The 57671-nt window shown below is 64.6% G+C and carries 44 protein-coding genes and 1 tRNA gene (2 of these 45 only partly in view); 7 read left to right on the top strand and 38 right to left on the bottom strand.

Features of this window, described 5'->3' with window-relative positions; all coding sequences use genetic code 11:
- The 4 genes from FY258_RS06795 to FY258_RS06780 form a co-directional block, all read right to left on the bottom strand.
- Positions 1 to 575: the 5' portion of a patatin-like phospholipase family protein gene (locus FY258_RS06795; protein ID WP_220396020.1), read on the bottom strand. 310 nt of this gene lie to the left of the window's left edge; the window shows 575 of its 885 coding nt (coding positions 1-575); it begins with the start codon at positions 573 to 575; the stop codon falls past the left edge of the window.
- 135 nt (positions 576 to 710) lie between these two features.
- Positions 711 to 1574: a class I SAM-dependent methyltransferase gene (locus FY258_RS06790; RefSeq protein WP_118104411.1), complete on the bottom strand. Its 864-nt coding sequence runs from the start codon at positions 1572 to 1574 to the stop codon at positions 711 to 713.
- Positions 1571 to 2476 (bottom strand): hypothetical protein, encoded by a 906-nt coding sequence (locus FY258_RS06785; RefSeq protein WP_118104409.1) that lies wholly within the window; start codon positions 2474 to 2476, stop codon positions 1571 to 1573. The genes FY258_RS06790 and FY258_RS06785 overlap by 4 nt, the downstream gene beginning before the upstream one ends.
- Positions 2477 to 2502: 26 nt before the next feature.
- Positions 2503 to 3366 (bottom strand): type III pantothenate kinase, encoded by an 864-nt coding sequence (locus FY258_RS06780; protein WP_259324483.1) that lies wholly within the window; start codon positions 3364 to 3366, stop codon positions 2503 to 2505.
- A gap of 115 nt (positions 3367 to 3481) precedes the next feature.
- On the opposite strand from FY258_RS06780, the gene FY258_RS06775 reads away from it, so the two are divergent.
- From FY258_RS06775 to FY258_RS06765, 3 genes are all read left to right on the top strand, one after another.
- Complete coding sequence (locus FY258_RS06775) at positions 3482 to 5188, top strand: OPT/YSL family transporter (RefSeq protein ID WP_118104407.1); 1707 nt, start codon at positions 3482 to 3484, stop codon at positions 5186 to 5188.
- A gap of 276 nt (positions 5189 to 5464) precedes the next feature.
- Positions 5465 to 6943: an alpha-amylase family glycosyl hydrolase gene (locus FY258_RS06770; protein ID WP_118104405.1), complete on the top strand. Its 1479-nt coding sequence runs from the start codon at positions 5465 to 5467 to the stop codon at positions 6941 to 6943.
- Between the two features lie 91 nt (positions 6944 to 7034).
- Positions 7035 to 8171: an EcsC family protein gene (locus tag FY258_RS06765; protein ID WP_118104403.1), complete on the top strand. Its 1137-nt coding sequence runs from the start codon at positions 7035 to 7037 to the stop codon at positions 8169 to 8171.
- A gap of 24 nt (positions 8172 to 8195) precedes the next feature.
- On the opposite strand, the gene bsh is transcribed toward FY258_RS06765, so the two are convergent.
- Together bsh and FY258_RS06755 are read right to left on the bottom strand one after the other, a co-directional pair.
- Positions 8196 to 9140 carry a choloylglycine hydrolase gene (bsh, locus tag FY258_RS06760; protein ID WP_118104401.1) on the bottom strand — a complete coding sequence of 315 codons (945 nt, stop codon included), beginning with the start codon at positions 9138 to 9140 and terminating at the stop codon, positions 8196 to 8198.
- Between the two features lie 229 nt (positions 9141 to 9369).
- Entirely contained in the window at positions 9370 to 11802 is a 2433-nt protein-coding gene (locus tag FY258_RS06755; protein ID WP_259324482.1) for a Tex family protein, read from the bottom strand.
- 214 nt (positions 11803 to 12016) lie between these two features.
- Between FY258_RS06755 and FY258_RS06750 the strand changes: the two genes are divergently transcribed.
- Together FY258_RS06750 and FY258_RS06745 are read left to right on the top strand one after the other, a co-directional pair.
- A complete protein-coding gene (locus tag FY258_RS06750) occupies positions 12017 to 12505 on the top strand; it encodes a low molecular weight protein-tyrosine-phosphatase (RefSeq protein ID WP_118104399.1) in 489 nt (162 codons plus the stop codon).
- 10 nt (positions 12506 to 12515) lie between these two features.
- Positions 12516 to 13232, top strand: a complete 717-nt coding sequence (locus FY258_RS06745) for a DUF554 domain-containing protein (protein WP_118104397.1) — start codon at positions 12516 to 12518, stop codon at positions 13230 to 13232.
- Between the two features lie 392 nt (positions 13233 to 13624).
- Here FY258_RS06745 and FY258_RS06740 read toward each other — a convergent pair whose 3' ends face one another.
- Both FY258_RS06740 and FY258_RS06735 read right to left on the bottom strand, forming a co-directional pair.
- Positions 13625 to 15238 carry a peptide chain release factor 3 gene (locus tag FY258_RS06740; RefSeq protein WP_118104395.1) on the bottom strand — a complete coding sequence of 538 codons (1614 nt, stop codon included), beginning with the start codon at positions 15236 to 15238 and terminating at the stop codon, positions 13625 to 13627.
- A 243-nt stretch (positions 15239 to 15481) separates the two neighbouring features.
- Positions 15482 to 17149: a SulP family inorganic anion transporter gene (locus tag FY258_RS06735; protein WP_118104393.1), complete on the bottom strand. Its 1668-nt coding sequence runs from the start codon at positions 17147 to 17149 to the stop codon at positions 15482 to 15484.
- 364 nt (positions 17150 to 17513) lie between these two features.
- Here FY258_RS06735 and FY258_RS06730 point away from each other — a divergent pair, with 364 nt between their 5' ends.
- On the top strand, positions 17514 to 18200 hold the full coding sequence (locus FY258_RS06730) for a phosphoribosylaminoimidazolesuccinocarboxamide synthase (protein WP_118104391.1): 687 nt from the start codon (positions 17514 to 17516) through the stop codon (positions 18198 to 18200).
- Positions 18201 to 18611: 411 nt separating this feature from the next.
- Here the strand turns inward: FY258_RS06730 and groL are convergent, their stop codons facing one another.
- The 26 genes from groL to htpG form a co-directional block, all read right to left on the bottom strand.
- A complete protein-coding gene (gene groL / locus FY258_RS06725; protein ID WP_118104389.1) occupies positions 18612 to 20249 on the bottom strand; it encodes a chaperonin GroEL in 1638 nt (545 codons plus the stop codon).
- Between the two features lie 181 nt (positions 20250 to 20430).
- Complete coding sequence (locus tag FY258_RS06720; protein WP_118104387.1) at positions 20431 to 20718, bottom strand: co-chaperone GroES; 288 nt, start codon at positions 20716 to 20718, stop codon at positions 20431 to 20433.
- Positions 20719 to 20962: 244 nt separating this feature from the next.
- Positions 20963 to 22612, bottom strand: coding sequence for an amidohydrolase (locus FY258_RS06715; RefSeq protein ID WP_118104385.1), 1650 nt, complete (start codon positions 22610 to 22612; stop codon positions 20963 to 20965).
- A 418-nt stretch (positions 22613 to 23030) separates the two neighbouring features.
- A tRNA-Thr gene (locus FY258_RS06710) sits at positions 23031 to 23106 on the bottom strand.
- A 256-nt stretch (positions 23107 to 23362) separates the two neighbouring features.
- Positions 23363 to 24178 carry a purine-nucleoside phosphorylase gene (locus FY258_RS06705; RefSeq protein ID WP_118104383.1) on the bottom strand — a complete coding sequence of 272 codons (816 nt, stop codon included), beginning with the start codon at positions 24176 to 24178 and terminating at the stop codon, positions 23363 to 23365.
- 423 nt (positions 24179 to 24601) lie between these two features.
- Positions 24602 to 25885 carry a SurA N-terminal domain-containing protein gene (locus FY258_RS06700; protein WP_118104381.1) on the bottom strand — a complete coding sequence of 428 codons (1284 nt, stop codon included), beginning with the start codon at positions 25883 to 25885 and terminating at the stop codon, positions 24602 to 24604.
- Positions 25886 to 26158: 273 nt separating this feature from the next.
- Positions 26159 to 27244: an isocitrate/isopropylmalate dehydrogenase family protein gene (locus FY258_RS06695; RefSeq protein ID WP_006723976.1), complete on the bottom strand. Its 1086-nt coding sequence runs from the start codon at positions 27242 to 27244 to the stop codon at positions 26159 to 26161.
- Positions 27245 to 27247: 3 nt separating this feature from the next.
- Complete coding sequence (locus FY258_RS06690) at positions 27248 to 27943, bottom strand: hypothetical protein (protein WP_118104379.1); 696 nt, start codon at positions 27941 to 27943, stop codon at positions 27248 to 27250.
- Between the two features lie 182 nt (positions 27944 to 28125).
- On the bottom strand, positions 28126 to 28566 hold the full coding sequence (locus FY258_RS06685; protein WP_118104377.1) for a hypothetical protein: 441 nt from the start codon (positions 28564 to 28566) through the stop codon (positions 28126 to 28128).
- A 6-nt stretch (positions 28567 to 28572) separates the two neighbouring features.
- Entirely contained in the window at positions 28573 to 29706 is a 1134-nt protein-coding gene (locus FY258_RS06680; protein ID WP_118104375.1) for an NAD(P)-dependent oxidoreductase, read from the bottom strand.
- 89 nt (positions 29707 to 29795) lie between these two features.
- Complete coding sequence (locus FY258_RS06675) at positions 29796 to 30752, bottom strand: DegV family protein (protein WP_118104373.1); 957 nt, start codon at positions 30750 to 30752, stop codon at positions 29796 to 29798.
- 74 nt (positions 30753 to 30826) lie between these two features.
- Positions 30827 to 31411 carry a ribosome hibernation-promoting factor, HPF/YfiA family gene (gene hpf / locus FY258_RS06670; RefSeq protein WP_006723981.1) on the bottom strand — a complete coding sequence of 195 codons (585 nt, stop codon included), beginning with the start codon at positions 31409 to 31411 and terminating at the stop codon, positions 30827 to 30829.
- A 165-nt stretch (positions 31412 to 31576) separates the two neighbouring features.
- Positions 31577 to 32536, bottom strand: coding sequence for a transporter substrate-binding domain-containing protein (locus FY258_RS06665; RefSeq protein ID WP_118104371.1), 960 nt, complete (start codon positions 32534 to 32536; stop codon positions 31577 to 31579).
- Between the two features lie 487 nt (positions 32537 to 33023).
- Positions 33024 to 33560, bottom strand: a complete 537-nt coding sequence (locus FY258_RS06660) for a ComF family protein (protein WP_259324481.1) — start codon at positions 33558 to 33560, stop codon at positions 33024 to 33026.
- Positions 33561 to 33860: 300 nt separating this feature from the next.
- A complete protein-coding gene (locus FY258_RS06655) occupies positions 33861 to 35474 on the bottom strand; it encodes a regulatory iron-sulfur-containing complex subunit RicT (RefSeq protein WP_118104367.1) in 1614 nt (537 codons plus the stop codon).
- A complete protein-coding gene (locus tag FY258_RS06650; protein WP_118104365.1) occupies positions 35465 to 36610 on the bottom strand; it encodes a DNA polymerase III subunit in 1146 nt (381 codons plus the stop codon). Before FY258_RS06650 ends, FY258_RS06655 begins: the two co-directional genes overlap by 10 nt.
- A gap of 2 nt (positions 36611 to 36612) precedes the next feature.
- The gene (gene tmk / locus FY258_RS06645; RefSeq protein ID WP_118104363.1) at positions 36613 to 37293 is read right to left on the bottom strand and encodes a dTMP kinase; all 681 of its coding nucleotides are present in this window, start codon (positions 37291 to 37293) and stop codon (positions 36613 to 36615) included.
- 3 nt (positions 37294 to 37296) lie between these two features.
- Positions 37297 to 39882, bottom strand: a complete 2586-nt coding sequence (locus tag FY258_RS06640) for a DNA topoisomerase I (protein ID WP_118104361.1) — start codon at positions 39880 to 39882, stop codon at positions 37297 to 37299.
- Positions 39883 to 40364: 482 nt separating this feature from the next.
- Positions 40365 to 41159, bottom strand: coding sequence for a twin-arginine translocase subunit TatC (gene tatC, locus FY258_RS06635; RefSeq protein ID WP_182279462.1), 795 nt, complete (start codon positions 41157 to 41159; stop codon positions 40365 to 40367).
- Positions 41159 to 41716, bottom strand: a complete 558-nt coding sequence (locus tag FY258_RS06630) for a Sec-independent protein translocase subunit TatA/TatB (protein WP_182279461.1) — start codon at positions 41714 to 41716, stop codon at positions 41159 to 41161. The genes tatC and FY258_RS06630 overlap by 1 nt, the downstream gene beginning before the upstream one ends.
- Before the next feature lie 124 nt (positions 41717 to 41840).
- On the bottom strand, positions 41841 to 42155 hold the full coding sequence (locus FY258_RS06625) for an STAS domain-containing protein (RefSeq protein WP_118104355.1): 315 nt from the start codon (positions 42153 to 42155) through the stop codon (positions 41841 to 41843).
- Positions 42156 to 42194: 39 nt separating this feature from the next.
- Positions 42195 to 42992 carry a tetratricopeptide repeat protein gene (locus FY258_RS06620; protein ID WP_118104353.1) on the bottom strand — a complete coding sequence of 266 codons (798 nt, stop codon included), beginning with the start codon at positions 42990 to 42992 and terminating at the stop codon, positions 42195 to 42197.
- Positions 42993 to 44297, bottom strand: a complete 1305-nt coding sequence (locus FY258_RS06615) for an aspartate aminotransferase type Ic (protein WP_118104351.1) — start codon at positions 44295 to 44297, stop codon at positions 42993 to 42995. It abuts the gene before it with no gap.
- A gap of 966 nt (positions 44298 to 45263) precedes the next feature.
- A complete protein-coding gene (locus FY258_RS06610) occupies positions 45264 to 47474 on the bottom strand; it encodes a YhgE/Pip domain-containing protein (protein ID WP_118104347.1) in 2211 nt (736 codons plus the stop codon).
- On the bottom strand, positions 47475 to 50036 hold the full coding sequence (locus tag FY258_RS06605) for a YhgE/Pip domain-containing protein (RefSeq protein ID WP_118104345.1): 2562 nt from the start codon (positions 50034 to 50036) through the stop codon (positions 47475 to 47477). It abuts the gene before it with no gap.
- Between the two features lie 225 nt (positions 50037 to 50261).
- On the bottom strand, positions 50262 to 52286 hold the full coding sequence (gene htpG, locus FY258_RS06600) for a molecular chaperone HtpG (RefSeq protein WP_118104343.1): 2025 nt from the start codon (positions 52284 to 52286) through the stop codon (positions 50262 to 50264).
- 470 nt (positions 52287 to 52756) lie between these two features.
- On the opposite strand from htpG, the gene FY258_RS06595 reads away from it, so the two are divergent.
- On the top strand, positions 52757 to 53722 hold the full coding sequence (locus FY258_RS06595; protein ID WP_118104341.1) for a putative endonuclease domain-containing protein: 966 nt from the start codon (positions 52757 to 52759) through the stop codon (positions 53720 to 53722).
- A gap of 219 nt (positions 53723 to 53941) precedes the next feature.
- On the opposite strand, the gene FY258_RS06590 is transcribed toward FY258_RS06595, so the two are convergent.
- From FY258_RS06590 to FY258_RS06575, 4 genes are all read right to left on the bottom strand, one after another.
- Positions 53942 to 54883 carry a transketolase family protein gene (locus FY258_RS06590; RefSeq protein ID WP_118104339.1) on the bottom strand — a complete coding sequence of 314 codons (942 nt, stop codon included), beginning with the start codon at positions 54881 to 54883 and terminating at the stop codon, positions 53942 to 53944.
- A 4-nt stretch (positions 54884 to 54887) separates the two neighbouring features.
- Positions 54888 to 55709, bottom strand: a complete 822-nt coding sequence (locus FY258_RS06585; RefSeq protein ID WP_118104337.1) for a transketolase — start codon at positions 55707 to 55709, stop codon at positions 54888 to 54890.
- 192 nt (positions 55710 to 55901) lie between these two features.
- Complete coding sequence (locus FY258_RS06580) at positions 55902 to 56582, bottom strand: transaldolase family protein (protein ID WP_118104335.1); 681 nt, start codon at positions 56580 to 56582, stop codon at positions 55902 to 55904.
- Positions 56583 to 56760: 178 nt separating this feature from the next.
- Positions 56761 to 57671, bottom strand: partial view of a sensor histidine kinase gene (locus FY258_RS06575; RefSeq protein WP_118104333.1) — the 3' portion only. 517 nt of this gene lie beyond the right edge of the window; only the last 911 of its 1428 coding nucleotides appear in the window; its start codon lies beyond the right edge, outside the window; its stop codon occupies positions 56761 to 56763.

Here is a 57671-nt window from a genome sequence, read left to right as displayed (position 1 = left end):
TTTTTGCTATACCCCTGCGCGACCATCCACGCCGCCGGGATCGAGTTGGCGATGCCGCCGTCGAGGAGCTCGCGTCCGTCAAGCTCGACAGGTCGCGCGAGCAGGGGAACCGAGGCGGATGCCCGAATCCAATCGAGGTCATCGCCATCGCCGCGTTCGATATCGCGATAGACGGCCTCGCCCGTGACGATATCCGTGCAAACGGCCGTGAAGCGCATGGGATTCGCGGCGGCGGCCTCTGTATCGAAGGGATCGAGGTGCAAGGGCACCTCGCGATAGGCGAAATCGATGCTGTAAAGCTCCCCGGTGCGCAGGAGGTTCTTAAGGCTGGCATAACGCGGATCGGCGCAGAAGCGCTTGTTGTAGCGGATGGCACGCCCCACCTGGCGCGACTTGATGTTCACGCCGAACGCGGCGCCCGCGGACACGCCCACCGCATGGACGAATTCCACGCCGTGCTCCATGAACACGTCGAGCACGCCCGCCGTGTACAGACCGCGCATGCCGCCACCCTCGAGCACCAAACCCGCTGTCATATCGCCCAGCCTCTCATCGTCATGGTTTCGACGGGCCATTCTACGCCTATCGCACGGCGCGGCGTGAGGCCCCGCGTGGGGAAACTCATTTTCACTCGCCGAGCGAAAGAGACGGATGCGGCGGACCTGCTCGCTACGGACCCGCCCGCTGTGGGCTCGCCCGCTGTGGGACCGTCAGCGCGGCGGCACGATACAGTCGTAGCGCACCGCCTTGCCGGCGATCGAGTGGCTCGGCTTGACGCCAGCGAGATAGGGGCCCTTCACCGGGCGCTTGATCACGACTTTACGCGGGTGCGCGGCGAGCGCGGCCTGGAGCAGCGACTCCTCGTCGAGGGGCTCGGTCGGGCGCTCGAGGCCGTGGATGAGCTGGAACTTCTTCTTAACCGCAGCACTCTTGGTGCGCCCCGGGAACATGGGGTCGAGATAGACCACGTCGGGCTGCGCACCCGTACTGGCCCCGGCCCGCTCGAGGGTGACGCGGCTGTCGCCCGCGACCAAGTGCATGCGCTCGACGATGGGCCCGAGGACCTCATGCGCCGATGCCCGCGCGAGGGCGTCCTCGAGCAGGGCGGCGATCACCGGATCGACCTCGCACAGCGTGACCGTGAAGCCGGCGGCAGCGAGCAGCAGGGAGTCTTCGCCCAGCCCCGCCGTGGCATCCACGGCACGCGGGGCCTCAACGCCCTTCACCCGGGCGGCCTTGACGAGCATCTCTCGCTGCAGGGCGCCCTGCTTGATGCGTGGCAGCATCTCGGCAAAATCGGGGCGGAGCTCCATGCCATCGCGCATGAGGGAGAGGCCGTCACGGGACACCTTGAGATACAGGAGACCCGGCTCGGGGATGAAAGCCGTCTCCGAACAACCGGCCTCGAAGACCGCGAGCGGCGCGGCCAGTCGATCGGACAGCCCCTCCGCGCGGTCGAGCGAGTCCCCGTCGATGCAAAGCACCGTCACGGGCGATTCGGCAGAACCGATTCCCGATGCGGCGACATCCGGCGCGCCCCGCATACCGCCCTCCTCGATTCGAGACCCCGTCATGACCGGTCCCCGCCCTTGATGGCGTTGACCGCGCTACGACGCACCTTGGCCGGGTTGAGCGTCGATGCGGCGGCGGGAATATCGATATTCACGCCCAGCAAGATCTTCGCCATCCAAAAGTAGAAGAGAAGCACCAGCAGCGGAATGAGACACGAGGTCACGAGCATCACCGCCAGCGACTCGATGAACTGGTTGAGCGACTCCTGGGCGCCCTCGACGGCGCTCGAAATCCCACCCGTCACCGTGTCGATAGCGCCCTGGAAAAAGCCGAGGATACCGCCCTCGTCCTTCTTGCCGCCTTCCGACTCGGCCTCGGCCGCGCCCTCGGCCAACGCCTCGGCCGTCTCGACCGACTGCGTGAGCGAGGTGTCGTACATGGCGTCGACCTGATTGGTCACCCAGGTGCTGGTGGGTATGGCCAGCAGCAACACCGCGCCGATCAAGGCGAACTTGAAGCCGAGACGCACCGGCACGTCTGACCAGCGCGCGCGGCCATACGCCCAGGTGAACACAATCGCGGCGAGGAACGCGAGCGGCATCACGAGCCCCAGCGCAACACCGCTAAAGATGGCGATGAGGTATTTCTCAAGGAACAGGGCGGCGAGCACAATGAGGAAGCCGGTACTCAGATCCATGAGCTTCTCGGCGATGGGCGAGCCCGCGTCGCCGGGGATCGCCGAGATGAGCGCCGATGCACCCGCGGAGCCCGCCGTGAGGGTGAGCACGTTGTCGATCTTCTCGTCGATGGTGGCAATCGTCCCCGCATGCGCCTCGGGCGAGGCGAAATGCGGGGCAAGGCCGAACACGAACAGGGCAATGAGGGCCACAAGGACCACGGTGACAATCGCCCGCACCTGGGTGCTGGGCCCGAACGCCTCGTCGTACTGCTCAATTTCGTTCATGGAAACACCTCTCATCGATTCGTGTGTCAGCGGCGATTGCGGAGCCAGATATGGTGCAAGCCGCGCAGGGTGAGGGTCTCATCGACCGCCGCATCATGGGAGATGAGGGCGGCGACCTGCGCGGCGCCGTCGCCCGTGATCACCACGGGAGCGTCGGTGCCAAGCTCGTCCATCACCGCGTCGAGCAGACCGTCGATGCGCGCCGCCTCGCCCAGGACCACGCCGGACTGCATGGCGGAGCGCGTACTGCGTCCGATCACGCGCTCCGGCGCTCGCAGCTCGATCATGGGCAGACGCGCCGCCGCGGCGGTGAGCGAACGCGCACCCAGCGCGACACCGGGGGCGATGATGCCTCCGACAAAGGCGCCGGACTCGTCCACGACCTCGATATTCGTGGTCGTCCCCAAATCCACCACGACCACGGGGGCCCCGTAGGTCTCGCGCGCCGCCACCGCGTCGGCCACACGGTCGGAACCCACTTCGGACGGATCGTCATAGCGCATGCGGATGCCGGTCTTGAGGCCCGGGCCCACCACGCAAGCGCGGGTTCCGCACAGCTTGCCCAAAGCGGAGCGCCACACCTCGGCAAGGCTCGGCACCACGCAGGAGAGGATGGCGCTCGCGGGCTCGGGCGCGCCCAGCATGTCGATCGCGCGGGCGGCCTGCGCCCATGCCTCGTCGGCCGTGCAGCGCTCGGAGGTCGTCACCTCCCACGTGCCCGCAAGTTCATCCGCGGCGAACACGCCGAACTTGGTCACGGTGTTGCCCACGTCGACGGCGAGAAGGCAGGACGGCGTCGAGGGCGTTGCGGCGGCCCGAGCCGGCGCAGCCGCGGACCGCGTATCCGGCCCCTCGTGCTGAGCACCCGCTGCCTCCATATCGACATTCATCGCGCCCTCCATGTTCTCGAACGCATATCTCTCAATCGAGCTTATACTATAGCGGTCCTATTGCCGTAACCCGACTCCCCGCATGAGGGGGAGCGGATATACGAAGGAGCTACAAATGAGTTCTCTGAACCAGCGCGCGCCGTGGCGCGGGCAGATCAGTGCCGCCGGTATTCTCATCGGCTGCATCGGCTGCGTCATCATCACGGCATCTTCCGTCTACACGGCCCTCAAGATGGGCGCCCTGCCCTGGCCGACCATCTTCACCTCGATTACCGCGCTGGTCCTTCTGCGCGCGGCGGGCCGCACGAGCCTGAACGAGGCGAACGTCACCCAGATCATCATGTCAGCCGGTTCCATGGTCGCGGGCGGGCTGGCCTTCACCATCCCCGGCGTATGGATGCTCGGCCTCGACGCGGAGCTGAGCTGGATCGAAATCGGCGGCGTCGCGCTGGCCGGCACGCTGCTCGGCCTGGTGTGCACGGCGCTGATCCGCCGCCGTTTCGTCGAGGAGTCCGACCTCGAGTACCCCATCGGCACCGCCGCTGCCGAAACGCTCATGGCCAGCCGCGCGGGCGGCGCGACGGGCAAGAGGCTCTTTGGGTCCATGGCGGCGGCCGGCATCTGGTGCGCGCTGCGCGACCTCGCGGGCGTCATCCCCGCCATGATCGGCGCACTGCCCATCCCCGGTGTGGCCTTCGGCATCTATAACTCGCCCATGCTGCTATCGGTCGGCTTTTTGGTGGGCGGCGCCGCTGTGGCATTTTGGCTGGCAGGCGGGCTCATCGCAAATTTCGGGATCATCGCGGGCGGCAGCGCGGCGGGACTCTGGGACGTGGCGAGCGCCCAGGGAATCGTGTCGAGCCTGGGTATGGGCCTCATGATGGGCTCGGGCATCGGCGTCGTAGTGCGAGACATCCTGCCCGCCGCCTTCCGTAGCGCACACAATGGGCGACGCGACGACGACCGTGCAAACGCCCCCGCACGCGCATTCGGAAAACTCGACCGCAGCGTCCTCTCCCTGTTCGTGGCGACGGCCGCCCTCCTCGTCTGCCTCGTGCTCGGCCTCTCCCCCATCGCCTGCGCCGTCGTGGTGGTGCTCGCATTCGTCACCACCATCATGAGCGCGCAGTCGGTGGGCCAAACCGGCATCGACCCCATGGAGATCTTCGGCCTCATCGTCCTGTTGGTCATCGCCGCCCTGGGAGAGTCCGATCAGGTCAGGCTCTTTTTCGTCGCAGGCGTGGTTGCCGTGGCATGCGGCCTCGCGGGCGACGTCATGAGTGACTTCAAAACCGGCAAGATCATCGGCACCGACCCGCGCGCCATGTGGATCGGCCAGGCGATCGGCGCCCTGATCGGCTGCGCCGTATCGGTGGCGGTGATGTGCGCGCTCCTCAACGCCTACGGCGCCGACGCATTCGGCCCCGGAAAGCTCTTCGTGTCCGCCCAGGCAAGCGTGGTGGCAACCATGGTGTCGGGCATCCCGAGCGTCCCCGCCTTCGTGCTCGGCCTTGTCGCGGGCGTGGCCCTGTACTGCCTGGGCATCCCGTCCATGATGCTCGGCCTCGGCGTGTACCTGCCGTTTTACATGACGCTCTCGGCCTCTCTCGGCGCAGCCGTGAAGATCGCCTACGATCGCGTAGCGTCCATCCGGAACGCGCGTGCGAACGGCAACGTGGCGGCGAATGCCGACACGGGCGCCCCCGATGAAACGTCGCACGAGGAGACCGGCATCATCGTTGCCTCTGGCGTGCTCGGCGGCGAGTCGATTGTGGGCGTGATCATCGCGCTCGCATCCGTTGCAAGCGGCCTTTTGGGGTAAGCGCGCTCACGTCGGCTCTTTCCCCATAATCAAGCGACCATGCCCCATGCCGCGGCATCACGATGCGCCGCATGGGTACCTTCAAGGCCAATTCAGGGCCGTCCACCGAGGAGCTGCAATCGATGGGCGGCCCGCGCTTTATGCTTGATTGCATCTGAGCGCACCGCCCGGTCCCGGGGATCCGGCCCACACGACTCCTGGCCGCATGCACGACACCCTTCCCCAGCCTCGGGCGATGCGCCCTCCTTGCGACTGGCCCCGCGAAAGGCGCTCGCCATGTGGGTTTTCGACACCACCCTGTACCAAATCTATCCACTCGGCATGCTCGGCTGCCCCTTCGATGCCCCCGCCCTGGACAACAAGGAGGCCGAGGCGTGCGAACGCGAACTCCATCGCGTGCGTTCGCTCATCGATTGGGCTCCCTACCTTGGAGAGCTCGGTGTGGGCGCCATTTTGCTCAATCCGGTTTTCTCCTCCGACACCCACGGGTACAACACGCGCGACCTGCGCCAGATCGACTGCCGTCTGGGCACGAACGACGACTTTGCGAGCGTGGTTGACGCACTTCATGCATGCGGCGTGCGCGTGATCGTGGACGCGGTGTTCAACCACGTGGGCCGCAACTTCTGGGCCTTCCACGATGTGCGCGAGCGCAAGTGGGACTCACCGTATAAGGATTGGTTCCATATCAGCTTTGACGGCGACACGCATTTCGGCGACGGCTTTTGGTACGAGGGCTGGGAGGGCAATCAGGACCTCGTCAAGCTCAACCTGCGCAATCCCGAGGTCATCGTCTACCTGCTCGACACGGTGCGCATGTGGAAACACGAGCTCGGCGTGGACGGCCTGCGACTGGACGTAGCCTACTGCCTGGACCGCGACTTTGTGCGGACCCTGCGCGGGCTTGCAAACGAGCTGGGGGCGGAACCGCGCTTCGACGGTGCGCCCGGCGACGGCTTCCCGCTCATCGGCGAGGTGCTGTTCGGCGACTACAACCTCATCGTCAACGACGACATGCTCGACTCCTGCACCAATTACGAGTGCTACAAGGGCCTGTACTCAAGCTTCAACTCCATGAACATGTTCGAGATCGCCCACTCGCTGCACCGACAGTTCGGCGGGGAGCCGTGGTGCATCTACCGCGGTAAGCACCTGGTGAACTTTGCCGACAACCACGACGTCTCGCGCCTGGCGAGCATCCTTACCGAGAAGCGCCACCTCGCGCCCGCTTACGGCGTGCTATTCGGCATGCCGGGCATCCCATGCCTGTATTACGGCAGCGAGTGGGGGCAGCTTGGAGAGAAGGGCACCGGCTACCTGGCCGACATCGATCTGCGCCCGGCGATTGCGGCGCCTTCTGTCGAGGCGCTCGCCGCGCCAGTCGCAGGTTGGGAGGGCGGATGCGGCCCCAACGAGCTCACGGCCCTCGTCAACCAGCTGAATCATGTGCGCCGCAGCTCCCGCGCCCTGTGCCACGGCGACTACCGCAATGTGATCATAACCAACAGGCAGCTGCTGTTCGAGCGCAGCGCGGGTGCGGACGGCGATGCGCCGGCCGAATGCGTGCTCGTGGCGATCAACGCCGAGGATGTGCCGTTCACCTTCAGCGACGACTCACTGCGGGGCACGTTCGAAGTGCTCGTCGCGTGCGGCGGCGAGGGCGCAGACGCAACGGTGCAAACCGGCACGAAAGCCCTCGAGCTCGACGGCATGCTGGACATACCGCCATTTTCCGTGATCTACCTGCGTAAATGAGGCAGGCCACGTCCTCTTGTCCGAAAAGATCCCGCTATCGGCCGAGGGCGTTTCCTCGACAAGCGCGGCACCGCATGAGAAAGGACGCGATATGAGCGCACCGCAAGCCCATCTCGCCCCGGACCCCATCCTCGACGAGCGTGAGCTCTCCTCGCTCGATGTGCTCGCGGAGCGTTACCGCTCCCTGAACGAGCCCGGTCCGATCGCACGCGGCGCGGCCATCGCCGGGCTCTTCGTCCCCAACGAGGCGAAGGACGCGTGGGATCGCGGCAAGCGGCGCCTCTCCACCGGGGCGAGCGCCCACCGCGACCTTTACGACCAGGCGATCGCCGTGGTCGGGCGTGGCTTCGACAAACTCGAGCAGCAGGCTGCGGAACTCTCCAGCAGCGAGTCGTTCGTGCTCAGCCGCGTTAACGAGGCATCCGGCCGGCACCTTCACAGCCTCGACGAGATCTGCCTGCTCAGAAGCTACGAAGTCGCCGAGGCGGTCGCATCCTACAAGCGTGCCGACCGCCAGATCGCCTTCCTGGAGGGGTGCCTCACGGGGCTTCCCGGGTTCGCCGGCATCCCCTTCAACATCGCACTCGCCACCCTTCTGGGATTCCGCGCGACGCAATCGGTCGCAACGTTCTACGGCTACGACATCAAGAACGACCCCGCCGAACTCGCGCTCGCGGGCGAGGTCTTCATCCATTCCATGGAGCACCACGCTCCCGTCAATCGGGCAGACGCCGCATCGCATTTCGAGGAGACCACCTCCCCTATCGAGCGAGTCCTGCTCGTGGGCAAGGGCGTCGCCATCAAAATCGGCGTGAAGAGCGGCTGGAAGGAACTCGCCATGCGCGGCGGCGTGGCCGCCCTCATGACCGAGATGCGCACCGTCGCCCTGCGAACCGCCGAGGAGCAGGCGCTGCGTTCCGCCGAGGAGCAGGCTGCGCGCGTGGGTGCACGCGAAATCGAACAGTTGGTGGTCCGCGACGCCCTGCAACAGGCGGGCAAGGACGCCGCCCAGAAGCTCGTACAACGCTCCATCCCCGTGGTCTCGGGAATCATCGGGGGCTACTTCGACACGAAGAAGGTCGCGCGAGCCCTCGAGGTCGCCGACATCTTCTATCAGAAGCGATTCATCCTGGAAAAGGAAAAGCGCATGCAAGACCTGCTCGCACGCGCTTCCGTCGGCCCAGTCGGCACCCACCGCGACGCCGCGCACCGCCAAAACGGCATTTAGCGGCAGCGCCCACAGCACAGGGCGCTACGCCTCGATGACCCGATCGCCCTCGAGGGGATAATCGTCCAGGCGATAGGAGCGAATCGTCACATCGTCATACGTGTTGAAGTAATACGTACGCGTGACAGCGGAGAAGCAGCTCGTATACAGCGTCTTTTCGAACTTACCGTCGTACGCCGCGGCACCGCCCTCGACCATGGCGACTTGCGCCAGCGAATGGAACATGCGACTCACGTTGGCCGCCTCGTCGTTCTTGGCGGGATAGTTCGCGTTGACATACGCGGCGCGGACAAAACGCGAGGGCGAGCTGTAGTCGCCGGGCAAGCCGCGCTGGGAAGCACCCGCACCGAACGGGGCGAGCGGCTGGCCGAATGCGCCCTTGCTATCGAAGGCGCTGGATACGTTGAGGTAATTGCGCAGGTTCTCGGCATGCCAGTTGTAACCGGGCTGGTTGGCGAGAACGTCCACCGGGTTCTCAAACACCTGCATGCCCGCCGCCGTGTATTCGACCACGATGGAGCGGGTCGCGTCGCCGATGATCCAGTGAAGCAGCGAAGACGGCCACTTGGGCGCGATGGGCTCATCCACAATCACGGCATCCCGAAGAGCGGCGGCCACCTCGTCCACGGTTGCGAAATTGGCGGCGACCCACAGCGGGAACTCCCACGCCGCAACGTTCGTCTTGCCCTCGATGGGCGCGGGTGCGTACTCGGCGTAACCCGGGAAGTTGAGGCCCGCCACGGCGAGGCCCGCGTCATTGCCGGCGTCGAAGAGCAGCGGCTGACCCTCCTCCACAATGCCCATGCCGATCAGGGCGTGCGAGACCTCGCTGGTGGCACCGAAGGGCGAGGCCGGCTTGAAGCCGCGCGGCACCACGAGCGCGCGCTCACCGTAATCGAAGGTCCAATCCAAATTGCGGCCGAAAAACATCCGGCCCTCAGTATCGTTGAAGCGCATACCAGTGCACATGAGATGGGTCCTTTCGTTGCTGGCGTCGCGAGGCGGCGCCCTCCTACAGAGCCGCGGGGGACCCGGCCACGCCGTGCAAAAACGCCGTCGGCCCCGCGATGGCCGATATGTACCCTCAGGGCACCCCGCCATCGCGCGGCTGCGACTCTTCACCGTGCGCACAAACTTCGACCACATGCGGCCGGGGTCGCCAAGCCCCTCGGGCTCGGGGCGCATGGGCCGGAAAAGACTACTTGCCCATACGGCCCTTGACCATGGTGAGGGAGATCTTGCCGCGCACCTTGTCGACGCCCGTGACCCACACGGTCACGGTATCGCCCACGGCCACGACCTCACTCGGATGCTTCACAAAGCGATCGGCGAGCTTGGAGATGTGGACCAGGCCGTCCTGATGCACGCCGATATCCACAAACGCGCCGAAGTCCACCACGTTGCGCACGGTGCCTTTGAGCTCCATGCCCACCTCGAGGTCCTCGATGCTGCGCGCCACCTGGGAGAACACAACCTCGGGAGCGTCGTCACGCGGGTCGCGACCGGGCTTTTCCAGCTCCGCCACGATATCGCGCAGAGTGGGCACGCCGCAGCCCAGCTCGGCGGCCACCGCGCCCAGGCTGCCGATCTTGGCCCCGATGCCCGGCACGCCGCCCGCCGCCAACGCACTCGGCGCCACACCGGCGCGGCGCAGCAGCTCACCGGCGATCTCGTAGCTCTCGGGATGCACGCTCGTGGCGTCGAGCGGGTTCTTGCCGCCCGTGATGCGCATGAAGCCCGCCGCGTTGAGATACGCCTTGGGCCCCAGCTTGGGAACCTTCTTGAGCTGACGGCGATCGGTGAACGCGCCGTTCTCCTCGCGGTACGCCACGATGTTCTTCGCCACGGCGGGCGTGATGCCCGAAACGTACCCGAGCAGACTCGCGCTCGCGGTGTTCACGTCCACGCCCACGCGGTTGACCACGTTCTCCACCACGTTGCCCAGTGCACGGCCGAGCTCGGCCTGGTCCAGATCATGCTGATACTGCCCCACGCCGATGGACTGCGGCGGGATCTTGACGAGCTCGGCCAGGGGGTCCTGCAGGCGGCGGCCCAGGCTCATGGCGCCGCGCGTGGTCACGTCGAGGTCCGGGTACTCCTCGCTCGCCAGCTTGGAGGCCGAGTACACCGAGGCACCCGCCTCATTGACGATGGTGTAGCGCAGCTCGGGGGCGGACTCGGCGATGAAGGCGGACACGACCTCCTCGGTCTCGCGACTCGCCGTGCCGTTGCCCACCACGATGGTGTTGATGCGGTGCTTGCGGGTGAGGCGCAAAAGCTCGCGCTTGGTGCCCGCGATGTCGCGACGCGGCGGCGTGGGGTACAGAATCGTGTGGTCGAGCAGTTTGCCGTACTCGTCGAGCACCGCGACCTTGCAACCGGCTCGATACCCCGGGTCGAGCGCGATCACACGCGCACCGCGCACCGGGCGCTGTTGCAGCAGGCCCTCGGTGTTCTTGGCAAAGACCTTGATGGCGTCGGCCTGGGCGCGCATGGTGAGGTCGACGCGCAGCTCGCGCTCGAGTGAGGGGGCCATGAGGCGCTTGTAGCCATCGGCGATGGCGGCGTTGAGCTCGGACGCGAACGGCCCACGGCGACGCGGGTAGCGGCTCTGGAGGCGCTCGGCCGCGGCCTCGCCGTCCACGCGTACGCGCACGCGCAGCTTGCCCTCGCGCTCGCCGCGGTTGATGGCCAGGATGCGGTGGTTGGGAATGGAACGAGCCGCCTCGGAGAACTCGTAATAGGGCTCGTACGGCGTCTTCTCGTCCGCATCGATCGCCTCAGACTCGATGGCGGCCGTCTTATGCGTGTACTCGCGCAGGTCCGCCGTGTTCTCGGGGTCCTCCGCCACGAGCTCGGCCACGATATCGCGCGCGCCCGCAAGCGCCGCTTCCGCCGTGGCAAAGCCGCCCTCGGCGTTGACGTATCCGGCCGCCGCCACGAGCGGGTCCTCCCCCTGGGCGGGCTGCATGAGGATGAGGTTGGCGAGCGGTTCGAGGCCGGCGTCGCGCGCCTTGGACGCACGGGTGGCGCGCTTCTTGCGGTAGGGCTTGTAGAGGTCCTCCACACGCTGAAGCGTGGACGCCTCTTCGATGCTTGCACGCAGCTCCTCGGTGAGTTTGCCCTGAGCGTCGATCACCGCGATCACGTCGGACTTGCGCTGCTCGAGGTTGCGCAGGTAGGACAGGCGGTCGTCAAGCGCGCGCAGTGCGACGTCGTCCATGCCGCCCGTGGCCTCCTTGCGATAGCGCGCGATGAACGGGATCGTCGCCCCCTCATCGATGAGCGAGATCACGGCCTCGATGCGAGCGGCGGGCTGATTCAACTCGGAGGCGAGGGCCGCGACGATGCGCTTGTGGCGGGCCGCCAGCTCCTCGGGCGAAGTCTCCGCGCGGCGACCGGTCGCCGGGGCATCCGCAACATCATCGGCGGTGAGCGAGCCGGCGGAGCCGAGGGTGCGCACCGTGGCGGCACGGACCGGCGAGGCGGAGGGCACGGGCTCCGAATCGGGCGCAGGCGCTGGCGCAGCGGGCTCGATGATGACATCTTTGCGCGCGCCGCTCCCCTCCGGGCTCAGCGCGGCGACCATATTCATGATGGAGGCGATGTCGACGTTGTTCGTTTCGGCCATATGAAGACTCTCCCATCGAATTCGGCTAGGCATTACATCCTACCCGACCGTTAGGACGCATCATGCAATCCCTATGCGGCGGCGCGAGCCTCGCGGCCGCCCGGGACATCGCTCGGCCGACGACGTGTCGCCGCGCACGGCACCATGCCGTCCCACCCTCGCGCGCTCTGGTAAGCTGTGCTGTGAAATCATCCATTGAAAGGCTGCTTGCGACATGCATCGCATTCTCTTCATCTGCCATGGGAACATCTGCCGTTCCACCATGGCCCAGTTCGTCTTTGAGGAACTCGTGCGGCGCGCCGGGCTCGAAGGCGATTTCACGATCGATTCCGCGGCGACGTCTCGCGAGGAAATCGGAAACCCTCCGCATCACGGAACCGTCTCCAAGCTCCGCAAAGTCGGCATCCCCGTCGAGACGCATCGCGCTCGTCAGATCACGCGCGGCGAATACGAAAGCTGGGACCTCATCGCGTACATGGATCGCGAGAACGAACGGGGCCTCAATCGCATTCTCGACGGCGACCCCAACGGCACCTGCCACAAGCTCTTGGAATTCGCCGGAAGCAACCGTGACGTGGCCGACCCCTGGTATACCGGGGACTTCGACGCGACCTATCGAGATATCGCAGAGGGCTGCTCGGGCCTGTTCGAGCACGTAACCGGAACCAACGCGCCCCTCTTGCCGGACATCGAAGCACGCTAGGAGCTCTCCCATGATCGGACTCGGAACGCTCATCGACGTCACGCTCATCCTCCTGGGCGGCTTTGCCGGCCTCGCCTTCGGACGATTCATCAGCGAGCGCATACAAGACACCCTTCTCAAGGCAACCGCGGTGGCCATCATCTTCATCGGCATCTCCGGCACCATGAGCGGCATGCTCACCGTATCCGGCGGCGAGATCTCAGCCGGCGGCTCCGCGCTCGTTGTCGTCTCACTCGCATTGGGATCGCTCATCGGCGAAATCCTCGACCTCGAACGCCAGATCGACCGCTTTGGCGAGTGGCTCAAGTATGCGACCGGCAGCAGCGGGGACTCCGAGTTCGTGGACGCCTTCGTCACCGCGTCGCTTTCCGTCGCGATCGGCGCCATGTCCATCGTCGGCGCCATTCAGGACGGCATGACCGGGGACTTCTCCACCCTGGCGGTCAAAGGCGCTATCGACGCCCTGCTCGTATGCACCATGACGGCCTCGATGGGCAAGGGTTGCATCTTCGCCGCGATTCCCGTGCTGGTGTTCCAGGGCGCCCTCACCTTGCTCGCAAGCTTCCTGCAGCCGCTCATGACCGCCGCGGCACTCGCCAACCTCTCGACGGTCGGTTCGATCCTCATCTTCTGCATCGGCGTTAACCTGATCTGGCCCAGGACCTTCCGCGTGGCCAACATGCTCCCCGCGGTCGTCGTTGCCATGGCGGCGGCATTCGTGATGTAAGCGACGGAAAATCGTCGCGAACACAAGGTAGGGCCTTCGAGCACGGCTCATCCCGCCCTGCGGGCTAGTCCCGTGGGGTGGTCCCGTGGGCTGGTCCCGTGGGCTGGTCCCGTGGGGCGGTCCCGTGGGGCGGTCCCGTGGGGCGGTCCCGTGGGGCGGTCGCAAAATGCCACTCTGTACAAACGTGGCATTTTGCGACCATTTTTCGCTTGAAAAGCCCAAGGAAATGGTCGTGATTTGCCACGCTAGAACAGAGCAGCAAATCGCGACCACTTCATGGGAGCGAAGCGCCTGAGAAGCGGGTCCGGGCATCGCGACGCGCCCCTCGTAAGAAGCGAGCCCAGGCATCGCGGTGCGCGCCTCATAGCCGATGCCCGGGCCCCGCCCGTATCTTAGAACTCCACGTTGCCGAACTCAGACAGCTTGAGCTCCTTGTTGTGGTCCGTGGCCCAATCGATGTTCCAGGGGCTCGTGAACAGCAGCAGCTTGCCGCCGCGCATGTCCTCGACGCGCAGCGTGTCGCGCGTGAGGGAGAGCGCCGGGATGTCGATGGTGCCGGGCTCGTTCACGATCCAGCGGATGTCGGTGTAAGGCAGCGGCTGGCGGCGCACCTCGACGTGGTACTCGCTCTTGAGGCGCTGCTCGAGCACCTCGAACTGCAGGGTGCCCACCACGCCCACGATGACCGACTCCATACCGGCACCGAGCTCGCGGAAGATCTGGATGGCGCCCTCCTGGGCGAGCTGCTCCATGCCCTTCACGAACTGCTTGCGCTTGAGCGTATCGACCTGCGTGACGCGCGCGAACAGCTCGGGCGCGAACGTGGGGATGCCCGCGAACTGCACCGGCTTCTTGCCCGTGCAGATGGTATCGCCGATGGAGAAGATGCCCGGGTCGAACAGACCCACGATGTCGCCGGCGTAGGCCTCGTCCACGATGGCGCGGTCGTCGGCCATCATGGTCGTGCCCGTGGCCAGCTTGATCTTGCGGCCGCCCTGCACGTGCGTGGCGTCCATGCCGCGCTCGAACTTGCCGGAGCAGATGCGCACGAAGGCGATGCGGTCGCGGTGGTTCTTGTCCATGTTCGCCTGGATCTTGAAGACGAAGCCGGAGAAATCCTCACGCGTGGGCTCCACGGGCTCGCCGGTCAGCGCATCGGTGTGCGCGCCGGGGCCGGGGGCCAGGCGCAGGAAGTCCTTGAGGAAGGGCTCGACGCCGAAGTTCGTAAGCGCGGAGCCGAAAAACACCGGGGAGAGCTTGCCCGTGAGAACCGCGTCGAGGTCGAACTCGGAATCGGCACCGTCGAGCAGCTCGATGTCGTCCATCAGGTTGTTGTGGTTGTGCTCGCCGATGAGCTCGGTCAGCGCGGCGTCGCCGAGCGTGGCCTCGACCTCGCCCACCTTCTTGGTGCCGTTGGCGCGGCCGTCGCCCTCGAACGCGAGGACCTTGCGGCTCGCGCGGTCGAACACGCCACGGAAGTCGCGGCCGTTGCCGATGGGCCAGTTCATGGGGTAGGTGCGGATGCCGAGCACGTTCTCAACCTCTTCCATGAGGTCGAACGGGTCGCGCGTCTCGCGGTCCATCTTGTTCACGAACGTGAAGATCGGGATGCCGCGCATGGCGCACACGCGGAAGAGCTTCTTGGTCTGGGCCTCGACGCCCTTGGCGCCGTCGATCACCATGACCGCAGCGTCGGCGGCCATGAGGGTGCGGTACGTGTCCTCGGAGAAGTCCTGGTGGCCGGGGGTATCGAGGATGTTCACGCAGCAGCCGCCATAGGTGAACTGCAGCACCGAGGAGGTGACGGAGATGCCGCGCTGCTTCTCGATGTCCATCCAGTCGGAGACCGCATGGCGGGAGTTCTGCTTGCCCTTGACCGAACCGGCGGACTGGATGGTGCCGGTGTAGAGCAGGAGCTTCTCGGTAAGGGTGGTCTTGCCGGCGTCGGGGTGCGAGATGATCGCGAACGTGCGACGCGAGGAGATCTGCGGGGCGTAAGAGGCCATGGGCGCGTGCGTCCTTTTCTAACGTGGCGACGCGGGCGATGCGCGCCGAACGATGTACCGTGATTTGAACCGTACGTATTGTAGCGGCAAGAAGAGCGCCCGCCGAGGCAAAGGCCCCGACGAGCGTATTATGCAGCGGATTTTCACGCCGTTACGCATGCAACGCGCATTCCGGGTGCGTCCGGCGCCCGCAGACCGCCGCCATCGACGCCGGGGCGAATGGCAAAGGGCGCGCGATGGGCCCTACGCGTCCTCCCCCAGCAGCTCGCGGGCGTGGGCAATGGCGTCATCGATGCTGGTACGGAAGTGCTCGCGACCCACCTTCTCCACAAAGCCAGCGCGCTCCATGGTCTTCATGGGCTGCTCGTTGGCGTGCGAAATGATGAGCTGCACGTCATTCTCGGCGCAATACTCGCGCAGGTTCTCGAGCGCGTTCATGGCCGAGGAGTCGAGCGAAGGCACGCCGCGCATGCGGATAATCAGGTACTTGGTGAACTCCTTCACCGAGATCTCGGCGATCTGGTCGGTCATGCCGAAGAACATCGGGCCGTTGATCTCGTACACGCGCACGCTGCGAGGCAGCTCGCGCAGGTGCGTGACCTCGGAATCCTCGTCGCAGTAGTACTTCCAGCCGCGGACCTCGGTCTCGTCGCTCAGGCGCTTCATGAGCAGCACGAGCGTGATCATCATGCCAACGCCGATGGCCATGACCAGGTCAAACACCACGGTAAAGAGGAAGGTGACCACGAGCACGGCCACGTCGCTCTTGGGTGCGGTGCGAACCTGGTGCACCACGGTGCGCCAGCCGGACATGTTGTAGGCAACCTGCAGCAGGATGGCGGCAATGCAAGGCATGGGGATGAGCGCCGCATACGGCATGAGGAACACCATCACGGCGAGCAGCACCACGGCGTGGACCATGCCGGCGATGGGCGTGCGGCCGCCGGCCTTCACGTTGGCGGCGGTGCGGGCGATGGCGCCCGTGGCGGGAATGCCGCCGAACATCACGGAACCGATATTGCCCACGCCTTGGGCGACGAGCTCCATGTTGGCGCGATGGTGCGAGCTGATCATGGAATCGGCCACCACGCAGGACAGCAGGGACTCGATGGCCGCAAGGATCGCGATGGTGAAGCCGTTGGGCAGTTGCTCGCGGAACAGATCGAAGCTCAACTGGGGCAGGTGCAGCTGCGGAACACCAGCGTTGATGGTGTAGAGGTCGCCAATGGTGTTCACGTTCATGCCCAGACCGCTCACCATGGCGATTCCTGCGAGCACCGCGATGAGCGAGCCGGGGATGCGCTGGCTCACACGCGGCCACAGCACGAGCACCGCCAGGCACACGAGACCCACGATGAGCGCCTCGACGTTGAAGGTGGAGAAATTGGCGACCACAGCCGAGAGCTTGTCCATCGTCTCGATGGTGGGGGTGCCTGCCGGATACGTGAGGCCGAACAGATCCTTGAGCTGGCCCGCCACGATGGTCACCGCGATGCCCGCCGTGAAGCCCGTGGTGATGGTGTAGGGCACGAAGCGGATGAGCGTGCCCAGGCGGAAAACGCCCATGAGGATCAGCAGCACGCCCGCGATGATGGTCGCGGCCACCAGGCCGTCCATGCCGCTCGAGGCGACGATGCCCGCCACGATGGTGGCGAACGCGGCGGTGGGACCCGAGATCTGAACGGCGCTGCCGCCGAGCAACGCGATGATGAAGCCCGCGACGATGGCGGTATAAAGTCCCTGCTCGGGGCCGACGCCCGAAGCGATGGCCAGGGCGATCGACAGCGGCAGCGCCACGATGGCCACCACGATGCCGGCGACGATGTCGCGCGGGATCTGGCGCTTGAGCTGTTCGGGGTCCTGGTGCTTGATGATGCTGAAGAGGATGGGCTTGATCTTGTCGCGCGTCATATGGGTGCTTCCCGGCTTTCTACTCTTGATGTGCGTGCGGCATCGCCCAGGCGAATGGACACGCGAAAACGCCCGGCGGCGGTGCCCCGGACGGAACGCGTGAGGTCATTTCGTTGTAATCGCACTTGAACGACGCCCTCTGTTATACCACAGGCGCGCCCTTCACCCCGTCGGGTCCTTTTCGCCATGTATACACGCTTCCCACCACGCGATGTTCGAGCATGCCATGTTCGCCAAAATGACACCCATGCATAATCTTTCTGTAACAATAAACCCAGTTTGCGCATGACCTTATTAGGCACCTTGACGATGTTGTACACTCACACCGTCAAAGCATGCGGCGTTGTATGAAAGGACTACCGCCATGACCAAGGAACTCGTGTACTCCGGCAAGACCAAGGACGTGTTCGCCCTCGAGAACGGCAACTACCTGCTCAAGTTCAAGGACGACTGCACCGGCAAGGACGGCGTCTTCGATCCGGGCGAGAACGCGGTCGGCCTCACCATCGAGGGCGTGGGCGACGTCAACCTGCGCATGTCCATCTACTTCTTCGAGAAGATCAACGCCGCCGGCATCAAGACCCACTACGTGTCCGCCAACCTCGACGACACCACCATGGAGGTCCTGCCCGCCAAGGTCTTTGGCGAGGGCCTCGAGGTCATCTGCCGCAACAAGGCCGTGGGCTCCTTCTACCGCCGCTACAAGCAGTACTGCAACGAGGGCGACGATCTGCCGTCCTACGTTGAGACCACCTTCAAGAACGACGAGCTGGGCGACCCGCTGGTCACCAAGGACGGCCTGGTTGACCTGGGCGTCATGACCGCCGAGCAGTACGACGAGCTCAAGGACATGACCAAGAAGATCACCAAGATCATCGCCGACGACCTGGCCGAGAAGGGCCTCGTCCTCTACGACATCAAGTTCGAGTTCGGCTACGACGCCGACGGCAACGTCATCCTGATCGACGAGGTCGCCTCCGGCAACATGCGCGTCTACAAGGACGGCGAGTACGTCGACCCGATGACCCTCTCCGAGCTGTTCTTCGCGTAAGCCACAGGCGAAATACCGTATAACGGCACCGGGGCCCTGCACATATCGTGCGGGGCCCCGTTTTTTTGAACTATGTTTCCTGACCGCGCAGCCCGCTTTTCGCATGTCGCGCACATCCGCCCATCTGGCTTGCGAATTCGGCTCGCCCCCACAAACTCGGTGCGCTTGCACAAGTTCGGAGCACCTGGGAACCATTTCTCTGCCTGAAAATGGTTCCCAAGCGCTCCGAAGTTTCACAAGCGCTCCGAAGTTATTAAAATGCACCGAGCTCCACAGGCGCATCGAATCCGCTCCCAAAAACGCAGGGAACCCCCTGGGTGAACCCCAGGCAAACATTCCGCAGGCCAAAGGCCGAGGACGTTCGCATGGGTTCTCCCAGGGGGCTCCCGGAAAGCTAGGTGAGCTTACGGCTTAGTACATGCCGCCGCCCTGGGCGCCGGCGGTAGCGGCCGCGATGGCGTCCTCGAGCTGGGTGTTCTTGGGCACGTCGGAAACGGTGGCCTCGGTGATGAGAATGAGGGAGGCCACAGAGGCGGCGTTCTGCAGGGTGGTGCGGGTGACCTTGACCGGGTCGAGCACGCCCATGTCGATCATGTTGCCCCACTCGCCGTTGGCGGAGTTCAGGCCCTCGCCCGCGGGGAGCTCAGAGACCTTGTCCACGATGACAGCGCCCTCAAAGCCAGCGTTCTTGGCGATGGTGGCCACAGGAGCGGTCAGGGCCTTCTTGATGATGTCGATACCGATCTGCTCCTCGGGATCGGAGATCTCGATGTTCTCGAGCGCGGGCAGGGCGTCCATGAAGGCGACACCGCCGCCGGCGACGATGCCCTCCTCGACGGCCGCGCGGGTGGCCTGCAGGGCGTCCTCGACGCGGTGCTTAATCTCCTTAAGCTCGGTCTCGGTAGCGGCACCGACCTTGATGACGGCCACGCCGCCGGAGAGCTTGGCCAGGCGCTCCTGGAGCTTCTCGCGATCGAACTCGGACTCGGTGTGCTCCATCTCGCCCTTGATGGCGGCCACGCGGTCGGCGATGGCCTCCTTGGTGCCGGCACCGTCGACGATGGTGGTGTTGTCCTTGGTGATGGTCACGCTCTTGGCGGTACCGAGCATGTCGGCGGTGATGTCGGCGACCTTGATGCCGAGCTCGTCGAGCGCGGCCTGGCCACCGGTGAGGATAGCGATGTCCTCGAGCAGGCGCTTGCGGCGATCGCCGTAGCCGGGAGCCTTGACGGCGCAGACGTTGAGAGCGCCGCGGATCTTGTTCAGGACCAGGGTGGGCAGAGCCTCACCGTCGATGTCCTCGGCGATGATGAGCAGGCCCTTGCCGGCGCGGGAGACGGCCTCGAGCACAGGCATGATGTCCTGGACGTTGGAAATCTTCTGGTCGGTGATGAGGATGTAGGGATCCTTCATCACGGCCTCCATGCGGTCGTTGTCCGTGACGAAGTACGCGGAGACATAGCCCTTGTCGAACTGCATGCCCTCGACGGTGTCGATGGTGATATCGAAGGTCTGGGAATCCTCGACGGTGATGACGCCGTCCTTGCCCACGACGTCCATGGCGTCGGCGATCTTGTTGCCGACCTCGGCCTCACCAGCGGAGATGGTGCCGACGGAAGCGATCTGCTCCTTGGTCTCGACCGGCTTGGCGAGGTTCTTCATCTCGGCCACGGCGGCGTTGACGGCCTTGTCGATACCGCGACGGATGGCCAGCGGGTTGGCGCCGGCGGCGACGTTCTTGAGGCCGTCGTTCACGATGGCCTGGGCCAGCAGCGTGGCGGTAGTGGTGCCGTCACCCACGGTGTCGTTGGTCTTGGTGGCGACCTCCTTGACCAGCTGGGCGCCCATGTTCTCGATGTTGTCCTCGAGCTCGATCTCCTTGGCGACGGAGACGCCGTCGTTGGTGATCATGGGAGCGCCGAAGGAGCGCTGCAGGGCGACATAGCGGCCCTTGGGGCCCATGGTGACGGTCACGGCGTCGGCCAGGGTGTTGACGCCCTTGGCGAGCTTGGCGCGAGCGTCGGTGTCGAACGTGATGTTCTTAGCCATTTGATGTTCCTCCAAATGTGTCATTGGGGACGGGTGCAAATTACACATCCGTCTCAGGACCTCGTTTTAGGGACAGTCCCCAATTTGAGGTCGTGGTTTGCCGGCTGCGGCTGAGTCGCGTGCCGCAGCGGACACCTCAATTTGGGGACAGTCCCTAAATTGAGGTTCGGGGTCGCGAAAGTTACTCGACGACGGCGTAGATGTCGTCGGCGCGCATGAGCAGGTACTCCTCGCCGTCGACCTTGATCTCGTTGCCACCGAACTTGCCGTAGATCACGACATCGCCCTCATGGACGTCGAGCGGCATGCGCTCGCCACGGTCGTTGTACTTGCCGGCGCCCACGGCGACGACGGTGCCGCGCTGGGGCTTCTCCTGAGCGCTGCTGGCGATGTAGAGACCGGAAGCGGTCTTCTGCTCGACGGCGTCGGGCTTGATCAGAACGCGATCTGCAAGCGGCTTCAAAGACATGCTTGTCTCCTCCTTTTGCTGGGCTCCGGCACACGCCGGCGGTCCATGCGGTTTGTGTACGCGTTGAATAGTACCCAGCCGTACGGACTTATACAACGTCACTTCAAAAAATCTTATAAAGCGGCACTTAGATTTCCTGAGCGTTGAATTACCAGCGGTAGGCGGTTGATAGAGGACTGGACGAAGGCGCTTTCGGCTATCGTTGCCGAAAGCGCGAAGCATGCCCAGAGCAGGGAGTCTGCTCCTACCGTTCGTACACCCGCTCGCCCGCCACATACGTGGCCACGACCTGAGCACCCTGGATCTCGCTCGGATCACATGCAGTGATATCGCGGTCCAGCACCACGAAGTCCGCCAGGTAGCCCGGGGCGATCTGGCCGAGCTCGTCCTCGCGGCCCGCCGCCGCGGCACTGCCAGCGGTGTAGATACGCAAGGCCTCGGCGGCGCTGATGCGCTCTCCCGGCAGCCATCCACCCGCGGGCTCATGTGTGAACGGGTCCTGGCGCGTCACGGCACAGTACAGCACGTCCATGCTGGTCACGGCCGTGATGGGAGAATCCGTGCCGAAGGCCTGCTCCACACCCCGGTCCTCGTAGGTCGCGAACGGCCACATGACCCGGCTGCGCTCCTCGCCCAGGTCGCGCTCGGGGCCACCCGGGTCGAGCGTGATGTGACCGGGCTGGGAACTCGCCAAAATGCCGAGCTCGGCCAAACGATCGATGTCCTCGGGCAGTAGGTTCTCGAGATGCTCGAGCGTGTTGCGGCCCTGCATGGGCGCCCCGTACCAGGCCATCGCCTCACCGAAGATGTCGAGCGCCTCGTGGATGGCGCGGTCGCCGATGGTGTGGATGCGTACGGAGTGACCACGCTCGGCGGCGGCGAGGACCAGCTCGCGCATGTGATCGGATGGCACCGTGGGGCGACCGCAGTCGCCGTCGAAGCGCGCATTCGTGTAAGGCTCGGTCAGCCACGCGGTGTGCTGGCTGCTCACGCCGTCGAAGAACTGCTTGAAGCCCGGAGCGCGCAGCAGGGGGAACTCATCGCCCGCATAACGGTCCTGCAAGTCCTCGAGGCGCGACTGATCGTCGAGCAGCGTGGGGTACATATGCACGCGAAGGGTGAGCTTTCCCTCACGCGAGAGCTTCTCATACACGTCGTCGCGGATGAAATCACAGCCGGGATGCGGCATGAGGGCCATGTCGCAGACCGAAGTGATGCCCTGCTCTGCCATGCGCGCCATTTGGGCTTCGTAGGCGGAGGCGATGTCCTCCTCGGTGAGCCACTCGAGGCAACGCGGGAGCAGTTCCATCGCCGCGGCCTCGCGGATGATGCCCGTGAGTTCACCGTTCTCATCATGATCGTAGCTACCGCCCTGCGGTGGCACGGAGTCGCGCGTGACGCCGAGGGCGTCGAGGGCGCACGTGTTCATCCAGAGCGTATGGCCGTCGCCCGAATACATCACGCAAGGACGGTCGGGGAATGCCTCGTCGAGCGAATGCTTAGTGGGCGGCACGGGCGGGTCCCAGCGGTAATCACGCCAGCCCTGGGTGACCACCCAGGCATGGGCAGGCAGACTCTGGGCAAACTCCTTCGTGCGCTCGACGAGCTCGGCCTCGCTCTTTCCCATGTGCATGAGCAGGTAAGGTGACCCCCCGAGGGCCGTGTGGAAGAAATGCAGATGAGCGTCGTGAAAGCCGGGGCATACAAAGGCGTCGCCGTAATCGAGCACGGGAGTCGATACAGGACAAGAGGCAATCACATCCTGCAGGGAACCCGTCGCCACGATGCGCTCCCCCGCCACGGCGAACGCCAGGGGCCGGGCGGCGCACTCCGCAGGGGCGCTCGTGAACACGCGCGTGGACGTGACGATGTAATCGACCTGGGTGAATTCCATGTTTCGCTCCTGACCGCAGGGTGCTCTCATCTTGCTGAAATTGTCAGGCGGACACCCGAAAAACTCAAGGTGTACGTTTTGGGGAAGGTTTTGACTCAAATCGCGTCGAACGCCCTTTGCCCGCTTTGCGCGACCTGGGGTTTTGTTGCCGGGTTTCCGCACGCAATGCCGTAATTCGATCAAAACGTTCCCCAAAACGTACACTTTGCGGAAAAGGACCCCTGGACACGGCCTTACATCACCGAAAGCCTTCCATCGAGCGTAAAAGACATGTAGACAGCGGGCGAAAATCCCCCCAACGAGTCAAAGGCGCCCACGTACGGGTGAAAAGATTTACCCCAGCACTCACACGCCGTCAAAAACTGCGACGCACAAAGAAAAGGCCAGACACGCATGGTGCCTGGCCTTTAAATTTCGATGGAGCCAGCGACCGGGCTCGAACCGGTGACCCCCGCTTTACGAGAGCGGTGCTCTGCCAACTGAGCTACGCTGGCGACTCCATGGCGGAGCGGACTGGGCCGTTCCGACGATTGTCTATAGTACGTGGAAACGCACCACCACGCAAGTACCTAATAACCTCGGCAGAAAAACTCTTTTGCCTCGACGCCTTCGCTCCCGCCAAAACGAGAGCCCCAGTCACCGCAGGCAACCGAGGCGGGCATGCCTCATTTTGCACCTGCCCATGTGGCCCCTGTCCCCAGGCGACCTGTCTCAATTTGTACCTGTCCCCAATTGAGACCAGCTCGGAGGTTAGGCGCCGATACGGCGGATCGTGGCGAGGGCAAGGGCCTGCATTGCCTCGGCGGCCGCGTCGGCGGCGCCCAACACCTTGGCGTGGCTCTCCCCCAAACAACCGGCCTTGTTGGTCACGAGCGTGATGCCGAGCACCTCCATACCGAGCGCACGGGCCATAATGGCCTCGCATACGGTGGACATACCCACATAATCGGCACCGAGCGCGTCGAGCATGCGGATCTCGGCGGGCGTCTCGTAGCTGGGACCGAGGAGACCGGCGTACACGCCCTCTGCGAGCTCCATGCCAAGCTCGGATGCAGCCTCGCGCGCCAAGCCGGAAAGATACGGGGAGTAGGCCCCCGCCATCGAGACAAACGGGCTGTCCAGGCCGGCCGCGGCGACGCCCAGGGGCGATGCGAGCGGATTGCGCCCGGTAAGATTCAGCTGATCGGTGATGATGCCGACGGTACCGGGCTCGATATCGCCCACGGCACCGGTGGCGCAGCTCAACACGATGCTGCGGCATCCAAGTTTATGAGCATGGCGGACGAGCGAACTGACCTGCAGGGCGTCGTAACCCTGGTACATGTGCACGCGGCCGGGATACACCACCACGGGAACGCCGTCGAGCTCACCCACGAGAACCGTGAAGCTATGGCCCTCCACCGGGATCGCCTCCGTGGGGAACCCGTCGATATCGCCGTACGGGATGTGTCGCACCACGCGAACGCGCTCACCCAGCGAGCCCAGACCGCTGCCCAGCACGATGGCGAGCGGATGCTCCATGGTCGGCTTGCACCATGCGGCGACCTTCTCAAACGTCTCGTCCATGACGACCGTCCTTTCTCCTTGCATAAAGCCGGAGGCGGGTCGAGTCCCTCCCCCACAGGCACTTCTTCAGCATAGCAAGTCGCCCGTTTGCGGCAGGCGCAACCCGTGAGCGGCCCCGATGACGAGCTGGGCGTCACAACGCGCAGGTCCAGCGCGTGGACTCGAGTACAAAAAATGGTCGCGATATGCCTGGCTGTCACACCATGGCACATCGCGACCAAAAGTTCCGATCTTAGAAGGTGGTTTTGGTCGTAAGTTGCCTGGCTGCAACAGCGTGGCACATCGCGACCAAAAGCGGCGGTGGCGGCGGGCGGTTATGGTCGTAAGTTGCCTGGCTGTCACAGCGCGGCACATTGCGACCAAATCTCGAGACGCCGCGACGCATTCAGCCGACGCGCGCGGCTAGCGCAAGCGGCCGAGCATCTAGGCGTACAGGCCAAAGAGCTCGACATCGGCCTCGCCGAAGAGCTCGTTGACATAGGACGTCCACTTGGCGTTCGCGCCCTGCGACTCGAGCATGTACTGCTGATACGCAACGGCATAGGCCTTCTGAGCCTGGGCATAGGTCGCAGACTCGGGAGTGATCTCCTCGCCGGCGAGCGCGGTGGCGTAAGCGCCGTCGAGCTTAGCCCAGGTACCAGCCTCGGCATCCCACTCCTTACCGGCCAGATCGATGATATAGGCGGCGTACTCGGCCTTGGCCTCGTTCTCGTCGCCGCTCTCGGGCTCGGCGGGAGCCTTGGGCATGGCGGGCGCGTCGTCCATCACGCTCTGATACAGCTTCTGGATGGTGCCCTGCTCACGCACGATCTGCTTTGCCTGATCCTCACTCACGCCGTACTGATCGGCGATAGCAGAGAAGTCGGAAGTGCCCAGGGAGGTCTCGGCAGAGGAGGAAAGCTCTTCATCGCTCAGCTCGATGCCCTGCTTGGACGCCTCCTCCAGCAGGATGCGGTTGCGCACATAAGCGAGAACCGCGTCGGCGGAAGGAGCGGGGTAGTTGCCGTCCTCGTCCTTCACGCTGTCGAGGCTGTACTGGCTCTCGATGGCCTCGCGGGCGCTGATCTTGTGCGAGGCGCCCTTGAACTTCCAGGTTGCGACCGTCGCGTCGAGCTCGCTCTCGGCGAAAACGGGGGCGCTCACACCCTTGGAGCCAAAGCCGCCGGAACCAAGGAAATAGCCGGAGACACCGGCGACGATCACGGCGACGAGCGCGCCGGCGATGAAGTACTTGTGCTTGCCCATCATTGCTCGCTGCATGCGCGTCTTCTTCGGACGCGCCGGACGCGGCTTGGCGGCAGGTGCGGCGGTAGAGGAATCCACAGAGGTGCCTGCCTCGGACTCAGAGTCCTCCACGCCCTCAGCCTCGGGCTCGCCGTCAGCCTCGCCGGCGTTGGCGGCGTCAGCGCCCTCGGCGTCGGCATCAACGTCGGCGTCCTCGGCATCAGCGTCGGCGTCCTCGGCACCACCCTCGGCGGCACCGCCCTCCTCTGCCTCGGCATCCAACAGCTCGGGATCGGCCTCGAGCTCACGCTCTGCCTCGGCGGCCGCCGTCTTGCCGGAGATGTCCTCGGCGGTCAGGCCCTCGTGAATCTCCACGTGCTCGACCTCGTCGTCGCCGTTCGGACCCTCACCGCGGCCGACAACCTCGATCCCGTCGATGTACTCGTTGTCCTCGGAATCGTCCTTCTTCATGATCAGACCCATGCGGCCCGCTCCTTTCACCTTACCTGGCGGATTGTCGTATCAAGCCGATACGATACCCAAAAACAAACGGGGATACGCCGCGAAACGAGCGCATCCCCGTTAAGGTTTGCTTAATTGCACAACGCGATGCCCCAGTGCGACGCCGCGCGCATCAACACCGCGGATCGGCGCAAAAGAGGAGGGTCACACCTCATGTCGATACCGCGGGTCGGCGCAAAAGAGGAGGGTCACACCTCATGTGTAAAATGCACCCGTCCCCAATTACACATCCGGCTACGAAAGGTGCGCGATGACCGCGTCGGCGTAATCCTGCGTCCCCGCAGCACCCTCGGCACTACCGGTAAGTGCACGCTGCACATCCCCGGTGACGCACGTCCCCTCGGCGAGCGTGGCACGAACAGCGGCGCGGATGCGCTCGGCGGCATCGGCCTCGCCCAGGTGGTCGAGCATCATCGCGGCGGAGAGGATCTCGGCCGTGGGATTGGCAATGTCCTTGCCCGCGATATCGGGAGCGCTGCCGTGCGTGGGCTCGAAGATCGCCGCGTCCGTGCCGATATTGGCACCGGGCGCCATACCAAGACCGCCCACCAAACCGGCGCACAGGTCGCTCACGATGTCGCCGTACAGGTTGAGGCACACAAGCACGTCGAAATCACGGGGCTCCTGAACCAGGCCCATGCACGTGGCGTCCACGATCTTATCGTTGAACTCGATATCGGGGTAGCGCTCAGCCACCTCGCGCGCCACGCGCAGATACAGGCCGTCGGTCGCCTTCATGATGTTGGCCTTGTGCACGCACGTAACCTTCTTGCGACCGCAGCGACGGGCGTACTCGAACGCGTACTCGACGATACGGCGCGAACGCTCGATGGAGATCGGCTTGATGGAAATGGCCGAATCGGAGGCGAAGGGCTTCTGGCCAGATGCCTCGACGAGCTCGGCGAGCTTCACAACCTCGGGCGCGCCCTCGTCGAACTCGATGCCCGCGTAGAGGTCCTCGGTGTTCTCGCGCACGATCACCAGGTCGACGTCGCGGTAGCGCGAGCCGTCGCCGGGCTGGGAGAGGCAGGGGCGCACGCAGGCATACAGGTCGAACTCCTTACGCAGAGCGACATTGACGCTGCGGAAGCCCGTGCCCACCGGCGTGGTGATGGGGCCCTTGATGGCGACCTTGGTGGAACGCACCGCCTCGAGCACATGCTCGGGCAGCGGCGTGCCGTACTCATCCATCACGCCGGCACCGGCGTTCTGGACATTCCAGTTGATCTGGACACCGGTCGCCTCGACCACGCGGCGCATCGCGCTCGTGATCTCGGGGCCGATGCCGTCACCGGGGATCAGGACAACGTCGTGGGCCATGAGTTACTCCTCGTCTTCGTCCTCGGCATCGCTCTTCTTGGCGCGCACCTTCTTCTGCGGGTTGTCGAGCTTGAAGCGCTTGACCAGCGCGTCGTAAATCTCACGCGAGCGGACGCGCAGGTAGCTGCCCTTGCCGTTCTCGGCATCGAACTGGAGACGGCCGGCCAGCTCGGCGGCGACGGAACCCGAGATCTGGCCATGCGCGAAGGAGAAGAGCAGCGCGAGCATATCGCGGTACTCAAGATCGCCGTGATAGCACTGGATGGCCTCGTCGATGATGGGCCACACCTTCTCGGAACGGCGGCGCTCCGTGGCGCCCCACACCACGAGAAAGCGGAAGGCGGACAAGCGCAGCGGAGCCGAGATCTCATCGAACAGGGCGGCCTCGGCACCCTCGTACGCGGCGCCGCACTCCTTGGCATGCTCGGGAACGAGCAGCGTCAATGCGTCGAGCACCTCCCAGCGGGTCTGGGCCTCCGGGCGATACAGGGCGTCCACCAGCTGCTCGATAAAGGGGGCGAGCAGATCGGGCTCACGCTCGGCGAGCAGGCTCACCACGCGTCCGGCGAGCTGGCGCGTGCGACGGCTCGAGCTGGACAGGTCCTCGATGAGGGCGGACAGGGCGTCGGCGCTGTTCTCGACGCTCGCGAGGCGGGCGGCCTCCTCGGGGGAAAGCTCGACAAGGTTCTCTTCTGCCATGGGTGCGTACCTCTTATCTTTCTCTTGCGGTGAATATCCGAATTATCGTATGGACGGGCCCATCGGTCCAGGGCAAATGTGCACAGTCAAAAGGGCTGGAGCGGACTCTGGGCACAACTGCCGCCCGCGGGCCCCATCCGAGTGCGCCCGCGGGAAGTCCGCGGGCGCTCGGGGTGTTGTTTTTAGGCGTCGCGTGAGCGCCTCGAGGACGGACCCGCAGAGCCCTTCTCATCGACCGAAATCAAGTCGGGACCGGCCTCGCCGGTCTTCCGGCGGCGACGATACGCCTCGCCGGTACCCTTCTCGGCGACCTTGCGATGGCGCTTGTTGACGTCCATGAAGTTATCGAGCCACTTCCAGGGGCCCGAAGATTCGCCGAAGCCCATCTTGAGGCCGGCGATGTAACCGGCCAAGACGCCCATCAAGATGATTTGAATCATCATGGCGGGAATGAGCGCGACGGCCAGCACGACCGCGACGAGGCCTCCGATATTGGCGGCCCAGTAAGCGCGTGCGGTGACGAGGTAGCGGCGGCTCAGCTCCTGACCGATCAGAAAACCGATGTAGACGGCAAAGCCGAACACCATGACGTAGGTGATGATGTAGACCCAGTTAGCCGGCATGCCCGCTTACCCCTCGTGATGGTGGCCGCAATGGCACTCGTGGTCCTCGCCGTGGCCGTGGCCACCGCAGCACTCGTGGTCCTCGCCGTGGCCCTCGCCACCGCAGCAGCACTCGTGATCATCGCCATGATCGTGGCCGCAGGCGCACTCGTGTCCGCCGTGCTCGTGGCCATGATCGTGGCCGCAGCCGCAATCGCACTCATCGTCGTGCTCGTGCTGGGCCGTGTAGAGCGACCAATCCAGGCCCGCGGCGACGGCTTCGGCCTCCTCCTGATACAGCAGGGTGATCGCCTGGGTGCCCATGCGACCGCCGCCGATGGCGTCGAGCATGTCGTACAGGGTGAAGGCGGTGTCGGCGCCGGGCAGGGCGAGCTCCTTCTCCTCGGCGACCGTGAGCGCGAGGCCGAGGTCCTTGAGGAAGTGCTCGACGAGGAAGCCGGGCTTGTAGTCGCCGTCGATGGCCTTCGGAGCGAGCGAGACCATGGCGCCCGTGCTGCCGGTGCCGGAGCAGATCATCTCGCGCACCTGCTCGACGTCCAGGCCGTTCTGCTGCGCGAAGGAGAGCGCATCGGCCATGCCCACCATGGAGCTGGCCAGGGCGACCTGGTTGGAGAGCTTCGCGGCCTGGCCGTTGCCGGCGCCACCGAAGCAGAAGATCTTGGAGGTGAAGGTCTCGAGCACCTCGCGGACGGGCTCGATGTCGCGCTCGGTGGCGCCGGCGATGGCCGTGAGGGTGCCGGCGATGGCGCCGCTCTCGCCGCCAGTCACGGGGCAGTCGAAGGCGTGCTTGCCGCAGACCTCGGCGGCGCCGGCGATGTCGCGGGCGAGCTCGGGCGCGCTCGTGGTGAGGTCGATCAGATACGCGCCGTCCTTGGCGGATGCCAGCAGGCCCTCGCCGGCGAGGTAGATCTCCTCGACGTCCGTGGGGAAGCCCACCATGGTGAAGACCACGTCGGCCTCGCGCGCGGCCTCGGCCGGCGACGCGGCCCAAGTGGCGCCGCGCTCGATCAGGCCGGCGGCCTTGGCCTTGGTGCGGTTGTAGACGGTGAGCTCGTAGCCCGCGTCCATGATGTGGCCGGCGACGGGTGCGCCCATGATGCCGGTGCCGATAAAGGCGATCTTGAGGTTCTTGCTTGCCATATGCAACGCTCCTTTTGACGTTTGTTCGACGAATGGACGACGATGGCGGATGCCACCGCCGGAGCCAGGTGGATCGACCCCGGTGCTCGCTATTCCCCGCGGACGCGGCTGGCGATGCGGTCGGTCAGGGAGATCTTCTCCGAGCGGTTCTTACCCCAGAAGATAAGGGCGACCATACCCGGTCCGACATGCGAGCCGATCGTAGGGCCCACCGAACCGCGCAGGATGGTGAGGTCCGCACAGCCGGGCTCCTTACGAACGGCAGCCTCGAGCCAATCGGCATCCTTCTCGGCGTCGGAGGAGACGATAGCGAGCGGCAGAGTCGGGTCGAACTCGTAGTTCTCGGTGAATGACTTGATGAGCGACTTGAGCGCCTTCTTGCGGCCGCGGTTCACGCCGATGAGCGAAAGGGCCCCGGCCAGGTCGAAGGACAGCTCGGGCTTGATATCGAGCTTGGAGGACAGGGAGGCCGCCGCAGGCGGGATGCGTCCGCCGGCGGAGAGCGCATCGAGGCTGTCCAGGGTGAAGTAACCGTGGATGTAGGTCTTTGCCTCATTGGCCCATTCGGCCAGCTGGCGCGCACTCAGACCGGCCGCGCGCTGACGCACGGCCTCCATGGCGAGCAACTCACCGCACGCGCAGGGCAGCGCGTTGTCCACCACGTAGAGCTCGAAATCGGGATGATCGGCGCGCACCTGCTCGGCCGCATGGCAGGCGGAGTTGTAGCTTGAGGAGAGCGCGCTCGTGAAGCACAGATACACCGTGGGCGTGCCCTCTTCGGCGCATTTGGTGAAGAACTCGAGGTACTGACCGATCGAGATCGCCGAGGTCGAGGCCTTGGAGCCCTCACGCAGCTTGTCGTAGAACTCCGAAGGGGTGATGGTGCTCCAGATGTCGTCGGTGTACTCGACGCCATCGAGGATGTAGGGGAATCCCAAGATATCCACTTCGAGTGTGGCCGCGATCTCGGGGGTGAGATCGGCACAGGTATCAATGACGATGCGGCACATGCGCGGAACCTCGTACGAGGCGGTGATGTTGCCCATGGACGCTCCTCAATACAACAAGGCGGCCACCCACATGGGATGGCCGCCATCCAGATCATGCAATGGACGCTATTTTACTCGCCCTCGACCTCGATTTTGGGCTTGATGATGCCGTATCCACCATTCTTACGGTGATACACCACATTGACCAGGCCGGTGACGCTGTTCTCGAACACGTAGAAGTCATGGCCGATCAGATCGGTCTGAACGAGCGCTTCCTCATCGGTCATGGGGGTGAGCTCAACCTCCTTGACACGCACGAGCTGGTCGTCCTCATCCTCGGGGAGCAGCAGATCGGCCAGATCGGCGACGGGCTCGACAGGGGCGACCTCGGCGGCGGACAGACCCTGCTGACGGTTGTCGACCACGCGCGTCTTGAACTTGCGGAGCTGGCGCGTCACCTTTTCAGCGGCGAGGTCAATCGCGGCATACATGTCCGCACCGTGCTCGGCCACGCGGATCACCGAACCACGGGCGCGGACCGTGACCTCGACGATGGCGGGGTTGGGGTTGGAGGGGTTCTTCTCATAGCGCAGGACGACATCGGCGGTCATGGGCTCGATGTCGAACACTTTGAGGGCTTCGCCGATCTTCTCATCGACATGCGCACGCAGAGCATCGGTGACCGTGGTCTTGCGACCGGAGACCTTGATTTCCATACGTGGCTCCAATCTATCCGGGGATAGTACTCGTACAGCTGTTGTACCCAAGTTGGATGAAGACACACGTGGGGAAATTGTGCTCCCGTTCGCTGGAGCGTCCGAACCGACCGCCGAATTCCCATGCGCTGCATGGGCGCGAACGGGTAGCGGAGAAAGTCGGGCCTAGCCCAGGGAGTTCAGGCTGTCGGACTGCGCGGGCTCGCCCGATTCGCCCTCAGAAGCGGGGGCTTCCTCGCTTTCGGGGGCCTCCTGCTCAAACGTCACGCCATCGAGCGCGAGATCGTCGAGGCTGAAGGGCAGATCGCCGTACCACAGGCGGAAAATAGCCTCGAGCGTGCCGTCGGACAGGGCGTCTTCGAGAATCCCCATCGCCTGATCGGCAAGATCCGTACCGGAAGCGGCGATGGCGTCGTAAGAGACCATCGGGGCGATGGTACCCACGAACACGGTGCCGGGATAGGCGCGGGCCAGGTAGGCGCCGGCGGTGGAGTCGCAGGCGACGTAGTCGACCTCGCCGTCCGCAAGCGCCTCGAAGCACTCGTTCACGTTCGACTTGGTCTTGAGGGTGGTGTCGATGCCCGCGGAGTCCATGGCATCTTGCGCGGCGGAATCGGACTGGACGGCGACAACGGCACCCTGCAGGGTGGTCGCCGAAACCGTGAGGACCTCACGCGAACCGTCGGCCGACTTGGCAAAGATGGAGGAGGCGTTTTGCACCAGGACGCCGCTCTCGACGACATCGTCCTCGCCGGAACGGGCGCCGATATAGAGGTCGGCCTTGCCCTTGGAAAGCGAGCCCGTGACGTCGGCGGAGGAAACGACGCGCAGGTCGAGGCCCATACGCTCGGCGAGCAGACGGGCGATATCGGCGTAGTAGCCGCTCGGTTTGCCCTCCTGATCCGTCATGGCCTGGGGGGCGTCGGTCATGTCCATGGCAACGGTGAGGACACCGTCCTCGATAAGGTCGTCTGCTCCGAGAGTCGCCTTGACGGGCTCGGGCTCGACCTCGGCGCGCGTGGGCGTGGTCAGCGAACAACCCGACAGGCCCATCGCCATCGCGTACGCGAACGCAACCAGGCCGACCATACCTTTGCGACCTGCAACGAACTTGCGACCGATCATCTCGGCACTCCCCCACTCTCCTTGCGGCCCCTGCGGCCGGCACCCCGAACGCCCGCGCACGGGCGCGCGGACGGCAGCTATCACGATCCCCCCAGCTGACCTGGTTTTTGACCCCACACTTGCGCACCGGGGCGTTTGCTCGTACCGCCGCGGCGGTATCACGACTAACCCGCTCGCCCGCGAGGCACGTATTGCCTCAAAAAAGTAGCGACGGGCGGTGCGACTTACTTCTAGGACGCGCCATGATCGCCCTCGCGCGCACGCGACGGCTTACGTGGATCCCTTCGACCGCGTCTGTCTTGGACTGAGGAGCGCGGCGAACCGATGGCCCGCGCGCACCCGCAACCACAGCCTGGGAGGAACTTCGGGGCATTATACCGCAGGTAACGCACAGATTGCGCACGGGTGCGAGCGCAATCGCCCGCCCCATCGCACAACGATGGCCATCCCTGGGAAACAAGATGGCGATCCCCCACGACCCATCGCCTCAACCCCATACGCGGGCGAACGCGAGGCCGTCGACGTGCGAGGCGCCCGCGGCCTTGAGTGCCGATGCCGCCGCGGACATGGTCGCGCCCGTGGTGATGACATCGTCGATCAGTAAAATGCGCTTGTCCCTCACGGGAAGTACGACCTCATAGGCGCCGAGGGCCTCGGCCAGGCGGTCGGCGCGCCCGAGTTCGCGCTGGTCGGATGAACCGTGCTTGACCAGGGCATCCAGCAAGGGAATGTCCGAGCGCCCACTCAGATGCCGCGCGATGAGCTCCATGTGGTCGAACCCGCGACGGCGGAAGGCCGAAGCCGTGGCGGGGACGAACACCACCGCGTCCGCGCGGACGAGCAGCCCTCCATATCGCCCGGGCGCCTCGCGCTGCGCCCGCACGGCCGCGCCGAGCATGATGCGGGCGATCTCGGCGGCCAGCCGGCGCTCGCCCCCGTCCTTGTACGCGCGGACGATGCGACCGACCGGCCCATCGAACACGGCGGCAGCCAAGCAGCGATCGAGATCGGTCTTCGCTCCCACGCATTCCGTGCACACCATGGCCCCGAAGGGCGCGCCGCAGTGCAGACAGGAGCGAGCAGGGTCTATGATCTGCATGGCATTCTCGCATGCCGAGCAGATGAGTTCTCCCGGTCGCTCGCATCCGGCGCACCTCGTGGGCGAGATCAATTCGAGGGCGGCTTCAATCAGCGCCCCGGCGGAACCGCGACCCGTTTTTTCCACCCCATTTCCAACCGACGTGAAAAAGCCCCTCCCCGCAGATGCGGGAAGGGGCTCGACGTCCGATGTGGATGCGGCCTGAAAACGAGGCGCGCGCACGGGCTACTCGGCGGACGCGCCGGCGTCTCCGCCGTCCTGCTTGGGTTTGCGGCTGCGACGACGACGGCGCTTCTTGGGAGCGCCCTCGGCATCATCGGCACCGGAACGGGCAGGGCCATCGGTCCCGGGGCGCGACTTGGCACCGCCACCGTCACCCGGGCGGCGACGCTGGATCTTGACCTCGCCCTCAGCGATCTGGTCGGCGACAGAAGGCGTCTCGGGCTTGCGGGGACGGGGGCAGCGCTTGCCCTCGCCAGATGCGGCCTCCGTGCCAGAGGAGGTGTGTTTGCGGCGACGGCTCTTCGCCGGCGCGTCTTCGGCGGGAGAGGCGGCCTCATGTGGGGCGCCGGCTGTGGGCGCGGGAGCCGCGCCGGCGCGATGACGGCGGCGGCGCGAGGGCTGTGCAGGCTCGAAGTCCGCATCCGTGCGTGGGGCCTTTGCCTCAGCGGCCTGCGGCACCGCCTGCTCGGCAGCGCCGGAGCGGCGACGGCGACGACGCGACTGCTGCGGCGCCTGCTCCTCCTCAACCTCCTGGGAACGGCCCTTGGAGGAAGCGCCCTTGCGGCCACGACGGCTGGAGCCGCCCTGCTCGAACTTGGCGGCCTCTTCCTCGCGCATGCGCTTGCGGCGCGGCGTGGGGCCGGAGGCGACGATGCGATCGGCTGTGTCCAGGCCGTCGCCCACGTCGACACCGTTCTTGCGGTCGAGCTCCATGAGGGCGAGTGCGAGCTCGGGCGACTCGAGACGCTCGAGGACGTCGCGCGTCACGCAGTCGGGACGGCAGGAGCACCCTTGCGCCTCGCAGCGCTGCTTGTTCTCCTCGGTGCTCGTCATATCGGCGAGGTCGACTCGGAAGACCTTGCCGTTCTCCAGGCGCAGCACCAGCTGCTCGCGCGGGGTGTTGTACTCCACGATGCGGGCCTTGCCCAGCGGCGTGTCGATAAGGGTCTTTTTCTTGGGCGCGCGGCTCTTGAAATCCTTGTAGGCCTCGAACTCATAACGCAGGCAGCACATGAGACGACCGCACACGCCCGAGATCTTGGCGGAGTTCAGCGGCAGGTCCTGCTCCTTGGCCATACGGATGGAGACGGGCTCGAACTGCCCGCCGAAACGGGTGCAGCAAAGCTCCTGGCCGCAGGTCGCGTAACCGCCCTGCAGACGGGTCTCGTCGCGCACGCCGATCTGGCGCATGTCCACGCGCACATGGAAGTGGGCGGACAGGTCCTTGACGAGCTGGCGGAAGTCCACGCGGTCCTCGGCGGCAAAGTAGAAGACGGCCTTCTCCCCGCCGAACAGGTACTCGACGCCCACGGGCTTCATGTCCAGACCGTTCTTCTCCACCAGGCGGCGAAAATCAAACATGGCGTCCTCGCCGGCGTCGGCCAAATCGTCGGCGCGGTCGAGGTCGGCGTCGGTGGCGATGCGAACAACAGGCTTGAGCGGGGCGGCGAGCTCCTCGGGATGCACCTCGAACGGATCGGCCGTCACGAGGCCGATCTCGGTGCCGCGCTCGGTGGTGCAGATGGCGTGATCGCCGGCGAGGATGTCCAGGTCGCGCGGATCGAACCACAGCTCGTGCGCGGCGAACGCAAATTTAACGGGTACGACTACGGGCATTGCAGTGCCTTCCTGATATCGAACAGCATGACCTCGATGGCCAGCTGGGGTGTGACGTTTCTGGCGATGCGGGCCTCGGCGCTCGAAACGGCATCGAGCGCGCGGGTGACGCCGGTCACCGTGGCGCGGGCGGCGATGCGCTCGACGACGTCGGAAACGTCCTCGTTCACGACGGGCTCCGACTCAGACGCGAGGCGAACCAGGGCATCGCGCAGCAGGGAGCGAACGCTCGCCAGAGCCTCCATGATACCCGAACGCTCACGGGCGTTCAGTTCGCGCTTGTTGCGGTCTTCCAGCTGCTTTAAAGCACCACGGGAGAGATAGTCCTGATTTTGCTCCAGGACCGCCTGCTGGGTCGATTTGACCTCGGCCAGCGGCGCCTTGATCGCACCCATGAGGTCCTTGGCGGCGGCCAGGATGTCGGCCTCGTCGGCATGGGCGAGCAAGTCCACGGCGCGCACCATGGCACGGCGGGCGGCCTGGCGGTCACCACTCTTGAGGAACTCGACCGCGCGGGCGGGACTGCCGGCGACCGCGACGGCCATGCGGCATTTGCCCGCGGGCAGACCGGTCGCGTGCTCGACGGCCGTAGTGGCGTCCTCGAGCGAGAGCGGGCGGAACGGCACGCACTGGCAGCGCGACACGATCGTGGGCAACATGACATCGGCACTCGAGCCAAGCAGGATGAACGTCACTCCGGCGGGCGGCTCCTCGAGCGTCTTGAGCAGCGCGTTTGCGGTGTTGGCGCGCAGCTGCTCGGCGCGGTCGACGATATAGACCTTAGCCTTGGCGCGGATGGGCGCGAGCGCCACGTCCTCGAGCAGCTCACGCGTCTGCGCGATGAGGTAGCCCGTGGCGGAGTCGGGCGCGAAGTAATGCACGTCCGGATGGGTACGGCGGGCGACGCGGCCGCAATCATCGCAGGAGGCGCAGGCACCCGAGACGCCATCTTCGCCGCACAGGAGCGCCTGGGCCAGCGCCCACGCGGCATCGAGCTTGCCGGAGCCCGGCGAGCCGAGGAACAGATAGGCGTGGCTCGCACGGCCACTCGTCACCGCACGGGCGAGGAAGTCGCGCACACGCGGCTGCGTGTCGAGCTTGGCGAGCAGGCTGTTGGGGGTGAGACGGTCGGACATGGCTAGCACTTCCCCTGACACGCCGACAGCGCCGCGGCGGCATCATCCTCGGACACGGACAGACCGGCCGATCGGAGCTCGGTAACAACGTTGGAAAACACCTCGGCAATGGACCCGCCGGCATCGATCAGCTTCACGCGATCCGGCTCATCGGCGGCAACCGCGCGGAAACCCGCAGCAACGCGCTCTTGGAACTCCAGGCCCTTGAGCTCGAGGCGATCCTCGGCTTCACGGCCGGAACGGCGGCGCAGGGCGTCCTCGACCGGCAGATCGAACACGAGCGTGAGGTCGGGACGGCAACCGTCCACCGCGAGCTCGTTTGCCTGAGACACCATGCCGCGGTCCAAACCATCGGCAAAGGCCTGGTACGCCGTGGTGGAATCGTAGAAGCGATCGCAGACCACCGCCTTGCCGGCGGCGAGCGCCGGCCTGATCACCTGATGCACGAGCTGGGCGCGGGCGGCCTCATACAGCAGCAGTTCGCACACATCGCCCATCTCGCCATTCGCGGGGTCGAGCAGGATGGCACGGATCTGCTCAGAGATCTTGACGCCACCCGGTTCGCGCAGGCGCAAGGCATCGTGACCGGCGGCCTCGAGTGCCGCCGCGATGAGGGTTGCCTGTGTGGACTTCCCGCAGCCGTCGATCCCCTCGACGGTTATGAACAGGCCTCGCGAACTCATGTTTTACGCCTTCTCGGTAGCGGTCTTCTCGGCGGCCGTTTTCTTCGCCGCGGTCTTCTTCGCCGTCGTCTTCTTCGTAGTCGTCTTCTTGGCAGTGGTCTTCTTGGCGGTCGAAGCCGTCTTCTTCGCGGCGGCCTTGCCGCGGGCGGGCTTCTTCTCCTTGCCGGGGCAGTCCATATTCACGCAGATGCGCCATGGGCCGCGCGCGGTCTCGACCACCACCACGGGCGCGCCGCAGTGCTCGCAGACCTCGCCGGTCGCGGAGAGCTTGCCGCGAGCGGGCAGCGGGTAGCTCACACCGCAGTCGTCGTAGTTGGTGCAACGGATGAAGCGTTTGCCGCTCTTCTCGCTCTTATGCGCGATCAGATCGCCATGACGACCCGCCTCGGCGCACACGGAGCACTCGCCCACCTTGAGGTCGGGCTCGTAGTTGGTGGGGCACTTGGGATTCACGCACTGCTCGTAGGCCTTTTGGCGGAACGGCTGACACTTGATGCGCGGCGCGCCGCACTCGGGGCATACGGCGGCCTCGCCCTCGAGCGGGCTCACTTTCACGCCGGAGGGCACGGGATAGGTCACATCGCAGTCGGGCCAACCCATGCAGCCGATAAAGCTGCCGCGCGTCTTGGCGCTCGTCTTCATGACGAGGTCTTTGCCGCACGTGGGGCAGGCGCCCACGCGGGCGTCGGCGGTGACGGCGTCCGAGATCGCCTCGCCCAGATCGTCCTTGTGCTCGATGAGCGCATCGAGCATGCCGGCGAGCAGGGCGCGGGAGTGGTCCACCACGTGCTCCTGCGTGTCGGCGCCCTCGGCGACCTTGGTCATGTCGGCATCGAGCTCGGCGGTCATGTCGGGCGTGGTGACGCGCGGCGCGAACTCCGAGAGCGCGTCGATAATGGCGATGCCGAGCTGACTCGGCTCGATGGGATCGTTCTTGAGGTAGCGCACCGCATAGAGGCGCTCGATGATGCTCGCGCGCGTCGACTTGGTGCCCAGGCCGCGCTTTTCCATCTCCTGGACGAGCTTGCCCTGGCTGTAGCGCGCGGGCGGCTCGGTCTGCTTGGCCTCGAGCTTGATGTCGCGCACGTCGATGACGTCGCCCTCGGCCAGCGCAGGCAGCTGCTCGTCGCGCTTGAGGCCATACGGGTAGGCCTCGCGGAAGCCGGCCTCCACCAGCACATCACCGCTAGCGGCGAACGGCTCGCCGCCGACATCGATGGACAGCTTGGTGTTCTCGATGGTGGCGGGCCCCATGAGCGTCGCCAGGAAACGGCGGGCGATGAGGTTGTAGAGCTTGAGCTGGCCGCCGTCGAGCGTGGTGGGATCGCCCTGGCCAGTGGGATGGATCGGCGGGTGGTCGGTGGTCTCGACCTTGCCGCGCGTAGGTGTGAGCGGGCCGGCGAGGATCTTCTTGCACACGGGCGCGAGCGCCGGGGTGCCGGAGGCCAGGCCGCGCACGATGCCCTCGATGTCCAGCGTCTTGGGATACACCGTGTTATCGACACGGGGATAGGAGATGAAACCGCTCATGTAGAGGGACTCGGCGATGCGCATGGTGCGCGCGGGGCTGATGCCCTCGGCCGCCGCTGCCGCCTGCAGCGCGGTGGTGTTGAACGGCACTGGAGGCTGCTGCTTGCGACTGCGCTTAGCCACAGCGGTGACGGTGCCCGTAGTCGCGCCCTCGACGTGCGAGAACGCAGCCTCGGCAGCCGCCTTGTCCGTGAAGCGCGCCGTGGTGTGGGCGATCTTGAACTCCTGGTCGGAGGCCTCGCCAAGCCCTCGAATCTGCCAGTAATCCTCGGGCACGAAGGCCATGCGCTCGCGCTCGCGCTCGACCACCAGGGCGAGCGTGGGGGTCTGCACGCGACCGGCGGAGCGCACGTTGCCAAAGCCACCGAACTTGGCGAGTGTGAGGTAGCGCGTGAGGACCGCGCCCCAAATGAGGTCGATGTACTGGCGGGACTCACCGGCGTCGGCCAAATCCTGGTCGAGCTCGACCAGGTTGGCAAAGGCCTCGGTGACCTCACCCTTGATGAGGGCGGAGTAGCGGGCGCGGCGCGCGGGCAGCTCAGGGGCCACCTCGCGAATCATGTTGAGGGCGTCAGAACCGATGAGCTCGCCCTCGCGGTCGAAGTCCGTGGCGATGATGACCTCGTCGGCCTTTTTGGCGAGGTTCTTGAGGACGCGGATGATCTCCTTCTCCGCGGGGTTCTTGATGATCGGCGACCATGTGAGGTACGGCAGGCTCTCGACCTTCCAGCCCTTGATGTTGATGCCGTTTGCGAGGAAGGGCTTGCGCCTGGTGTCATACGGCGGGCGGGCAAGGTCGTCGGGCACGCCGGCAGGCAGCACCTCTCCGTCCTCGGTCAGGCTGTACCAGCCCATCTTCTTGTCGAAAAGGATCTCGTCGGGGAAATCCGGTGCGAGGATGTGACCGGCCAGGCCCATTGAGACCCAGTCCTCGCCGTCGACCTTAAAACGGTAGACCTGCGTGTTATAGACCTTGTCGTTCTTCGGCGCGCCGGCGTCGGCCAGCAGCTGCGCGATCTTTTGCGCAGCGATGTTCTTCTCTGCAACGACGAGCTTCACAAGGGCTCCTTTTCGTACGGCGCGGGTGCGCCAGACGTATTTATATATAGTGTGGGTCAGTGTACACGAGTTCTACCGTTCACGCTAAAAGCCCACGCTGCGGCAGAGGAATCAACCTCGGTCCACTCGCAAACGCCTTCAGTCGGCTGCCTTTGCCCCCATCGGCAGCCTTCGTATTGCTCGGCCGCCCCCGCGTCGCTCGGCTGCCCTCGTATTGCTCGGCCGCCCCCCACATCGCTGAGATGCAACCAAAGTCACGCTCGAGCACCCTATTTTGTGACTTTGGTTGTTGTTCGAGCTGTGACTTCGGCTGCATTTCGAGCACGGAAAAGAAAGCGCCCGGGATCCTCATCCCGGGCTCTTGGCATCATTTCGATTGTGCTTCGGTCGAGCTTGGACCGTCCGGTTGGATGCGCGCCGCGTGCCCGGGTGCATCCTGCCCGTCAGGGCATACGCCACCCGCCTGGGCGTGTGCCGTGCGACTACTCGTCGTCGTCCTCGTCGTCGCCAAAGAGGCCCAGGCGGCTCTCGGTGAGGCCGGCCTTGCCGTCGCGCGCCACCACCACAAAGCGGGTGATCATGAGCGAGACCTCGTACAGGGACAGCATGACCGCATACATGAAGATCAGCGTCACAGGCGAGGCATCGGGCGTGATGGACGCGGAGACCACGAGCATGATCACGTAGACGTAACGCCATGCCGCACGGAAGCTAGCATAGGGCACGATGTGGAACACTGCCAGGTAGAACACGATGAGCGGAAGCTCGAACGACACGCCAAAGCCGATCATGAGCAAGAGCTCGGTGTTGATGAAATCCTCGAGCTGGGGCATGGCGGCGCCGATGGAGCGGGTCTCCTCGAGCAGCCACTCAAAGGCGGCCGGTGCGATGAAGGCATAGCAGAAGATAACGCCGGCGAAGAACAGCATAGTGGCAACCAACACCGTGGGGACAACCCAGCGGCGCTCATTGGGACGCAGGGCCGGCAGGAAGAACGCAAGAATCTGCCAGATAATCATGGGCGTGCACATGGCGAGCGCGACCTTGATTGCGATGTTGAACTTGATGGAGAAGCCGCCGAGCGAGGTCATGACCGCAAGCTGCTCGCCGGGCTGCAGGGAACCGTTGATCGGGTCCTTGAGGATGTCAACCAGCGTGGGGGCGGCAAAATACATGAAGACGGTGGCGGCGAGCACCGACACGACGACGATGGTGAGGCGACGGCGCAGCTCACCGAGATGGTCCATGAGCGGCATGCGCGCGGGTCCGATGGGCATTACTGCTCCCCTCCCTTCGACTCATCCTCGACAGGTGCGGCCTCGGCCTCCGCAGCGGGAGCCGCGGCGCGCTTGCGCGGACGACGGGCGTACAGGTCCTCGGTGGTCAGCACCTCGGGTTCGGGAGCCTCCTCGGGCAGCTGCTCGGACTCGGGCTCGGGCTCGTCTGCAGGGGCATCCTCGGCGGGAGCGCTCTTGCCGTCCTCGGCGTCGTCCGCAGCGGCCTCGGCCTCCTTGGCGGCGCGCTCCGCGGCCAGGCGGGCACGGCGCTCGGCAAAGGTCTCCTTGCGCACCGGGGCCTCCTCAGTTGAAGCGGAGCCCTCGGCGTCGGCATCCTCGTCCTCCGCGGCAACGGCCACCTTGGGGGCCTTGGCAGCGGCGGCCATGGGGTCCACGACCTCGGTCTGGACGACGGCGGTCAGCTTCTCCTGCGTCTCACGGAACTGACGCAGGGCACGGCCGATGGTGCGGCCCATCTGCGGCAGCTTGTCGGGACCGAACAGCAAGAAGCCAAAGACCAGGATGATGACCAGCTCGGTCGATCCAATTCCTAGCACGGGATACCTCCCAGTTTCCTCAAATGTCCATGCGGCGCTCCGTGCGCCGTCCAAAGCGGCAATATTCCAAGTATAGCGCCGCCGTGCGCCACGCCCCGCGACGAGTCGCCATACGGATAAAGCCTTACGCTGCGCTGATGCTAATGTCCTTATCGACGCCCAAAAGCTGCGCGACGCGCAGGACGTTCGGCTGGGCGCCCGTGATCGACAGGGTGCGCTTGCGGTCGGAGGCGCGGCGGGCGGCGCCGACCAGCACGCCAATGCCCGTGGAATCGATATAGGGAACCTGGGAGAAATCGAGCTCGACGCGCTCGGTGGGCTGCTCGAGGGCCAGATCGATTGCGTTGCGGAGCTTGTCGGCGTTCGAGATGTCGATCTCGCCCTCGACGGCGATAAGGTAGCGCTCTGCACTGGGATGCGTAGTGATGGCGAGTTCCATATCCATGCCTTTCGATTGAGTCGCGCTCGGCGCGATCGTTTACTTGCTCAGCGCCTCGAGGCGCTCGCGGGCGTAATCGCCCACACCGTAGGTATCGTCCTCGGCGGCGGTGTCGACGGCCTTGCGATAGGCCTTCTCGGCCTTGTCCGCATCGCCGTGGGATTCGTAGAACATGCCGAGGTTCGCCCATGCGGGCGCGAACGTGACGTCGCGCGCGACGAAAGCCTCGAGGTCCGCGATGGCCTGCTCATGCTCACCGGCGTAGAACACGCAGATGGCGCGATCCACCTCGGCCGCCGGAGAGGCGTTGTTCGCAAGGTACTCGTCGTAGTGGACGATGGCCTGCTTGAAGACGTCCCGGGCCTTTAGCTGGTCCTCCTCGCTCTTGGCGCCGTTCATGGCGGACATGCCCATATCGAAGAAGTTGTTGGCCAGCGTGAGCGGGTCATCTGATACGGGGGCGGCGGAACCGTCGGCCACCTTGGCGTTACCCTCCTCGTCAAGCTCGACGTCGGGATGGCCCTCGGGCATCTCGACCGAAGCATCCTCGGAGGCGGCCTCGGGCTCGCGCGAGCCCAGCTCGTTGATGGTCACCGTGGTGCCCACGAGGTAGCCGATCACCACGCCGAGCACCAGCGAGATGCCGGCGATGGCGAGCACCATCCAAAACGGCGGGGACTGACGCTGCGGGCGGGCGGGATCGGAGTTGGCCGGAGCGGCGGGCTCGGCAGACGGGCGACGCCCATCCGCCTCGGCGACGTTATCGGATGCGGGCTCGGGCACGGACTCCGCCTCAGCCAGCTCGTCGTCGAAGAACTCGTCGAAATCGTCGGTCATTTAGGCACGCTCCTCGAGCGCGAGCTGGGCGCTCACGAGCTTGACGGCCAACACGAGCACCTCGAGCGCGGAGGAAAGATCCTCAACGCTGGGATAGCTCGGGGCGATGCGGATGTTGGTATCGTGCGGGTCCTCGCCATAGGGCCAGGTGGCGCCTGCCGGGGTGAGAGTGACGCCCATCTCGCGGCACAGGGCGCCCACGCGCTTGGCGGAGCCCTCGGGGCCGTCGAAACTCACGAAATAGCCGCCGCGCGGATGCGTCCAAGTGGCGCAACCGGTGCCGTCCAGGCCCTCATGCAGCTTGGCATCGACGCACTCGAAGCGCGGGCGCATGAACTCGGCATGACGACGCATATGGGCGCGCACGGCGTCCAAGTCGGGCAGGAAGCGCACGTGACGCAGCTGGTTGAGCTTGTCGGCGCTGATAAGACCAGCCTGCAGGTGATGCGCGATCTCCTTGATGACCACAGGAGAGGCGGCAACAAAACCCACGCCAGCACCGGGGAAGGTGATCTTGGAGGTGGAGGCGAAGGCGATCACGCGGTCCTCGTTGCCGGCCTCGCGCGCGGCGTCGAAGACGTTGAGAAGCTCGTCGCCCTCGTCATACAGGTCGTGCACGCAGTAGGCGTTGTCCCAGAAGATGCGGAAATCGGGGGCGGCCGTCTTCATCGAGGTGAGGCGACGGACCGTCTCGTCGGAGTAGGTGTCGCCCGTGGGGTTGGAATACTTGGGGACGCACCAGATGCCCTTGATGCCCTCGTCGGCCGCGACGAGGCGCTCGACCTCGTCCATGTCCGGACCGTTCTCGGTCATGCGCACGGGAACGTTCTCGATACCCAGATCCTCGGTGATGCCGAAGTGGCGGTCGTAGCCGGGCGCGGGGCAGAGGAACTTGACGCGCGCACCGTCATGCGCGGCGGAGAACTCGGACCACGGAGCATGGCCGCACGTGCCCTTGAGCCAGCACATGGCCACGGAATCATGCTCGATCAGCAAGCTGGAGCTACCGAGCACGAGCGTCTGGGACGGATCGACGCCCAAAAACTCCCCGGCGAGCGCGCGGGCGGAGGGGATGCCCTCGAAGCAGCCGTAGTTGCTGCAGTCCACGCCGCCGTCGGTAAGGTCGGAGTCGGCGCTGAGCAGGTCGAGCATGGGGCGGGAGATGGCCACCTGCTCGGGCGACGGCTTGCCGCGAGCCATATCGAGCTTGAGCTCGCGCGCCTTGACCTCGGCGACGCGTGCCTCGAGATCGTCGATGGCGGCGGCCAGCTCGACGTCGTTCATCGTTTGATACATCGTCTGCATGACGGTTCCCTTTCTCATCGCGAAACGAGAGGGGCGTCACCGCGACGACCCCGCTACGCTGCATCGCTTCGCATCGAAACAGTATACGTGGTTTACCAGGCCCCACTCCATAGCCGCACAGAATGTGTAGAGTCTCATGCCCGTCTCAAATGGGGCGAGGGTCTCAAATGGGGCCAGGTACGAATTGGGCACCTTCGGGGCACCTTCGGGACCAGGTACGAATTGAGTCACCTTCGATGCCGGGCCGACGGCAGGCCCGGGCAAAGCCTCGGTTTGCGCCCACCCCCAATTGGAGCGCCTCCTCGTCGCTTCACAATTCCACGACAGGGCTGCCACAGAAGCACCATGGTGAACGGTCGATTTCTTAAGGTGTACGTAAGACGCGACGGAGTCCACAGGGGCCAATTTCCCCATTTATTGCTTCTGACCTCGCATTTCATCGCTCGGGCAAAGTCTCGTAAGACTTTCTTATGCGGATAAGACGGGCCGCACTGGCAATAATGATGACAGCACCCGAGGGCCAGCAGCGAGGCCCAAAGGCGCCCGTACCGGTGGATGACGAGGAGGCCCGAGCATGCCGTCGTTTTACGATGTCCAGCGCGCCCGGACCCCCCGGCCGCAGCTCAGATGTGCGAACCATTTCTCCTTCCCCCCGACACAGAGAAAGGGCCTCCTCGAACCCACCACCTGTACACGGTCGAGCAACCAGCGAGTCAACCTCCTTCGCTCGTACAACGACCTGCTCGACGCCCTCGACGTGCCGCAATTGCAGCAGTCCATGGCATAACCGCAGCACCAACAAGCAGACTCGGCGAAAGGGCCTCCGCAAGGAGGCCCTTTCCATGTCGCGATCCGCCGCGATCGTCTTGATCGACCCGCACAAAAGCAGGCGCCCGCCGGCGCATCTGCGCAGGCGGGCGCCCGAATGCCAAAGGGAGCAATTTGTACCTGTCCCCAATTGCGACGCTACATGAGCTTGGTTTCCTCGAGCTTCTCGATGATCCAGCGGTTGGCGCGAATCACCGGGCGGCGGAACACCAGGCCCAGAGCCAAAGACGGGATGAGGTACAGTGCAAGCGTGCCGAGTTCGATCCAGAATTCCATGCCGTACGCCCCCGCCATGGCGGCATGCATGGCGTTGATGGCGTGCGTGAACGGCAGGAACGGGTAAACAGCCTGGAAGAAGTCGGCGGTCATCTCGATCGGGAAGGTACCGCCCGAACCCGCGACCTGCATGACCAGCAGCACGACCGCAATGGCCTTGCCGATATCGCCGAAGCTCACCGTGAGCGTGTAGATCATGTTGCTAAACACGAACCCAGCGAGCCAGCCCACGAGCATGAACTGGAAGGGATGCTCGCACTGAATGCCGAAGAACAGCAGGTCGCCGGCGCACACAAGCGTGGCCTGCGCGAATGCCAACAGCGCGAAGAACGCATAGCGACCGAGGTAGAGCTCGTGCAGGCGCGGGTTGCCAAGGGCCTTGACGTCGGCCTCGTCGACATTGGCCTTGAGCATGGCCGCCAAAACGATACCCGCGACCCAAATCGAAAGCGTGGTGTAGAACGGAGCCATCGCGCTGCCGTAGTTCTTGATGTGATACACGGCCTGACGGTCGAGGGCCACCGGCGCTGCGAGGGCGTCGGCGAGGGCCGCAGGGTCGGAACCGATGAGCTCGCGCACGCGGTCGAGGTCGCCTGAGGTCACTGCGGTGTCCAGGCCCTCCTTCAGACGCTGTAGGTCATCGGCGGCGGACACGAGATCGGCAGACGCATCGGTGAGAACCGCGTGGGCCCCGGCCAGGTCATCGGAGAGCGTCGACGCGGCACGGGACAGGTCGGTCACAGTCGCGCCCAGGTCGTCGGCCATATCGGAACCGCGCCGGGCGACATCGGCCACGGCATCGGAAAGGTCGCTGATCTGCTGCTTGAGAGTCGCATTATAGGAATCCTTGACGCCGCCGATGCTCCCCTTCGCCTCGGCGATGCCGTCCTTCACGGCCTGCGCCTTCGCCCGCGCATCGGCGGCTCCCGTCTCGAGCGACGCAGCCGCATCGGAGAGGTGCTTGGCGAGCAACTCTTGCTGGTTGGCGACGTTGCCCACGGTATTGGCGACGATATCAATCTTCTGCACCAGCTCGGCCTTGAGCTTCTCAGGCAGGTCGGACCCCTCGACATCACGCTCGACGGCGAGGATGTTACCTTGCACGTCACGCATGTCGGAGGCCCGCTTGGCCACGTCTGCGGATGCATCGCGCAGCTGGATGACCGTCAAAGACACGTGCTCGTCGGCGGAGCCAAAGGCCTCGTCGATGGCCTTCGCGGCGGCGTCGTAATCGCCAGCGCTGTCCTTAAGGGACTGGTTGATGGCCGCAACCGCAGCATCCAGCGCATCGTGCATGCCGCTCAAACCCGTTTTCGCGTCGCCCACAAGGGCCTCGGCATCCTTGTTCGCCGTGCCGGCGCTCGCCAGCAAATCGCTCGTCGAATCGAGCAGGCCGGTGGAGGACTGCAACAGTCCCGCGAACTCGTCCACGCTTCCAGAGGCGTCACGCAAGGTCGTGATGGCACCGGCCAACGTGCCCGACAGGTTGCCGGCGTAGGCCGCGATCTGATCGCCATCCATGAACTCAAGCAAGCTCGAAGTGGTTGCCAGGCCAACATCGCTGATGGTCTTTGCAAAGGTCTCATCGATCTGCTGGCGCACGGTGCTCGCAGCCTTATCGGTCACGCGCGGAGCGATCGCATTCGCCTTCTGATTCTCGTAGTACACGATCTCGGCATACTCCGCATCGCTGGAGAACACGGTCATCATGCGCGAGCTGAAATTCTCGGGGATAACCACCGCGGCGTAGTACTCGCCCGAGCGGACGCCCTCCACGGCGTCGGATTCGCTCACGAACCTCCAGTCCAACTGGTCGTTCTCGCGCAGGGCGGACACCACCGTGTCTCCGATGTTCACGCGCACCGGGATGAGGTCGCTCATGTACCCGTTGTCGGAGTTTGCAACGGCCACCTTGAGGTTGCCGGTGTTGCCGTAGGGGTCCCAGCTGCCGGCGATGTTGAACCACGCGTACAGCGTGGGAACGATCACCAGACCGACCGCCACGATGAGCGCGACCACGCTTCCACGAATGCGGGAGAGATCCCGCTTGAAAATGGCAATGATGTTCCTCATCTACTCCTCGCCTCCTTCCTCATGCACGCAGGGCATGGTGCGGCCCAGCTCACGGCGCATCTCATCGGCGGGCAGGCCGCTCATATGCACCTGGTCCCTCAAACTCCGGCGCAGGTATTCGACGAAGATCATGTACGCGTCGGCACCGATCACGGCGACGATCCACAGCAGCAGCATCACGAGCTTGCCGTCGATGTCCAAATCGAGCGTTGCCGTAAGGATGAACAACAGGATGGGCAGGCCGAACACAAGGCAGAAACCCGTCTTGATGAGGGTGGGATAGCGACGCTCGAAACGCGCGGCGCGCTCGACCACGTCGCGGCGATACGCCTCGGTATCCAACAGTGCGCGCACGGTGGAGCGGAGCGAGAAGTGCTCGCGCGCCATATCATCGTGCTCGCAGATCATCACGCCCGTACCCGTGAGCTCGCGGTCGAAGAGCAGGTTGAGATTGAGCAGCTTGGGCCTCAGCCACACGCCCACGAACAGGGCGATCAGCAAAAATACACCGAGGGCGACGAGGTTCATCAGGTAATCCATGCCGTACATGCCGCCGATGGTCTCGCGCATCGCGTTAATGCCATACGTAAAAGGCAGCAGAGGATGCAGCGCCTGGAAGAAGCCGGGCATCATCTCAATGGGGTACATGCCCGAGGAACCCGGGATCTGCACGATCACGAGGATGACGCCGATGGCCTTGCCGATGTGCTTGAACGAGATCGCCAGGGCGTAAATGATGTTCACGTACACGAACGAGGTGAACACGCCGGCGAGCATGAACAACGCCGGATGCTCGCACTGGATACCGAGGACGAGGTCGCCCGCGCACACGATGATCGACTGGACAAAGCCGAGCAGGACCATGAGCATCCAACGACCGAAGTAGCCCTGGTTCGCCGTGAAGCGACCCAAGCCCTCGTCATCGACCTCGAGCTTGAAGATGGCGATGAGCACGAAGCCGCCAACCCACAGCGCGAGATTGGTGTAGAAGGGCGTTACGCCGGAACCGTAATTGGCAACCGGGTAGACCGGCTCCGTGCGCAACGTCACGGGAGCGGACATGAAATCAGACATGTCCTCCGGATCCATGTCGAGAATGGTGGCGAGATCGGCCGTTGCCTCGGAGCTGCGGAGAGCGGAGAGGTCGGTCGCGACGCTTCCGAGCGTCGTCTGCAAATCGGCAAGGGTCTTATCGGAGCTGGCAAGCGCCTGACGGGTCTGGTCGAGCATGGCGTCGAGCTGGTCGAGCATCGAGATTGACTGGCCGATGGTCGGCGACAGGCTCCGCACCACGCCGACGAGGTCGCCGGAGACGCTTGAAAACGCATCCAAGCCATCGCTCAGGCGAGGCATGACCTCTTCGTTGATGCGCTTCTGAGTCTTGCCGAGTCCCTCGACGCTTCCCTGAATGGCATCGTTCATGGCACCCGAGGCCTTATCGAAAGCCGCGGCGTCGTTGCCCAGGGCATCGCTTTGGCCCTGCAGGCCGTCTTTGACCTGCTGCAGCCCCTGGTTCTGGCGCTCGAGCTCGCGAATCGCGATCTCAATGTCGCCGCTGTTGCCCAGCTGACCGTTGATCTTGCGCAGCGCCTCGATGGCGCGCGTATTGGAGTCGATCACGGATTGGAAGTCGATGAGGGAGATGTCGATCTTGGTTTTTGCCGAGCTCGCCGCGCCGGCGATCGCGCCCACCGCGCTGTTCGCGTCGGAAGCCGCAGTGCCCAGATGCATGGCACCGTTTGAAAGCGCGCTCGAAAGCGCCGTGTGGAAATCGCGGGCGGCAGAGCGCGTGGTTCCCAACAAGGCGTCGCCACGCTGAAGCGCCTCGACAAGCGAGGGGGCCTCCTCGTCCATGCCGGTGAGGGCCGACTTCGCATCGGCGGCGGCCTTCTTGGCCGCGTCGATCGTGGCGTTCATATCGGACAGACCCGAACGAACCCGGTCGAGCGCATCCACCGAATGGGCCACATCGGCCATCACGCCAACGTGCGCGCTCTCCCCCGCCGCATCGATATCCACGCCGAGTTCCTTCGCCTCGGTCACGAGCGTGCTCGTGACCGTACCCACAAAGGTCTCGTTGAGCTGGGTCTCGATGGTCTCGGCACCGGTATCGGTCACCTTCGGGGCGATGGCGTTTTTCTTCTCGTTCACGTAATACGTGAGTTCGGGCTGCTCGAAATCGCCCGTGAGCATGCTCGTGAGCTTCTCGCTGAAGTCGCGCGGAATCACGATGGCGGCGTAGTAATCACCGCGCCGCACGCCCTCCTCGGCCTTCTTCGCATCCGTGAAGACCCAGCCCAGATCGTGGTTCTCCTTGAGTTTGTCGATCGTCTGCTCGCCAGCGTTGAGTTTGCCCGTGAGTTCGGTCTCCACACCCGCATCCTCGTTGGCGACTGCGATCTTGACGCCCTCGGTGCTGCCGTAGGGGTCCCAGTTCGCCTCGATGTTGTACCAGGCGTACAGGGACGGGATGATGCACACACCGACGGTGATGACCATCGCCACCGGATTGTGCAACAGGCGGAGCACATCGCGCTTGAAGATCTCCCATGCTTTTCTCACGCTTGCCTCATCCTTTGACCTCGAGATTTATTGTTCGGTGCAGAACTATACTACGCACGTTAGTAAAACTACAGTTGTAACGGTATCTGACGTGCGTCTTAATACTTTCTGCAAACTACCAGGAATCCGTCATGAGTCCCCACCATGAAAAAGCCGGGGCGCCCCGTCTGGAGCGCCCCGGCGGATCGGCCGGCATATGGGCCGGCATATCGTTCTCGAGCTCGCCTACATGAGTTCGCAGACGCTCTGGGCAAAGGCAACCGGATCGGCCGGCAGAATGCCCTCGACGAGCAGCGCCTGATCGTAGAGCAAGCCGGCGTACAGCGCGAGCTTGTCCTTGTCACCGGCGTCATGTGCGGCAACGAGCTTGTCGAACACAGCGTGCTTGGCGTTGAGCTCGAGCACGCGCTGGGTCTTGGGCATCTCGCCGCGATCGGCCTCGGGGCCGCGGGCGAGGACCTTCTCCATCTCGAGCGACAGCGGGCCCTCGGTGGTGATGCAGGCGGGCGCGTCGGTCAGGCGAGCAGAAACCGCGACCTTCTCGACCTTGTCGCCCAGGGCCTCCTTCATGGCGTCGAACAGGTCGCCGTGCTCCTTGGTGGCCTGCTCGGCATCCTTCTTCTCGTCCTCGGTCGCCAGGTCGAGATCGCCGGTCGCCACATTCTTGAGCTCGAGGAAACGATCCTCGGTCTCCGGCTCGGCGCCATCGGCCACGGCCTTCGCGGCAGCCTCGCGGGCAGCGTCGTCCTCGTAGACCTTAGGGCAGTTCTTGGCGGTGTAGCCGCGCATGGCCTGGAAGGTGAACTCGTCCACGTCCGCCGTGAGCAGCAGCACGTCATAACCGCGATCGAGAACGCCCTTGACCACGGGCATCTTGGCAAGGCGCTCGCGGTCGTCGCCGGCGGCGTAGTAGATGGCCTTCTGGCCCTCGGGCATGGCGGCGGCGTACTCGGCGAGCGTCACCATCTTGTTCTCGCGCGCGCTCCAGAACAGCAGCAAATCGCCCAGCTCGTCGGCCTTCATGCCGTAGCTGGAGTAGATACCGAACTTGAGGCCGCGGCCGAAATTCTCGAAGAAGGTCTCGTAGTTCTCACGGTCGCTGTCGCGCATCTTCTCGAGCTCGCTCGTCACGCGCTTCTCAATGCGCTTGGCGATGGCCTTGAGCTGTCGATCGTGCTGCAGGGTCTCGCGGGAGATGTTGAGCGAGACGTCCTGGGAGTCCACCACACCGCGCACGAAGTTGTAGTAATCGGGCAGCAGCTCAGCGCACTTGTCCTGGATCAAGACGTTGGAGCTGTAGAGCGCGAGGCCCTTCTCGTAGTCCTTGCTGTACAGGTCGAACGGGGCGCGGCTGGGGATGAACAGCAGCGCGTCATACTCGAGCGTGCCCTCGGCATGGAAGCTCACCGTGCGAGCCGGGTCCTCGAAGTCATGGAAGGTCGACTTGTAGAACTCGTTGTAGTCCTCGTCGGACACATCGGAGCTGCGCTTCTTCCAAATCGGGGTCATGGAGTTGATGGTATCGAGCTCCTCGTAGTCCTCATACTCCGGCGTATAGTCATCGCCGACATCCTCGGGGCGCTCCTTCTCACGGCTCTTGGTGACCATCATCTGAACCGGGTAGCGCACGTAGTTGCTATAGCGCTTGATGAGGTCCTTCAGGCCCCACTCAGACAGGAAGGTATCGTAGTTCTCGCCGGGCTCTCCGTTCTCGCCCTCGATGTTCTCGCGAATGGTGAGGATGACGTCGGTACCGTGCTCGGAGCGCTCGCCCTCCTCGATGGTGTAGCCCTCGAGGCCATCGGACTCCCACACGTGTGCGACGTCCTCGCCGAAGGCGCGGCTGACAACGCGAACGCGCGAGGCGACCATGAACGCGGAGTAGAAGCCCACGCCGAACTGACCGATGATGTCCACGTCGGAGCCCTGGTGCTCGGCGTTGGCCTGCTTGAACTCCTGGCTGCCAGAATGGGCGATGGTGCCGAGGTTGTTCTCGAGATCCTCGGCGGTCATGCCGATGCCGTTGTCAGACACGGTGAGGGTGCGGGCATTGCGATCGAAAGAAACGCGAATGGCGAGGTCCTCGTCGCCCAGCTGAATGCTCGAGTCGGAAAGGCTCTTGAAGTTGAGCTTGTCCACCGCGTCTGAAGCGTTGGAGATGAGCTCGCGCAGGAAGATCTCCTTGTTGGTGTAGATCGAGTTGATCATGAGGTCCAGGAGCTTCTTGCTCTCCGTTTTGAATTGCTGCATGCTCGAAATGCCCTTTCTGCCGTTTGCTGGTCGGCTCGCGCCGACCGATACGCCCAAGACCGGCGCATCGTTGTTGAACGACTTTCATGGTACCCACAATTGCACTCATAAAACCTAAGTCATAATCACTTAGATTCAGATGACACAATTGCTTTTCATGAGCCATTCCGCAAATCGTCGACCGCGCAGGCCCGCAACCCTTCTGCTAACTATTCATTTCGGCGGCTTCGGTCAAATAGATCATTCATACAGTAATCTGATCTTGTGAAACCTTCTGTGCGCGGGCGCATCCCCCACGAATCGCAACTCTCGGCAAAAATATGACATCCACGAGCGGCATAACGCGACTTTCACCCCGATGCACTCGGCGCGTTTCTCCCTATTCGCCGCGCCAAACACTGTATAGGGCTTCTTTTTGACCACTCTTACAATTATCGGCCAGCATGGCCAAAAGGATGTATCGTCTATGCATGGAAGGAATTGTTTGCGCGTGCGGCGCCTCCGCACTTGAGCTATATCGGTCGAGCAAGCGCCTCATCCCGACGCTACTCGATAAGCCGAGGACCGGCAAGGTCACCGGACTCATGGTCCCGCCGCGACAATTTCTGGAAGACGACATGACCGCACGCGGCGTCACCAAGCAACCCTACCATGTCCTGGTCGATGGCAACCACGGATACAACCCACGGCGGGACATTCATGCCGTCGCTTGCTATCACCCGCTTCCACCTCGGTCGCTCATTAAAATCGACAAAGGTTTTTGGGTAACGAGCCCCGAGCTCACCTTCATCCAGATTTGCGCAGATGAAGAACTGAGCGATTTCGACATCATCTCCTTGGGATATGAGCTTTGTGGAACCTACGTGCTCGACGATTCGTGGGACGGCCTCACGTGCATCGATGAGTCCCTCACATCAACCGAGAAAATCGGCAGGCTCATCAATTCCATCCATAGAGTCCCCGGCATCAAACGAGCTAGAAACCTGATTAAGCATGTACACGACCTGTCAAATTCCCCCATGGAAACCACTCTGGCCATGCTCGTATCCCTGCCGACCACAAAGGGCGGGTTTGGCCTTGGCCCCATCTCGCTGAACCATCCCGTTGCAACCCCCGTAGGGCAAAGACGCGTCGACATCGCCTTCCCCAAACAGCGTGTCGGACTGGAGTATCAAGGCAAGGAATTCCACTCAATCGAAGCGGCGGGACGCGACGCGCGAAGGCAGAATAAGATCGTCGGATCGGGCTTCACGATACTGAACGTTTGGTATGAAGACCTGATTGATGAGCATCTCTTTCAGCAACTCGTCACCGATCTGTTTCGCGCATTGGGAATCCGGAAGCGTATTCGGGTCACCGGATACCGCACGCTTCAAAAGCTTCTGCGCATGCAACTCATGCCCGCCATCAAGGCGTATGGCAGCAACGAGTTCTAACAATCACGCAAAAAGCCATCGGGCGCCTGGAGGCAGTCGCGACAAAAGCCCCTCGAAGGCCGGCCGTCCCAAAGCAGGCCGTCCCAAAGCCGCCGCAACCCCATCAGCGGATCCGGCGTGCGGCCGCGAACACAATGCAGCCATCCTAAGAAAACGCGGCGCCGCAATCAGAGCGACGCCGCGTTGCATTGCATACCGCGAACAAACTGAGGAAATCCGTTAGGCCAGCATCTCGCGAACGGCGGAGGCGATGCCCTCGGCGTTCAGGCCGTACTTGTCCAGCAGCTCGAGTGCGGGACCGGACTCGCCGTACACATCCTGCACGCCCACGCGACGCATGGGGACGGGGGCCTTCTCGCACAGAACGGCGGCGCAGGCCTCGCCCAATCCGCCGATGACGGAATGCTCCTCGACCGTGACCACGTGGCCGGTCTTGGCCGCGGAGGCAAGCAGAGTGTCCTCGTCGAGCGGCTTGATGGTGTGCATGTTGATGACCTCGACGGAGATGCCCTCGGCGGCGAGCGCGTCGGCCGCCTCGAGCGCAGCGGAGACCATGAGGCCACAGGCGACGACGGTCGCGTCGGTGCCCTCGCGCATCACGATGGCGCGGCCGAGTTCGAACTCATAGCTCTCGGGGTTGTTGATCACCGGCGCGGCCAGGCGACCAAGACGCAGGTAGAACGGGCCATCGGTGGCGTAGGCGCAACGCGTCGCAGCGCGGGCCTCCACGTCGTCGGCGGGGACGACCACCGTCATGCCGGGGATGGTGCGCATGAGGGCGATGTCCTCGTTGCACTGGTGCGTGGCGCCGTCCTCGCCCACGGAAATGCCGGCGTGAGTCGCGCCGATCTTCACATTGAGGTGCGGATAGCCGATGGAATTGCGAATCTGCTCGTAGGCGCGGCCGGCGGCGAACATGGCAAAGGTGCTCGCAAAGGCGACGCGGCCGGTAGTGGCGACACCCGCGGCGAGGCCCATCATGTTGCCCTCGGCGATGCCGGCGTTGTAGAAGCGATCGGGGAAGGCGGCCTTGAACTTGGCCGTCTGGGTCGCAGCCGCGAGGTCGGCATCGAAGACCAGGAAGTCGTCGTGCTCCGCGCCAAGCTCGACCAGGGTCTCGCCGTAGCTCACGCGGGTAGCGATTCTCTTCTCGTCTGCCATAGCTTTAAGCCTCCTTCGCGAGCTCGGCCATGGCCTGCTCGAACTGCTCGTCGTTGGGGGCCTTGCCGTGCCAGCCCACCTGGCCCTCCATGAAGGAGACGCCCTTGCCCTTGACCGTCTCGGCCACGATGCACACCGGCTTGCCGGTGACGGAGCGGGCCTCCTCGAAGGCAGCGCGGACCCGGGCCATGTCATTGCCGTCCGCCAGCTCGATCACATGGAACTTGAACGCGGCGAACTTGTCGGCGATGGGCATCGCGGAGTTGACCTCCTCGATGCTGCCGTCGATCTGCAGGCCGTTGTGGTCGACGATCAGGCAGAGGTTGTCCAGCTGCTGGTTGCCCGCGAACATGGCGGCCTCCCAGACCTGGCCCTCCTCGATCTCGCCGTCACCAAGCAAGCAGTAGGTGCGATAGGCATCGCCCCAGTGCTTGGCGGCGAGCGCCATGCCCACGGCAGCCGAGACGCCCTGGCCCAGGGAGCCGGTGGACATGTCGACGCCCGGGGTGTCGTTCATGTTGGGGTGGCCCTGAAGGTGGCAGCCGACATGGCGCAGGGACTCGAGGTCCTCCTTGGGGAAGAAGCCGCGCTCGGCGAGGGCCGCATACAGCGCGGGAGCGCAGTGGCCCTTGGAGAGCACAAAACGGTCGCGGTCGGCGCGACGCGGGTCTGCCGGGTCGACGTTCATCTCCTCGAAGTAGAGGTAGGTGATGATGTCGGCGGCGCCGAGCGAACCACCGGGGTGTCCGGACTTCGCTGCGTGCGTGCCGATCACGACCCCCTTCCTGACCTCATTGGCAACCTGGATGAGTTCCTCATCGCTCATGGACGATGCCTCCTTGTGGGTGAGCGGTGCGTAATGTACGCGACAATCATAACGGGACAATCGGCGAACAGGGCGCTCGCAGACGGTAAATTCAAAACTATTTTTTTCGCAAACAAGGGTGTTTACCTGCGATAAAGCGCTTTACCACAACTGGGTCACCAAACCGGTGAGACACTTTACCGACCCCTCGTCTCACGCGTTTGCAACGCGCTCCCAGTCGGCCTCGAAGGCTGCAATGCCGGCATCGGTGAGCGGATGATGGAGGCATTTCTTGAGCGCCTTCATGGGGACGGTGGCGATATCGGCACCCAACAGGGCAGCTTGGACCACATGGTTGGCCGTGCGCACCGAGGCGGTGATGATCTCGACCACGCCGTCCGGGTTCTTGCCGGACCAGTCGTAGTTCTTGATGCAAGTGATCACGTCCGCGAGCTGCGAGATGCCATCCAACGCGATGTCGTCGTAGCGACCAACGAACGGCGAGATGTAGCGGGCGCCGGCATTGGCGGCCAGCAACGCCTGGGTCGCGGAGAAGATGAGTGTCATATTCACGCGAATGCCCCCATCGGCCAGGATTCGGCATGCAGCCAGACCGGCCTCGCAGATGGGCAGCTTGATGACGATATTCGGGGCGAGCGCGGCGAGCCGTCGCCCGTCGGCGACCATGCCATCGACCGTCGTCGCCGTGGTCTCAGCCGACACCGGCAGACCCTTGCAGAGCTCGGCGATCTTTTGCATATGGGGCTCGAAGTCGGCGAGGGCGCCGCCCGTCTTGGCGTACAGGCTCGGATTGGTGGTGACGCCGGCCAGGCATCCCCAGCTCTTCGCCTCGGCGATCTCTTCCAGGTTCGCGGTATCGATGAAGAACTTCAAGGCAGACCCTTTCTCACGCTGTGCCACAGGGCCAGTATACGCACGGAGCCACAAGGGACCGCATCGGGCGGGCAAGGGCTTCGAGCTGAAACGTGTTAGCCGCCACCCAACGGTAGCAACCTGCGCGCAAGCGGCATGAACGAGCCAACGGGGGCGGGCAGCGGCCCCGCGTACCGGTTTAAACCTCGATCTGCTCCTGGGCAGGGAACCGCACGGTGATCGTGGTGCCGCGGCCGAGTTCACTCTCGAGCTCGATGCGGGCGCCGTGGTACGACGCAGCGTGCTTCACGATGGCAAGGCCCAGGCCAGTGCCGCCGCGCGCCTTGGAGCGGCTCTTGTCAACCCGGTAGAAGCGCTCGAAGATCTTCTCCTGCTCCTCGGGTGCGATGCCTATGCCCGTGTCGGCAACCCGAATGTAAGGCGTGGGGCAATCGCAATCCGGCGTAGCCTCGACGCCGCACGAGAGGGTCACCGACCCGCCCGGATGGTTGTATCGAATGGCGTTGCTCGTCAGGTTGTAGGCGAGTTCGTCGACCAGGCGGGGCACGCCGGTCACCATAGCCGGCGCGCAATCCAAATCCAGATCGATCTCCGAACGCGATGCGACCTGTTCGAGACGCTGGACGATTCCGTCGAGCATGAGCGGGAGGTCGATGGGCTCCCGTGCGCCGAGGGCCGCCGCAGCCGAATCCCCTTCGGAGCGCTCGGCCTCGTCGAGGTTGGAGAGAGTGAGGATGTCGTTCACCAGCGAGGTGAGACGCCCCGCCTCACTGTAGATGCGCCGTCCGAAGTCGCGCAAATCCGCCTCGTCGGTCACGAGACCGTTGGCGATGAGCTCGGCATATCCCGAGACCGTGGTGAGCGGGGTCTTGAGTTCGTGCGTGATGTTGGCGGTGAACTCGCGGCGCATGCGGTCGTTATCGGCCAGCACGCGCATCTGGCGCTTGAGCTCCTGACGCTGGCTCTCGATACGCTCCAACATGGGCTCCATCTCGGAATAGGCGTTTTGGACATTGCGGCGCGGATGATCGAGATCGACCTCGAGCAAGGGCTCGATGATGCGATGCGATTCGCGCCGCGCAACGACGA

The sequence above is a fragment of the Collinsella intestinalis genome, from assembly GCF_902364775.2.
Taxonomy (GTDB): Bacteria; Actinomycetota; Coriobacteriia; order Coriobacteriales; family Coriobacteriaceae; genus Collinsella.
Note: the sequence above shows the minus strand (reverse complement) of the source record. Positions and strands in the feature narration are given on the sequence as shown.

Excerpts from the sequence above, each read along its gene's own strand:
- FY258_RS06790 (WP_118104411.1), bottom strand. The coding sequence starts at position 1,574 with ATGACGGGGTCTCGAATCGAGGAGGGCGGTATGCGGGGCGCGCCGGAT.
- FY258_RS06785 (WP_118104409.1), bottom strand. The coding sequence starts at position 2,476 with ATGAACGAAATTGAGCAGTACGACGAGGCGTTCGGGCCCAGCACCCAG.
- FY258_RS06780 (WP_259324483.1), bottom strand. The coding sequence starts at position 3,366 with ATGAATGTCGATATGGAGGCAGCGGGTGCTCAGCACGAGGGGCCGGAT.
- FY258_RS06775 (WP_118104407.1), top strand. The coding sequence starts at position 3,482 with ATGAGTTCTCTGAACCAGCGCGCGCCGTGGCGCGGGCAGATCAGTGCC.
- FY258_RS06770 (WP_118104405.1), top strand. The coding sequence starts at position 5,465 with ATGTGGGTTTTCGACACCACCCTGTACCAAATCTATCCACTCGGCATG.
- FY258_RS06765 (WP_118104403.1), top strand. The coding sequence starts at position 7,035 with ATGAGCGCACCGCAAGCCCATCTCGCCCCGGACCCCATCCTCGACGAG.
- bsh (WP_118104401.1), bottom strand. The coding sequence starts at position 9,140 with ATGTGCACTGGTATGCGCTTCAACGATACTGAGGGCCGGATGTTTTTC.
- FY258_RS06755 (WP_259324482.1), bottom strand. The coding sequence starts at position 11,802 with ATGGCCGAAACGAACAACGTCGACATCGCCTCCATCATGAATATGGTC.
- FY258_RS06750 (WP_118104399.1), top strand. The coding sequence starts at position 12,017 with ATGCATCGCATTCTCTTCATCTGCCATGGGAACATCTGCCGTTCCACC.
- FY258_RS06745 (WP_118104397.1), top strand. The coding sequence starts at position 12,516 with ATGATCGGACTCGGAACGCTCATCGACGTCACGCTCATCCTCCTGGGC.
- FY258_RS06740 (WP_118104395.1), bottom strand. The coding sequence starts at position 15,238 with ATGGCCTCTTACGCCCCGCAGATCTCCTCGCGTCGCACGTTCGCGATC.
- FY258_RS06735 (WP_118104393.1), bottom strand. The coding sequence starts at position 17,149 with ATGACGCGCGACAAGATCAAGCCCATCCTCTTCAGCATCATCAAGCAC.
- FY258_RS06730 (WP_118104391.1), top strand. The coding sequence starts at position 17,514 with ATGACCAAGGAACTCGTGTACTCCGGCAAGACCAAGGACGTGTTCGCC.
- groL (WP_118104389.1), bottom strand. The coding sequence starts at position 20,249 with ATGGCTAAGAACATCACGTTCGACACCGACGCTCGCGCCAAGCTCGCC.
- FY258_RS06720 (WP_118104387.1), bottom strand. The coding sequence starts at position 20,718 with ATGTCTTTGAAGCCGCTTGCAGATCGCGTTCTGATCAAGCCCGACGCC.
- FY258_RS06715 (WP_118104385.1), bottom strand. The coding sequence starts at position 22,612 with ATGGAATTCACCCAGGTCGATTACATCGTCACGTCCACGCGCGTGTTC.
- FY258_RS06705 (WP_118104383.1), bottom strand. The coding sequence starts at position 24,178 with ATGGACGAGACGTTTGAGAAGGTCGCCGCATGGTGCAAGCCGACCATG.
- FY258_RS06700 (WP_118104381.1), bottom strand. The coding sequence starts at position 25,885 with ATGGGTCTGATCATGAAGAAGGACGATTCCGAGGACAACGAGTACATC.
- FY258_RS06695 (WP_006723976.1), bottom strand. The coding sequence starts at position 27,244 with ATGGCCCACGACGTTGTCCTGATCCCCGGTGACGGCATCGGCCCCGAG.
- FY258_RS06690 (WP_118104379.1), bottom strand. The coding sequence starts at position 27,943 with ATGGCAGAAGAGAACCTTGTCGAGCTTTCCCCCGAGGAGGCCGCCCGC.
- FY258_RS06685 (WP_118104377.1), bottom strand. The coding sequence starts at position 28,566 with ATGCCGGCTAACTGGGTCTACATCATCACCTACGTCATGGTGTTCGGC.
- FY258_RS06680 (WP_118104375.1), bottom strand. The coding sequence starts at position 29,706 with ATGGCAAGCAAGAACCTCAAGATCGCCTTTATCGGCACCGGCATCATG.
- FY258_RS06675 (WP_118104373.1), bottom strand. The coding sequence starts at position 30,752 with ATGGGCAACATCACCGCCTCGTACGAGGTTCCGCGCATGTGCCGCATC.
- hpf (WP_006723981.1), bottom strand. The coding sequence starts at position 31,411 with ATGGAAATCAAGGTCTCCGGTCGCAAGACCACGGTCACCGATGCTCTG.
- FY258_RS06665 (WP_118104371.1), bottom strand. The coding sequence starts at position 32,536 with ATGATCGGTCGCAAGTTCGTTGCAGGTCGCAAAGGTATGGTCGGCCTG.
- FY258_RS06655 (WP_118104367.1), bottom strand. The coding sequence starts at position 35,474 with ATGCCCGTAGTCGTACCCGTTAAATTTGCGTTCGCCGCGCACGAGCTG.
- FY258_RS06650 (WP_118104365.1), bottom strand. The coding sequence starts at position 36,610 with ATGTCCGACCGTCTCACCCCCAACAGCCTGCTCGCCAAGCTCGACACG.
- tmk (WP_118104363.1), bottom strand. The coding sequence starts at position 37,293 with ATGAGTTCGCGAGGCCTGTTCATAACCGTCGAGGGGATCGACGGCTGC.
- tatC (WP_182279462.1), bottom strand. The coding sequence starts at position 41,159 with ATGCCCATCGGACCCGCGCGCATGCCGCTCATGGACCATCTCGGTGAG.
- FY258_RS06625 (WP_118104355.1), bottom strand. The coding sequence starts at position 42,155 with ATGGAACTCGCCATCACTACGCATCCCAGTGCAGAGCGCTACCTTATC.
- FY258_RS06620 (WP_118104353.1), bottom strand. The coding sequence starts at position 42,992 with ATGACCGACGATTTCGACGAGTTCTTCGACGACGAGCTGGCTGAGGCG.
- FY258_RS06615 (WP_118104351.1), bottom strand. The coding sequence starts at position 44,297 with ATGCAGACGATGTATCAAACGATGAACGACGTCGAGCTGGCCGCCGCC.
- FY258_RS06610 (WP_118104347.1), bottom strand. The coding sequence starts at position 47,474 with ATGAGGAACATCATTGCCATTTTCAAGCGGGATCTCTCCCGCATTCGT.
- htpG (WP_118104343.1), bottom strand. The coding sequence starts at position 52,286 with ATGCAGCAATTCAAAACGGAGAGCAAGAAGCTCCTGGACCTCATGATC.
- FY258_RS06595 (WP_118104341.1), top strand. The coding sequence starts at position 52,757 with ATGGAAGGAATTGTTTGCGCGTGCGGCGCCTCCGCACTTGAGCTATAT.
- FY258_RS06590 (WP_118104339.1), bottom strand. The coding sequence starts at position 54,883 with ATGGCAGACGAGAAGAGAATCGCTACCCGCGTGAGCTACGGCGAGACC.
- FY258_RS06585 (WP_118104337.1), bottom strand. The coding sequence starts at position 55,709 with ATGAGCGATGAGGAACTCATCCAGGTTGCCAATGAGGTCAGGAAGGGG.